The 57,671-nt window shown below is 39.1% G+C and carries 55 protein-coding genes and 1 pseudogene (2 of these 56 running past the window's edge); 52 read left to right on the top strand and 4 right to left on the bottom strand.

Going from position 1 to position 57,671, the window contains the following annotated elements:
- From purF to purH, 4 genes are all read left to right on the top strand, one after another.
- On the top strand, positions 1 to 1,065 hold the 3' portion of the coding sequence (gene purF, locus E0E32_RS17235) for an amidophosphoribosyltransferase (RefSeq protein WP_066186308.1). 348 nt of this gene lie to the left of the window's left edge; only the last 1,065 of its 1,413 coding nucleotides appear in the window; its start codon lies off the left edge, out of view; its stop codon occupies positions 1,063 to 1,065.
- 277 nt (positions 1,066 to 1,342) lie between these two features.
- Positions 1,343 to 2,371, top strand: coding sequence for a phosphoribosylformylglycinamidine cyclo-ligase (gene purM, locus E0E32_RS17230; protein ID WP_066186306.1), 1,029 nt, complete (start codon positions 1,343 to 1,345; stop codon positions 2,369 to 2,371).
- Positions 2,364 to 2,936: a phosphoribosylglycinamide formyltransferase gene (purN, locus tag E0E32_RS17225; protein ID WP_066186302.1), complete on the top strand. Its 573-nt coding sequence runs from the start codon at positions 2,364 to 2,366 to the stop codon at positions 2,934 to 2,936. Before purM ends, purN begins: the two co-directional genes overlap by 8 nt.
- The gene (gene purH, locus E0E32_RS17220; protein ID WP_066186300.1) at positions 2,933 to 4,465 is read left to right on the top strand and encodes a bifunctional phosphoribosylaminoimidazolecarboxamide formyltransferase/IMP cyclohydrolase; all 1,533 of its coding nucleotides are present in this window, start codon (positions 2,933 to 2,935) and stop codon (positions 4,463 to 4,465) included. Before purN ends, purH begins: the two co-directional genes overlap by 4 nt.
- Positions 4,466 to 4,475: 10 nt before the next feature.
- Here purH and E0E32_RS17215 read toward each other — a convergent pair whose 3' ends face one another.
- Positions 4,476 to 4,832: a hypothetical protein gene (locus E0E32_RS17215; RefSeq protein ID WP_130860296.1), complete on the bottom strand. Its 357-nt coding sequence runs from the start codon at positions 4,830 to 4,832 to the stop codon at positions 4,476 to 4,478.
- Between the two features lie 73 nt (positions 4,833 to 4,905).
- Here E0E32_RS17215 and purD point away from each other — a divergent pair, with 73 nt between their 5' ends.
- The 8 genes and pseudogenes from purD (at position 4,906) to E0E32_RS17175 (ending at position 13,320) form a co-directional block, all read left to right on the top strand.
- Positions 4,906 to 6,165 carry a phosphoribosylamine--glycine ligase gene (gene purD / locus E0E32_RS17210; protein WP_066186298.1) on the top strand — a complete coding sequence of 420 codons (1,260 nt, stop codon included), beginning with the start codon at positions 4,906 to 4,908 and terminating at the stop codon, positions 6,163 to 6,165.
- Between the two features lie 171 nt (positions 6,166 to 6,336).
- Positions 6,337 to 7,188, top strand: a complete 852-nt coding sequence (locus E0E32_RS17205; RefSeq protein ID WP_130860295.1) for a VOC family protein — start codon at positions 6,337 to 6,339, stop codon at positions 7,186 to 7,188.
- Positions 7,189 to 7,581: 393 nt separating this feature from the next.
- A pseudogene (locus E0E32_RS17200) lies at positions 7,582 to 8,208 on the top strand (superoxide dismutase); the annotation flags it as partial.
- A gap of 375 nt (positions 8,209 to 8,583) precedes the next feature.
- A complete protein-coding gene (locus tag E0E32_RS17195; RefSeq protein ID WP_066186288.1) occupies positions 8,584 to 10,326 on the top strand; it encodes an adenine deaminase C-terminal domain-containing protein in 1,743 nt (580 codons plus the stop codon).
- 119 nt (positions 10,327 to 10,445) lie between these two features.
- Entirely contained in the window at positions 10,446 to 11,471 is a 1,026-nt protein-coding gene (locus E0E32_RS17190) for a DUF3048 domain-containing protein (protein ID WP_066186287.1), read from the top strand.
- 76 nt (positions 11,472 to 11,547) lie between these two features.
- On the top strand, positions 11,548 to 11,841 hold the full coding sequence (locus E0E32_RS17185; protein ID WP_066186286.1) for a YerC/YecD family TrpR-related protein: 294 nt from the start codon (positions 11,548 to 11,550) through the stop codon (positions 11,839 to 11,841).
- Positions 11,842 to 11,887: 46 nt separating this feature from the next.
- Complete coding sequence (locus tag E0E32_RS17180; protein WP_066186278.1) at positions 11,888 to 12,877, top strand: Gfo/Idh/MocA family protein; 990 nt, start codon at positions 11,888 to 11,890, stop codon at positions 12,875 to 12,877.
- Between the two features lie 95 nt (positions 12,878 to 12,972).
- Positions 12,973 to 13,320 carry a hypothetical protein gene (locus E0E32_RS17175; RefSeq protein ID WP_066186275.1) on the top strand — a complete coding sequence of 116 codons (348 nt, stop codon included), beginning with the start codon at positions 12,973 to 12,975 and terminating at the stop codon, positions 13,318 to 13,320.
- A 647-nt stretch (positions 13,321 to 13,967) separates the two neighbouring features.
- On the opposite strand, the gene ahpF is transcribed toward E0E32_RS17175, so the two are convergent.
- Both ahpF and ahpC read right to left on the bottom strand, forming a co-directional pair.
- A complete protein-coding gene (gene ahpF, locus E0E32_RS17170; RefSeq protein ID WP_066186273.1) occupies positions 13,968 to 15,497 on the bottom strand; it encodes an alkyl hydroperoxide reductase subunit F in 1,530 nt (509 codons plus the stop codon).
- Positions 15,498 to 15,512: 15 nt separating this feature from the next.
- Positions 15,513 to 16,076, bottom strand: coding sequence for an alkyl hydroperoxide reductase subunit C (gene ahpC, locus E0E32_RS17165; protein WP_066186271.1), 564 nt, complete (start codon positions 16,074 to 16,076; stop codon positions 15,513 to 15,515).
- A gap of 379 nt (positions 16,077 to 16,455) precedes the next feature.
- On the opposite strand from ahpC, the gene E0E32_RS17160 reads away from it, so the two are divergent.
- The 31 genes from E0E32_RS17160 (at position 16,456) to E0E32_RS17005 (ending at position 50,165) form a co-directional block, all read left to right on the top strand.
- Positions 16,456 to 17,046: a sugar O-acetyltransferase gene (locus E0E32_RS17160; RefSeq protein ID WP_066186268.1), complete on the top strand. Its 591-nt coding sequence runs from the start codon at positions 16,456 to 16,458 to the stop codon at positions 17,044 to 17,046.
- Positions 17,047 to 17,346: 300 nt separating this feature from the next.
- Positions 17,347 to 18,027, top strand: coding sequence for a heptaprenylglyceryl phosphate synthase (gene pcrB / locus E0E32_RS17155; RefSeq protein ID WP_066186265.1), 681 nt, complete (start codon positions 17,347 to 17,349; stop codon positions 18,025 to 18,027).
- 18 nt (positions 18,028 to 18,045) lie between these two features.
- On the top strand, positions 18,046 to 20,292 hold the full coding sequence (gene pcrA / locus E0E32_RS17150) for a DNA helicase PcrA (RefSeq protein WP_066186263.1): 2,247 nt from the start codon (positions 18,046 to 18,048) through the stop codon (positions 20,290 to 20,292).
- A 21-nt stretch (positions 20,293 to 20,313) separates the two neighbouring features.
- Complete coding sequence (ligA, locus tag E0E32_RS17145) at positions 20,314 to 22,329, top strand: NAD-dependent DNA ligase LigA (protein WP_066186261.1); 2,016 nt, start codon at positions 20,314 to 20,316, stop codon at positions 22,327 to 22,329.
- Complete coding sequence (locus tag E0E32_RS17140) at positions 22,326 to 23,477, top strand: CamS family sex pheromone protein (RefSeq protein WP_066186258.1); 1,152 nt, start codon at positions 22,326 to 22,328, stop codon at positions 23,475 to 23,477. Before ligA ends, E0E32_RS17140 begins: the two co-directional genes overlap by 4 nt.
- A 294-nt stretch (positions 23,478 to 23,771) precedes the next feature.
- Positions 23,772 to 24,062 carry an Asp-tRNA(Asn)/Glu-tRNA(Gln) amidotransferase subunit GatC gene (gene gatC, locus E0E32_RS17135; RefSeq protein WP_066186255.1) on the top strand — a complete coding sequence of 97 codons (291 nt, stop codon included), beginning with the start codon at positions 23,772 to 23,774 and terminating at the stop codon, positions 24,060 to 24,062.
- Between the two features lie 12 nt (positions 24,063 to 24,074).
- Positions 24,075 to 25,544 (top strand): Asp-tRNA(Asn)/Glu-tRNA(Gln) amidotransferase subunit GatA, encoded by a 1,470-nt coding sequence (gene gatA / locus E0E32_RS17130; protein WP_066186252.1) that lies wholly within the window; start codon positions 24,075 to 24,077, stop codon positions 25,542 to 25,544.
- A complete protein-coding gene (gene gatB, locus E0E32_RS17125; protein WP_066186249.1) occupies positions 25,544 to 26,977 on the top strand; it encodes an Asp-tRNA(Asn)/Glu-tRNA(Gln) amidotransferase subunit GatB in 1,434 nt (477 codons plus the stop codon). The genes gatA and gatB overlap by 1 nt, the downstream gene beginning before the upstream one ends.
- A gap of 156 nt (positions 26,978 to 27,133) precedes the next feature.
- Entirely contained in the window at positions 27,134 to 28,075 is a 942-nt protein-coding gene (locus tag E0E32_RS17120; protein WP_066186246.1) for a diacylglycerol kinase, read from the top strand.
- 161 nt (positions 28,076 to 28,236) lie between these two features.
- Positions 28,237 to 29,634 carry a 23S rRNA (uracil(1939)-C(5))-methyltransferase RlmD gene (rlmD, locus tag E0E32_RS17115; RefSeq protein ID WP_066186244.1) on the top strand — a complete coding sequence of 466 codons (1,398 nt, stop codon included), beginning with the start codon at positions 28,237 to 28,239 and terminating at the stop codon, positions 29,632 to 29,634.
- A gap of 274 nt (positions 29,635 to 29,908) precedes the next feature.
- Entirely contained in the window at positions 29,909 to 30,970 is a 1,062-nt protein-coding gene (locus E0E32_RS17110) for a DNA cytosine methyltransferase (RefSeq protein WP_066186241.1), read from the top strand.
- 82 nt (positions 30,971 to 31,052) lie between these two features.
- Positions 31,053 to 31,247 (top strand): hypothetical protein, encoded by a 195-nt coding sequence (locus E0E32_RS17105; protein ID WP_066186238.1) that lies wholly within the window; start codon positions 31,053 to 31,055, stop codon positions 31,245 to 31,247.
- 19 nt (positions 31,248 to 31,266) lie between these two features.
- Entirely contained in the window at positions 31,267 to 31,446 is a 180-nt protein-coding gene (locus E0E32_RS17100) for a hypothetical protein (protein ID WP_066186235.1), read from the top strand.
- A gap of 193 nt (positions 31,447 to 31,639) precedes the next feature.
- Positions 31,640 to 31,954 carry a YdcP family protein gene (locus E0E32_RS17090; protein WP_066186233.1) on the top strand — a complete coding sequence of 105 codons (315 nt, stop codon included), beginning with the start codon at positions 31,640 to 31,642 and terminating at the stop codon, positions 31,952 to 31,954.
- A gap of 29 nt (positions 31,955 to 31,983) precedes the next feature.
- Positions 31,984 to 32,367: a YdcP family protein gene (locus tag E0E32_RS17085; protein ID WP_066186230.1), complete on the top strand. Its 384-nt coding sequence runs from the start codon at positions 31,984 to 31,986 to the stop codon at positions 32,365 to 32,367.
- 2 nt (positions 32,368 to 32,369) lie between these two features.
- Positions 32,370 to 33,707 (top strand): FtsK/SpoIIIE domain-containing protein, encoded by a 1,338-nt coding sequence (locus E0E32_RS17080; RefSeq protein ID WP_130860294.1) that lies wholly within the window; start codon positions 32,370 to 32,372, stop codon positions 33,705 to 33,707.
- A 222-nt stretch (positions 33,708 to 33,929) separates the two neighbouring features.
- On the top strand, positions 33,930 to 35,147 hold the full coding sequence (gene mobT / locus E0E32_RS17075; protein WP_042533091.1) for a MobT family relaxase: 1,218 nt from the start codon (positions 33,930 to 33,932) through the stop codon (positions 35,145 to 35,147).
- A gap of 15 nt (positions 35,148 to 35,162) precedes the next feature.
- Positions 35,163 to 35,384, top strand: a complete 222-nt coding sequence (locus tag E0E32_RS17070; protein ID WP_042533092.1) for a hypothetical protein — start codon at positions 35,163 to 35,165, stop codon at positions 35,382 to 35,384.
- A gap of 165 nt (positions 35,385 to 35,549) precedes the next feature.
- Positions 35,550 to 36,059 (top strand): antirestriction protein ArdA, encoded by a 510-nt coding sequence (locus E0E32_RS17065; RefSeq protein WP_042533093.1) that lies wholly within the window; start codon positions 35,550 to 35,552, stop codon positions 36,057 to 36,059.
- Positions 36,060 to 36,116: 57 nt separating this feature from the next.
- Positions 36,117 to 36,617: an antirestriction protein ArdA gene (locus E0E32_RS17060; RefSeq protein WP_042533094.1), complete on the top strand. Its 501-nt coding sequence runs from the start codon at positions 36,117 to 36,119 to the stop codon at positions 36,615 to 36,617.
- 92 nt (positions 36,618 to 36,709) lie between these two features.
- A protein-coding gene (locus E0E32_RS17055; protein WP_434059220.1) for an IS3 family transposase occupies positions 36,710 to 38,277 on the top strand; the annotation gives its coding sequence in 2 pieces (ribosomal slippage) (positions 36,710 to 37,355 and positions 37,355 to 38,277; 1,569 coding nt in all).
- 82 nt (positions 38,278 to 38,359) lie between these two features.
- Complete coding sequence (locus tag E0E32_RS17050) at positions 38,360 to 38,740, top strand: conjugal transfer protein (RefSeq protein WP_042533096.1); 381 nt, start codon at positions 38,360 to 38,362, stop codon at positions 38,738 to 38,740.
- The gene (gene tcpF / locus E0E32_RS17045; protein WP_042533098.1) at positions 38,737 to 41,184 is read left to right on the top strand and encodes a conjugal transfer ATPase TcpF; all 2,448 of its coding nucleotides are present in this window, start codon (positions 38,737 to 38,739) and stop codon (positions 41,182 to 41,184) included. Before E0E32_RS17050 ends, tcpF begins: the two co-directional genes overlap by 4 nt.
- Before the next feature lie 4 nt (positions 41,185 to 41,188).
- Positions 41,189 to 43,366 carry a CD3337/EF1877 family mobilome membrane protein gene (locus E0E32_RS17040; RefSeq protein WP_042533101.1) on the top strand — a complete coding sequence of 726 codons (2,178 nt, stop codon included), beginning with the start codon at positions 41,189 to 41,191 and terminating at the stop codon, positions 43,364 to 43,366.
- Positions 43,363 to 44,394, top strand: a complete 1,032-nt coding sequence (locus E0E32_RS17035; RefSeq protein ID WP_042533103.1) for a bifunctional lytic transglycosylase/C40 family peptidase — start codon at positions 43,363 to 43,365, stop codon at positions 44,392 to 44,394. The genes E0E32_RS17040 and E0E32_RS17035 overlap by 4 nt, the downstream gene beginning before the upstream one ends.
- Before the next feature lie 17 nt (positions 44,395 to 44,411).
- Positions 44,412 to 45,323, top strand: a complete 912-nt coding sequence (locus E0E32_RS17030; protein ID WP_042533105.1) for a conjugal transfer protein — start codon at positions 44,412 to 44,414, stop codon at positions 45,321 to 45,323.
- Positions 45,324 to 45,586: 263 nt separating this feature from the next.
- Positions 45,587 to 45,826: a hypothetical protein gene (locus E0E32_RS17025; RefSeq protein ID WP_130860293.1), complete on the top strand. Its 240-nt coding sequence runs from the start codon at positions 45,587 to 45,589 to the stop codon at positions 45,824 to 45,826.
- Positions 45,827 to 46,189: 363 nt separating this feature from the next.
- Complete coding sequence (locus E0E32_RS17020; protein ID WP_042533109.1) at positions 46,190 to 46,558, top strand: ArsR/SmtB family transcription factor; 369 nt, start codon at positions 46,190 to 46,192, stop codon at positions 46,556 to 46,558.
- Positions 46,551 to 48,707 (top strand): heavy metal translocating P-type ATPase, encoded by a 2,157-nt coding sequence (locus E0E32_RS17015; protein ID WP_042533111.1) that lies wholly within the window; start codon positions 46,551 to 46,553, stop codon positions 48,705 to 48,707. The genes E0E32_RS17020 and E0E32_RS17015 overlap by 8 nt, the downstream gene beginning before the upstream one ends.
- A gap of 69 nt (positions 48,708 to 48,776) precedes the next feature.
- Entirely contained in the window at positions 48,777 to 49,397 is a 621-nt protein-coding gene (locus E0E32_RS17010) for a CadD family cadmium resistance transporter (RefSeq protein ID WP_042533113.1), read from the top strand.
- Between the two features lie 33 nt (positions 49,398 to 49,430).
- Positions 49,431 to 50,165, top strand: coding sequence for a flavin-containing monooxygenase (locus E0E32_RS17005; protein ID WP_078059880.1), 735 nt, complete (start codon positions 49,431 to 49,433; stop codon positions 50,163 to 50,165).
- Between the two features lie 659 nt (positions 50,166 to 50,824).
- On the opposite strand, the gene E0E32_RS17000 is transcribed toward E0E32_RS17005, so the two are convergent.
- Entirely contained in the window at positions 50,825 to 51,778 is a 954-nt protein-coding gene (locus E0E32_RS17000; protein ID WP_066186218.1) for an arsenic resistance protein, read from the bottom strand.
- Between the two features lie 123 nt (positions 51,779 to 51,901).
- Between E0E32_RS17000 and E0E32_RS16995 the strand changes: the two genes are divergently transcribed.
- From E0E32_RS16995 to E0E32_RS16960, 9 genes are all read left to right on the top strand, one after another.
- Positions 51,902 to 52,456 carry an Ada metal-binding domain-containing protein gene (locus E0E32_RS16995; RefSeq protein WP_078059879.1) on the top strand — a complete coding sequence of 185 codons (555 nt, stop codon included), beginning with the start codon at positions 51,902 to 51,904 and terminating at the stop codon, positions 52,454 to 52,456.
- Positions 52,457 to 52,656: 200 nt separating this feature from the next.
- A complete protein-coding gene (locus E0E32_RS22890) occupies positions 52,657 to 52,794 on the top strand; it encodes a hypothetical protein (RefSeq protein WP_434059219.1) in 138 nt (45 codons plus the stop codon).
- A 99-nt stretch (positions 52,795 to 52,893) separates the two neighbouring features.
- On the top strand, positions 52,894 to 52,986 hold the full coding sequence (locus E0E32_RS22885; protein WP_434059225.1) for a DUF961 family protein: 93 nt from the start codon (positions 52,894 to 52,896) through the stop codon (positions 52,984 to 52,986).
- 96 nt (positions 52,987 to 53,082) lie between these two features.
- Positions 53,083 to 53,532 (top strand): MarR family winged helix-turn-helix transcriptional regulator, encoded by a 450-nt coding sequence (locus E0E32_RS16985; RefSeq protein ID WP_042533119.1) that lies wholly within the window; start codon positions 53,083 to 53,085, stop codon positions 53,530 to 53,532.
- Positions 53,533 to 53,585: 53 nt separating this feature from the next.
- Positions 53,586 to 54,632 carry a flavin-containing monooxygenase gene (locus tag E0E32_RS16980; RefSeq protein WP_042533120.1) on the top strand — a complete coding sequence of 349 codons (1,047 nt, stop codon included), beginning with the start codon at positions 53,586 to 53,588 and terminating at the stop codon, positions 54,630 to 54,632.
- A 56-nt stretch (positions 54,633 to 54,688) separates the two neighbouring features.
- Complete coding sequence (locus E0E32_RS16975; RefSeq protein ID WP_235817428.1) at positions 54,689 to 56,035, top strand: NAD(P)-binding domain-containing protein; 1,347 nt, start codon at positions 54,689 to 54,691, stop codon at positions 56,033 to 56,035.
- Positions 56,036 to 56,093: 58 nt separating this feature from the next.
- The gene (locus E0E32_RS16970; protein ID WP_042533122.1) at positions 56,094 to 56,291 is read left to right on the top strand and encodes a hypothetical protein; all 198 of its coding nucleotides are present in this window, start codon (positions 56,094 to 56,096) and stop codon (positions 56,289 to 56,291) included.
- A gap of 88 nt (positions 56,292 to 56,379) precedes the next feature.
- The gene (locus E0E32_RS16965; RefSeq protein ID WP_042533123.1) at positions 56,380 to 56,724 is read left to right on the top strand and encodes an ArsR/SmtB family transcription factor; all 345 of its coding nucleotides are present in this window, start codon (positions 56,380 to 56,382) and stop codon (positions 56,722 to 56,724) included.
- A gap of 16 nt (positions 56,725 to 56,740) precedes the next feature.
- Positions 56,741 to 57,671, top strand: partial view of an arsenic transporter gene (locus E0E32_RS16960; protein ID WP_042533125.1) — the 5' portion only. The gene runs 368 nt beyond the window's last position; only the first 931 of its 1,299 coding nucleotides appear in the window; the start codon lies at positions 56,741 to 56,743; its stop codon lies off the right edge, out of view.

Here is a 57,671-nt window from a genome sequence, read left to right as displayed (position 1 = left end):
AATGCCCATCAATTGAAAAGCCAGCTGGAAGCACAAGGAAGTATTTTACAAACGACCTCTGATACAGAAGTCATCGCCCATTTAGTCAAGCGCAATGGTCATATTCCGATGGAGGACGCGATTGCCTCCGCTTTAGGTATGATAAAAGGAGCCTATGCTTTTGCTCTTTTAACCGAGAAGCAGATGTTTGTTGGACAGGATCCACGTGGATTGCGACCGTTGTCGATTGGGCGGTTAGGTGATGCCTATGTGGTAGCCTCCGAAACATGTGCCTTTGATTTAATTGGTGCGACGTATGAAAGAGAGGTTCGCCCTGGGGAATTGATTATCATTGATGAAGATGGTTTGCGAGCCAAGGAGTTCACGTCACCAATGGAGCGTACCTTATGCTCGATGGAATATGTTTATTTTTCCCGCCCGGATAGTGATTTGAATGAACTCAATGTCCATGCTAGTCGGAAGACAATGGGTAAACAATTGGCACAAGAGGCACCGATTGAAGCGGATGTGGTTACAGGTGTGCCAGATTCCAGTATTTCTGCAGCGATCGGTTTTTCAGAGGAAGCGGGAATCCCATATGAACTAGGACTGATCAAGAATCGTTACGTTGGCCGGACCTTTATTCAGCCCTCACAAGAGCTTCGGGAGCAAGGTGTGAAGATGAAACTTTCCGCTGTTCGAGGGATTGTCGATGGTAAACGAGTGGTAATGGTGGATGACTCGATCGTACGTGGCACCACGAGCCGCCGAATTGTACGGTTATTAAAAGAAGCGGGAGCTACCGAGGTACATGTGCGTATCGCCTCACCACCAATTCAGAATCCTTGTTATTATGGGATTGATACATCGACAAAAGGAGAGTTAATTGCCGCCAACCATTCGATCGAAGATATGCGTGAGATTATTGGCGCTGACAGCTTAGCTTTTTTATCTACCGAGGGTTTAGAAGCCTCCATCGTATCAGATCGTGATCGCCAGCAGCATGGTATTTGCCAGGCATGTTTCACAGGCAATTACCCAACGGAAATCTATCCAGATACCGTTATTCCTGCTTATAAAGATTGACCAAGCGGGTCTTGGAAAATGATTGATAGTTTTAACTAGATCTTCCGAAAGCTCGCCCATTTTGAAATCTAACGGACAAAAAAAGCGGGGAACGCGAAATACTGTCCGTAAGAATGGATCTAACGGACAAAAAAAGCGGGAAATGCGAAACACTGTCCGTAAGAATCTTCTAACAAATAATAAAGGGGTATCGCCCCTATTTTGTCGGTAAATGAAGTTAATGAACAGATGGCGAACCACTCTCGATTGATTTTATAACAAAAGGAGTACATCTAATATGAGTGATATTTACAAAGACGCAGGTGTCGATGTGCAAGCGGGCTATCAAGCAGTAAAGCTAATGAAAAAGCATATTGCTAAGACGAATCGTTCCGAAGTAATGGGCGGAGTCGGAGCTTTTGCTGGTTTGTTTGATATCAGTAAGTTTTCTTATCAAGAACCCGTGCTTGTTTCTGGTACTGATGGAGTGGGCACAAAATTGAAACTTGCATTTACCATGGATAAACATGATACCGTGGGGATTGATCTTGTGGCTATGTGTGTGAATGATATCATTGCCCAAGGTGCGGATCCGATTTTTTTCTTGGATTATATTGCCTGCGGGAAAAATCAACCAGCCAAAATCGAACAAATTGTCAAAGGGATTTCGGAAGGCTGTGTGCAAAGTAATGCTGCTCTTATTGGCGGGGAAACGGCCGAAATGCCAGGTATGTATAGTGAAGAAGAGTATGATCTTGCCGGTTTTGTTGTTGGTATCGCTGATAAAGCTCAATTAATCACTGGTGAGTCGGTGGAGCCTGGTGACAAGATTATTGGTCTATCCTCCTCTGGTGTGCATTCTAACGGTTTTTCTTTGGTTAGGAAAATCATCGAACAGCAAGGTTTAACTTATCAGCAAGAAACGGCGGAGCTAGGAACTACATTGGGAGAGGCTTTACTTACACCAACGAAGATTTATACTAAGGCGATTCAACAGCTAAAACAAGACCTCACGATTAAAGGTATCAGCCATATTACGGGCGGAGGTTTTTATGAGAATCTGCCAAGGGCTATTCCGGAACATCTAGGTGTCCACATGAAGCAGGGTTCATGGAAGCGTCCTGCCATCTTTGATTATTTGCAGCAGCAGGCCTCCCTATCAGACGAAGAAATGTACGGCGTCTTTAACATGGGGGTTGGCATGGCTGTCGTAGTAGAGGCTCATGAAGCGGAGCTGGCCTTGCAATTACTGGAGGATATTGGCGAACAAGCCTACCTAATCGGTGAAGTGACAACAGAAACCGGGGTGAGTTTCTCTCATGACTAGGTTAGCGGTATTTGCTTCTGGTACAGGCAGTAACTATGAGGCATTGCAAGAAGCAATCGAACAAGGAAGCCTCGACGCGGAGATAGCACTGCTTGTATGCGATAAGCCACATGCAGCTGTCGTGGAGAAGGCAAATGGAATCGATACATTTGTATTTGAACCGAAACAATTTTCTAATAAAATAGCCTTTGAAACAGAAATAGTCAAACAGTTACGTGAAAAAGGGGTTGAATGGATCATTTTGGCTGGTTATATGCGCATAGTGGGAGAAACGCTTTTGCATGCATACGAAGGTAAGATGATTAATATTCATCCTTCGCTGCTTCCTTCATTCCCAGGATTAGATGCGATTGGTCAAGCTATGGAAGCAGGCGTGAAAGTTACTGGTGTGACCATTCATTATGTGGACGCTGGGATGGACACAGGAAAAATTATTGCACAGGAAGCTGTAGCTGTTGCAGATGATATGAAAAAAGCTGATTTGCAGGCAGCCATTCAGCGTGTAGAACATACACTTTATCCAACAACCATACAGAAATTGATCAGGGAAGGAGAATCATCTTGAAAAAACGTGCACTATTAAGCGTATCAGATAAAAGCAATCTAGTACCTTTTGCAGAAGGATTAGATAAATTAGGTTATGAGCTTATCTCAACCGGAGGAACATTACGAGCATTACAGGAGGCAGGGCTACCAGCTAAGGCTGTTTCCGAAATTACCCATTTTGATGAGATCCTTGACGGTCGTGTGAAAACATTGCACCCTTTTATTCATGCGGGATTATTAGCTCGACGTGACGAAGAATCTCACCTGCAGCAATTAGCAGAACGTGATATTGCTCCAATTGATATCGTTGTGGTGAATCTTTATCCATTTAAAGAAACCATTGCGAAACCAGATGTAACGGAAGAAGACGCCATTGAAAATATTGATATTGGCGGGCCAACCATGCTGCGTGCTGCTTCGAAGAATTTTCGTGATGTCACGGTGGTAGTCGATCCAACTGATTATGACGCCGTCCTTGCAAGCCTGGAAGGAGAAGGATCGCTGGAATTCCGTAAGACATTGGCAGCGAAAGTGTTCCGTCATACCGCAAACTATGATGCCATGATTGCGAATTATTTTGTTGATATTACCGAGGAACAAGACCCGGAAACCTTCACACAGACCTTTGAAAAGGTACAATCATTGCGCTATGGCGAAAATCCACATCAAGAAGCTGCTTTTTATAAAGAAGGCAATGTAAGCGGAGCTTCGATTGCCAATGCTGAACAGTTACATGGAAAAGAATTATCTTACAATAATATTCAAGATGCCAATGCGGCATTGGAAATTGTCTTGGAATTTGAGGAGCAGCCTGCAGCCGTTGCCGTGAAGCATATGAACCCATGTGGTGTAGGGATCGGCGATAATCTTTCTGATGCTTTTCAAAAGGCATATGATGCTGACCCGGTATCGATTTTTGGCGGTATTGTTGCCTTGAATCGTGAAGTAGATGAAGCAACAGCCAATCAGCTGAAGGAAATTTTCTTAGAGATTGTCATTGCACCTAGTTTTTCAGAGAAAGCTTTAGAAATATTAACGGTGAAGAAAAATATTCGTTTATTAGAAATACCAATGACGATGAATCAAGGCGATAAGAAAAAAGTTGTCAGTGTGATGGGTGGTTTGCTTGTACAGGATCGTGACAAAGGAGCAGTTACGGCAGATGATTTAGAGGTCGTCACCGATCGAAAACCAGATGCAAAAGAAATCGAAGAATTATTATTCGCATGGAAGATTGTCAAACACGTCAAGTCGAATGCGATCGTTGTGGCAAAGGCAGATCAGACGTTAGGCGTTGGTGCCGGACAAATGAATCGAGTCGGAGCAGCAGCTATTGCCTTTGAACAAGCTGGTGAAAAGGCCGAGGGTGCCGTACTCGCTTCTGATGCTTTTTTCCCAATGCCAGATACCGTTGAAAATGCAGCAAAAGCAGGCATTCGTGCGATTATTCAACCTGGTGGATCCAAGCGCGATCAGGATTCAATTGACGAATGTAATAAACATGGCATTGCGATGGTGTTGACAAGTATGCGCCACTTTAAACACTAGGAGCGTTTTGTTATTTATTTGATGTTGCAGAAAATGAAATGACGACCAAAATCCGAGGCAAAGCCGCAAAAATGGCCGTCATCGTGGAAATGACGCCCAAAATCCGAGGAGAAAGCTGAGAAATGGCCGTCATCGCGGAAATGACGCCCAAAATCTGAAGAGAGAGCTGAGAAATGGCCGTCATCGCGGAAATGACGCCCAAAATCCGAAGAGAGAGCTGAGAAATGGTCGTCATCGTGGAAATGACGCCCAAAATCCGAAGAGAGAGCTGAGAAATGGCCGTCATCGCGGAAATGACGCCCAAAATCCGAAGAGAGAGCTGAGAAATGGTCGTCATCACGGAAATGACGACCATAATCGTAAGCATATACTAAATGTTGTCCGACATGACCGTATTACCAGATAAGACCATGTAATGTTTCGAAAAAAGGAGGCCTTCTATGAAAGTATTAGTAATCGGCGGTGGTGGCCGTGAGCATATCATCGTGAAAAAGTTGATAGAGAGCAAGCGGGTGACCGAGATTTTTGCGGCACCGGGGAATGGCGGTATTGCCCAAGACGCTGTATGTATTCCCATTAAAGATGACGCGATCGGTGAATTGGTAGACTTTGCGGAGAAGGAAGCGATCGACTGGACGATCGTCGGTCCAGAGATCCCATTAACTAAAGGGATAGTCGATGCCTTCCGTGCCAAAAATTTAAAGGTATTCGGCCCGTCTAAAGCCGCTGCCATGATTGAGGGAAGCAAAGATTTTGCCAAAGGCTTTATGAAAAAATATGGTATTCCTACGGCCGATTATGCCACTTTTACCGATGTAGAGGAGGCCAAATCCTACGTTAGAAAACAAGGTGCCCCTATTGTGATTAAGGCAGATGGTCTAGCGGCTGGAAAAGGGGTAGTGGTTGCCACGACGGAACAGCAGGCTCTAACGGCTGTGGAGGAAATGCTCATTGATAATAAGTTCGGTGCTGCAGGCAGTCATGTGGTCATTGAAGAATACTTAGAAGGAAAAGAATTCTCCTTGTTTGCTTTTGTAGATGGCGAAAATGTATATCCAATGGTGCCTGCTCGCGATTACAAACGTGCCTATCCATTGGATGAGGGCCCCAATACTGGTGGAATGGGAGCATTTTCACCAGTGCCGGATCTTGATCCAAAAGATGTAGAATATACCGTCGAACAGATTTTAAAACCTGTAGCAAAAGGTATGCAACAAGAAGGCAGAACCTATACGGGTGTGCTATATGGCGGCTTGATTGAAACGGAAACTGGTCCAAAAGTGATTGAATTTAATGCTCGATTTGGTGATCCTGAAACACAGGTAGTTCTGCCACTACTCGAAAATGATTTGCTGCAGGTGATTGAGGATGTCACTTCTGGCCGTGATCCACAGTTAACATGGAAAACGGGTTACGCTATTGGTGCCGTCGTTGCTTCCACAGGTTATCCAGGTACTTATGAGAAGCATATCAAACTTCCAGATTTAGCAACGGATAAAGATGTCTATGTGATTCATGCCGGTACTGTACAGACAGAGGATGGCAGTTTTTATTCCACTGGCGGCCGCGTCCTATTTGTCGGTTCCCTTCAAGAGACGCCTGAGCAGGCTCAACGGGAAATCTATCAATATTTAACGAAGTTTGCTCCATTAGATTCGTTCTTTTATCGTATTGACATTGGAATTGCTGGAAAAGAATAAAGGTAATCCCGGAGGTGATAGCCTTCGGGATTTTTTATGTCTATTTTGATTACGTTACTTGATCAAAAAGATATGCAATTGTTCAGCTCGATTCTGCTGGGAGCAAACCTTTGACATTTTCTAATTACAAAAGTATAATAACTTACAAAAAGTAATTAAAGGAGTTTGTCCATGCAATTTCATCAAAAACCAACTACCTATGTAAGTCACGTTACGATCAAAGTAAGCAGTCTCGAACGATCCTTGTCTTTTTATAACGAGCTATTAGGATTCAAGATTCTAGAAAGAACCACTACCACTGCCTCACTCACTACGGATGGTGTGACAGCTATTCTCACGTTGGAGCAGCCAGATAATGCCCAGCCTAAGAAGCACAGAACAACCGGTCTTTATCACTTTGCTATCCTGTTACCGACTAGGAAGGACCTTGCTAACTTTATTTATCATAGTGCAGAAGCAGGTTTAGCCTTAGCGTCCGCAGATCACCTAGTAAGTGAGGCGCTATACTTCAATGATCCCGATGGTAATGGTATTGAAGTATATCGTGATCGAGCACCGGATACATGGGTGTGGAAGGATGCACAAGTAGAAATGACAGTTGATCCGCTAGATATCGAGGATTTGTTAAAAGAAGGAGAGCGAGGGGCATGGCGTGGCCTTCCAGTACAAACGGTTATGGGACATATTCATCTACACGTGACCGACCTGTCAGAGAGCAAAGATTTTTATGAAAAAGGTTTAGGTTTTGAAACCGTTAGTCAACTGGGAAATCAAGCATTATTTATCTCAACAGGAAATTACCATCATCATATAGGTTTGAACACATGGAATGGTTATGATGCTCCAGCTCCAGCCGCTGAAAGTGTTGGGCTGCGTTCTTTTACTGTTTTGTATCCGGATGAGGAGGCGCTGATACGAGTAGTCAATCATTTACAAGCAATCGATGCCTTTGTTCAAATGGAGAAGGATATTTTTTACACGAAGGATCCATCAGGTAATGTCATTCAATTAAAACATGGCTAGCATGGCGAGATAGTATACTTCATCGTTGGGAAAAAGAATATTGTTGATCTAAAAACCGATGTTAAACTATTCCGAATCTTAGCATATAGTGTTAATGACTAATATTTGGGAGGGTTTATATTGTCGTCATATCTTTCATCAGTCCAGTTGTGGTGTGAGGAAATTCAAGCATTTTACCACACATCGATCCAAGTATTTCGAGAACATGCTAACCCGAAGGAATTACAAGATTGGGAAGAAAAATTAGCGCAATTGCAACAGGATCTTTCAAGTAACACCTCACTGCAAGATTGGCAAGCTTACCAACAGGCAAGTGAATTGTACACACAGTTAAATAACTACTTGACGGAGACCAATCATCCACAATCAACGAATCAGGATCGAATAAACAACCAAGTGCCGATTGGTGGACATACGCTGCCGCCATTGCCATACCCTTATGATGCGCTAGAGCCATACATTGATCAAGAAACGATGCGATTGCATCATGATAAGCATCATAAAAGCTATGTAGATGGGCTGAATAAAGCAGAAAAAGAACTACAAAAGGCACGTGCAACGAATAACTTTGATCTTATTAAGCATTGGGAAAGAGAGCTCGCATTTAATGGTGCTGGTCACTATCTCCATACTATCTTTTGGTGTGTAATGAGTCCACAAGGAGGCGGGCAGCCTTCAGGTGATTTAATGAGAGAAATACAGCGATCATTCGGAGGTTTTGAGCCGTTTAAGAAACAGTTTACGGAAGCGGCCAATGCCGTCGAAGGAGGAGGATGGGCTATTTTAGTATGGTCTCCGCGGGCGAGGCGCTTAGAAATCCTTCAAGCTGAGAAGCACCAAAACTTGAGTCAATGGGATGTGGTTCCATTACTCGTATTGGACGTGTGGGAGCACGCCTATTATCTTAAATATCAAAATGAACGAAAAAAGTACATCGAGAACTGGTGGAATATCGTTTATTGGCCAGAAGTGGAAAAACGTTTTGAAAAAGCAAAACAATTAAAGTGGCAGCCTTATTAATAGTTATGGCGGAGATGACAGACAAAGTTAGGCAATATCCCTATACTTTGTCTGTTATTTTTTTGTGGACACAGGAACAGAATTTTCACTCTCTCGTTCGTGAAATGCAATCTTACGGTCCCAGTAACGAGATTTGCACTCTCCAGTCCGCAAGATTCAATGATTGTTCATCCATTCAAAGCACATCTAGTAAAAAAAGGGGGTATGACTGCCTCTAAAATGGGAATAAAAAGAATAGCTAGTATCTATCAACTGGAAAAACATCAGCAATCTGCCCAAAAAAACGTCATATTTTTGTCAACGGCACACAATGCAAACGTTAACAAAAAATGCTAAAATAGGAGTTAATTAAATTAATAAAGAAGGAGATCAGTAATGAAGGATCATTTATATAGATGGCGGAATAAAGAAATACGCCGACAAGTTGCCGTAATCGATCAAAAAGAAGTACCAACCTTAATTTTACAAAATGCTTTTTACTTAAATGTTTTTTTGAGAAAATGGGTAGAAGCCCATATTTGGGTATACCGTGACCGCATTGTCTATGTAGGCTCTAAACTACCTGAGACATTGCAAGGAGTGGAGGTAGTTGATTGCACAGGAAAATATATTGTACCGGGATATATTGAGCCACATGCTCATCCTTTTCAATTATATAATCCTTATGAATTGGCGATGCATGCCGGACAAACCGGTACTACCACTTTAATGAATGATAACCTGCCATGGCTTTATTTGACTAATCGGGAGAAAGCGTTTTCTTTGATTGAAGATTTTATGAAGCTACCTGTTTCAATGTATTGGTGGGCCCGATTTGATTCTCAATCAGAAATAAACGAGGAACAAGACCTATTCAATGATGAAGAAGTGCATGCCTGGTTGCAGCATGAAGCAGTTGTTCAAGGTGGAGAACTGACGGCATGGCCTGAAGTAATGCGTGATGATGATCGCATTCTTTATTGGATTCAAGAAGCCAAGCGAATGCGTAAACCTGTGGAAGGACATTTTCCAGGCGCTTCGGAAAACACGCTTGTTAAATTGAAGTTATTGGGAGCTAGTTCCGATCATGAAGCATTATCAGGAGAAGAAGCGTATCAACGAGTTTCGATGGGATATCGAGTAGGGTTACGCAACTCATCGATTCGTCCAGATCTAGGAAAAATATTGACTGAGCTACAAGAGTTAGGCTTAGAAAAATATGATTTCTTAACGATGACGACAGATGGTTCCAGTCCCTCGTTTTATGAACATGGTTTAATTAATCAATGTATCCAAATTGCGATTGATCATGGTGTCCCAGAAATAGAAGCCTATATGATGGCTACCTATAATGCAGCTGAACACTTTCATTTAGAGGAACGGTTGGGAGGCATAGCACCGGGCAGAGTGGCCCACTTGAATATTCTCAGCTCTCCAGATAATGCCACCCCGGAATCTGTTATTGCCAAAGGGAAATGGTTAAAACGAGAGGGAGAACTAGTACATCACGACATCACGATTGATTGGGAAAAATATGGTTTAGGTAAATTGGATTTAGCTTGGCAATTAACCGAAAATGATCTGCAATTTTCGATGCCAGTGGGCTTAAAAATGATCAATGATGTCATCATGAAACCATACCCGATTTCAATTGATTCCAATACCGATGAAATTGAAAGTGCAGCAGATGAATCATTTATTATGCTAGCTGATCGGGAAGGTGAATGGCGGGTAAACACGATGATCAAGGGATTTACCAATACCCTAGGCGGGCTGGCAAGCTCCTATTCTCTCACTGGTGATATTGTCTTGATTGGAAAAAGTAAATCAGATTTGATGCTGGCTTTTACCCGTATGAAAGAGATTGGCGGGGGCATTGTACTTGCACATCAAGGCAAAATTATTTTTGAACTGCCATTGCAAATTGCTGGAATGCTATATAAAGGCGAATTGTCCACATTAATAGAAAGGGACAAAGCATTAAAAGAGATTTTGATTGATCATGGCTATCAATTTCAAGATCCGCCATATGGCTTGTTATTTCTATCTTCCATGCACTTGCCATTTGTACGTATCACACCGATGGGGATTATGGATGTAAAAAAAAGGGAGATCATTTTTCCAGCCATTATGCGTTAAAGGAGTAGTCAAATAACCTTATTTGCTATATAGTTAAATAAAGATTGACAGACTTCGAGTATCGGCATGTGCATGAACATGTCGATATTCCATTTTTAGAAGAAAGGTGATGGAAAGTTATGAAGAGGATATTCTTACTATTCGTAATAGCTTTATTGGCAGCATGCTCTAGCAATGATGAAGAGCAGCAAACAGGAGAAGAGAATCCCTCGTCTGATCAAGAAGATCCTTCTGCAAAACAACAGGAGGCATCTGTGTATCCATTAACAGGTGAAGAAACGGATGCGGAGGTAATGGATCGTATCGTTGCGGTGATGGTCAATAATCATCCGAAAGCAAGACCTCAGACGGGGTTGGCTCAGGCAGATATTACATTTGAAATTTTGGCAGAAGGGAATATTACTCGATTTTTGGCTTTATATCAAAGTGATATGCCTGATCGGGTTGGGCCAGTTCGAAGTGCCCGTCCTTACTATTTTGATTTGGCAGAAGGATATGATGCTATCTATGTTTACCATGGCGCTGCTAATTTCATTGAAGAAATGATTCAAAATGGATCTGTGCAAGGGTTAAATGGTATGTATTATGATAATGACAAGGCATTATTTGAGCGATCTGCCGAACGGGTAGCACCTCATAATTCCTATACGATCTTTGACGGTATTTATCAAGAAGCGGAAGAACAAGGATATTCCTTAGAATCTAGTTATCAGCCTCTATCTTTTTTAGCGGAGGATGAAGAGGTCACTGGTGAGGAGGCAACGGAGATTGCTTTTGCCTATGCTTCTACCAACCGCATTCGTTATCAATATAATTCAGATTCGGAAAAGTATCAAAGATACAGCGATGATGAATTAACGGTAGAATATGCGGATGATCAGCCTATTGAATTGGATAATATCTTATTTATAGAGGCGGCACATCAAGTGGTAGATGATGCAGGTCGTCGTGAAATAGATTTGGAATCTGGCGGAGATGCTTTACTGCTACAGCAAGGTAAAGTGCAATACGTGCAATGGGAGCGAAATAATGGTAGAATAATCCCAATGAAAGATGGAGAGCCTGTATCATTTGTTCCAGGGCAAACTTGGATTAATGTGATCCCCAAACAGATTGGAATTGATGAGATAGAGCTTACTCCATAACCTATGTAAAAAGTTCCCTTAGCGGTCCGTTTTTCATATGACGATTAGCACGGTGACAAAAAGGAGAGGTGATACCATGCAAATCGATAAATTGCGTGGCGAACAATTAGATCAACTATTCGATGCCATTCTATCGTTAGAAAACCGAGAAGAATGCTATCGCTTTTTTGACGATATCGCGACCATGAATGAGATTCAAGCCTTGACCCAGCGCTTGCAGGTGGCAAAAATGTTAGATGAAGGAAGCACTTATACGGCGATTGCCAATGAATCCAATGCTTCTACTACTACCATTTCACGTGTGAAGCGGTGTCTCACCTATGGGAATGATGGTTATCGGGTGGTATTAGACCGTTTAAAAAAAGACTAAGTATGCAACCATTTTTGCAAAACAGGATACAACAGGAGGAAATAGTATGATACGTTTTGGTGTAATCGGAACGAATTGGATTACCGATCGATTTATTGATGGAACAAAGGATATTGATAACTTTCAATTACAAGCTGTTTATTCACGCACACGAGAAAAGGCGGAAGAATTTGCTGCCAAGTATCAAGTAACAAACACTTATACCGATTTAGAAGAACTGGCGGCAAGTGACCAGGTGGATGCAATCTATATTGCTTCCCCAACGGCTCTACATAGTGAACAAGCCATTACCTGTATGAAGGGTGGCAAGCATGTCATTGTGGAAAAGCCATTTGCCTCAAATGAACAAGAAGTCCAAGCCATGATCGAGGTTGCCAAACAACAGCAAGTGACGCTTATGGAAGCAATGAAGACAACCCATTTACCTAATTTTCAGCTGATCAAAGAGAATTTAACAAAAATTGGTCCGGTTCGTCGTTACGTGGCGAACTTTTGCCAATACTCTTCAAGATATGATAAATATAAGGATGGAATCGTGTTAAATGCTTTTAAACCAGAGTTTTCCAATGGTTCTTTAATGGATATTGGGGTTTATTGCATCTATCCAATGATTAATTTATTTGGTGCCCCGAAAGACGTGCAGGCAACAGCATTTATGTTGGATTCGGGAGTAGACGGGCAAGGTACAGTAACAGCTGATTATGGTGATTTTCATGGTGTGTCTATGTTTTCTAAGATTACCGATTCTGCACTGCCGTCAGAGATTCAAGGGGAGCAGGGTTCGATTGTGATTGATAAATTCTCTGGTATGTTAGATGTCAAGATTATCTATCGGGATGGTACAGAAGAAGTGCTCGACGCTGGTCAAGTAGAGAACAATATGTATTACGAGGCAAAATCATTTGTCGAATCGATCGAGAATCAACAAAGTGAAAATATGGTTAATACATGGGAGGATTCCTTGCGCACTATGCGTGTATTAGATCAAGCGCGCCAACAACTAGGGTTACGTTTTCCGGCAGATTTGAAAAATTAGAATGTTTAACACACAACCTCCTGCACTACGAGGTTTAAACCAATTTCGATCTACATCCGGATGACCAATTATTTTGAATGTAGAAAGGAGATAGAATGAAAGCTTATTCATGGAGAAGTTATTCGTTTTTGGCTATGAGTATCATCGTCTCTCTTTCCTTTTTGTTTCTTTTATATACAACAACGGCTTATAATAAATGGATCTTACCCTTTGTCCTAGCGATTATTGTACTAGGCGCCGTATTCTCACTTATTATGTTGTTTCTCACCTTATTTAATAAAAAGGAAAAGAAAATGATCGCCATTTTTGCTTCTATTATAACCATACTAAACACGGCATTAATCGTTTTTGTTTTGTGGTTAATGATGGTTTATCCATGGTGGTTTTTTGGTGGGTTTGCTCATGTTAAGGATAGTGCGGATATCATTGTAGGAGTAGCGTAAGGATGGGATAACAGGAAAAAGTGCAAAACAGATCCTGTTCTTTTATCGCAAAAACAAGGTAGCTAGCCACACGCCGAATAGCTTAGCAATGCAGTGTAGTTCATTTTTTTGAATGCTTTTTGTGCAAAGGAGCATTTTGGGAGAATGGACTACGCTATCACCCACAGAGCCATAAGTCTAAAACTGACTGAAGCATATTAATCGTCTTCCTCCATAAACCCATTCTCTTCGATTAGCCTCTCCATATTTGAACCATTTGTTTGATTGGATAAAAACATATATTGTATGACGAATTTGTCCTACAACTGTCATAAACGGTTCATAAAACATTATTATCTACACAAAATTCTTTCAGGGTTTTTAACAGAATGGTTTTCTCCTTTACAAAGTTCTTTTCTTGTTGGGGTTGCCTATATCCTATTTGCATTCATTTTTATGATAGCATTTAGAAGTGTTCATTTTTATGATTCCATACGAAAACTACAAAGGATAAACCATTGCTAAGTAAATGGTGTCTGCGGAATCCTTCTCTAGGCTTATCGAACATACTATCCAGCTGATATTATCCTACTATATCAGCACTTATCATCTATGGAACGTAAAGTCCCACAAAAAATGACTAGCGGGATCCCGCTAGTCATTGATAATTAATTTCGAATCATATAATCAAATGCACCTAAAGCTGCGGTAGCACCAGATCCCATCGAAATAATAATCTGTTTGAAGGCACTATCGGTACAATCGCCGGCTGCAAAAACGCCAGGGAGGTTAGTACCGCCACGTTTATCTACAATGATCTCACCGAATTTACTGCGTTCAAGTGTTCCTTCTAACCATTCCGTATTTGGTACAAGACCGATTTGTACGAAGACACCTGCCAGTTCAATCGAATGTTCCTCTTCGGTGTCACGATCGACATAACGAAGTCCTTGTACTTTATCAGCGCCATATATTTCTGATGTGCGGGCATTGGTAATAACCGTCACATTCGGCATGCTGAATAGGCGTTCTTGCAATACTTGATCGGCTTTTAATTCAGGCAGGAATTCCAACACTGTAACGTGTTTGACAATTCCCGCAAGATCAATTGCTGCTTCAATACCAGAATTACCTCCACCGATTACCGCTACTTCTTTTCCTTCAAAAATAGGTCCATCACAGTGTGGACAATATGCCACACCTTTATTTTTGAATTCTGCTTCACCAGGTACACCGATATTTCTCCAGCGTGCCCCAGTAGATAGAATCACGGTCTTACTTTTTAGGGTAGCGCCGTTCTCTAGCTCTAATTCAAAAAGGTCATTTTTCGCTAATGATTTAGCACGCATCGAGTTCATGATATCTACCTTATAATCACGAACATGCTCTTCTAAGTTAGCGACAAGTTTTGGTCCTTCTGTATAAGTGGTCGTAATAAAGTTTTCGATTCCTTTTGTATCCTGAACTTGACCGCCAAAGCGCTCTGCTACGATACCAGTACGAATTCCTTTTCGCGCTGCGTAGATGGCCGCACTTGCTCCAGCAGGTCCACCTCCAACAACCAATACATCAAAGGGTTCTTTCTCATTAAGTTCTGAAATATCTACTGTACTTCCTAACTTCTCTAAAATGCTTTCTAACGTTTGACGACCGTTAATAAACGATTCGCCATTTAAGAAAACAGCTGGTACAGCCATGACATCCTTGTCTTCTGCCTCTTCTTTAAAGGCAGATCCCTCTACCATGGTGTGAGAAATATTTGGATTGATCACACTCATAAGGTTAAGTGCCTGAACAACATCCGGACAGTTTTGACAAGAAAGGCTGACATATGTTTCAAAATGCAATGGACCCTCTAATTGTTGGATCTGTTGGATCGCTTTTTCATCTGCTTTTGGTGGGCGACCACTTACTTGTAATAAAGCTAAAATAAGGGAAGTGAATTCATGCCCAAGCGGAACCCCGGCGAAAGCAACGCCAGGGTCCTCCCCACCTGCAGGGCTGATGCTGAAGGTAGGTGTTCTTGGGAAATTTCCCTGTTCTAAGCTGATTTTATCGGACATGCTAGCAATTTCCTTAACTAGCTCGTCCACTTCTTTCGATACATCATCTGTACCAACCTGTGATTGAATAACAATGTCGTTCTCTAATAGTTTCAAGTATTCATTAAGTTGAGCTTTTATTTCTTGATCAAGCATGTTGAACCTCTTTTCTTATATTTTACCCACTAGATCAAGGCTTGGTTTTAAGGTTTCTCCACCTTCTTGCCATTTAGCAGGGCAAACTTCATCAGGATTGTTACGTACATATTGAGCTGCTTTGATTTTGTTAATTAAGGTACTAGCATCGCGACCGATACCTTCTGCATTGATTTCGACAGCTTGGATAATACCATCTGGATCAATGATAAAAGTACCGCGATCCGCTAGGCCTTCCTCTTCTCTTAACACCTCGAAGTTACGAGAAAGCTGTTGAGATGGGTCGCCAATCATCGTGTATTCGATTTTGCCAATCGCATCTGAGCTTTCATGCCATGCCTTGTGTGTAAAATGTGTGTCGGTGGAAGCAGAATAAACTTCTACACCTAATTGCTGAAGGTCAGCATATTGATCTTGTAAATCCTCTAGTTCTGTTGGGCATACGAAGGTGAAGTCTGCTGGATAAAAGCAAACAATGCTCCATTTCCCTTTAAAGTTTTCCTCTGTGACATCAACGAATTCTCCTTGACGGAATGCCGATGCTTTGAATGGTAGTACTTCTTTACCTACTAATGACATAATGATTGTCCTCCTTAAATATTCTCTATTTTAGTATTATTTTATTTACCAGCAATGAAGTAAATAAAATAATTATTACTCTAGAGTCATTATTAATAATAAATGATCAAAAGTCAAGAATTATGCTAGACATCTGAGTTGCTTGATTCTCAATTGTCAATAAATTGTGAACATGTAGAGGGGCGAATTGGTTTGCAACATGAAAAAATCCAATATACTATATAAGTTGAATGAAATAACTTCTTATAGATTGAATAGAATGGATCAAACGAGGTATTATCAGGAAATAATGTGAGCAAAGCCGGGCTTGTCACACGATTTTGTTACATTTATAAGTTCAACTTATATAGTAAGCAATGAAAAAGGGGAGGATGTACAGATGAATATCGAAGAGATAAAACAAATGGTGAATACTGGTGAAATGTACAACGATGCCCATCCAGATGTGGATCGAATCCGCAAAGGGGCGATAGCTGTGTGCAGGCGCTATAATAAAAAGGTAAATGATGATAATGAATATGATCTTACTATTTTGCAGGATTTATTTGAACGAATAGGGGAAGATGTGCTAGTAGAATCCAACTTCCGCTGTGAATTTGGTTTTAACATTCGAATTGGTAATCATGTCTATCTGAATCACGATATGATCATATTAGACTGCCATCGAGTGTCTATCGGGGATGATGTCTATGTTGGACCAAGAGTTGGCTTGTATGCCGCAAACCATGCAGAAGACCCTATCGAACGTATTAATGGTGGGGTATACGCCAAGCCGATTACAATTGGTAATAAAGTGTGGTTAGGAGGCGATGTCCAAGTCACACAAGGGGTTACTATAGGTGATAATTCGATTATCGGCGCCGGCAGTGTTGTTACCAAGGATATACCGGCCAACGTGATGGCAGCAGGTAATCCTTGCCGTGTCATTCGTGACATTCAGGAATCTGAGGTGAAATGGACAAAGCAATAAGGAAAAGGACGTGCGTTGTCGTCAAAAACAGGTAGCGCACGATTTCCGAATCCAGCGCGGCACTCCCCCGAATACGTGCCCAGCACAGAAAAGTGATCAGCCCCACCACTTAGGAAAATAACAATTCAACCCCATTAATCCATAAAGAAGCAAAGGTGCCCCTATCAAAGAGAAAATGAACATAAACACCCCACTTCCACTTTTTCTGATAAATTACTTAGATATCACTCTAAAATAGTGAAGATTTTTGTTATAATGTAATAATGGGTAGAGAAACGCGATTACTGGAGGATTAAAGCCGTGTATAACATAGATGAATGGAAGCATATCTTCAAGTTGGATCCTGCCAAAGAACTTTCCGAGGATATGATCAATAAAATATGCGAATCAGGAACCGATGCGATAATAGTTGGGGGCACAGATAGCGTTACGTTAGATGGTGTCCTGCAGTTGCTTAGTTCGATTCGCCGTTATCCCGTACCGGTTATTTTGGAAATATCAAATATCGAATCGGTGACACCAGGCTATGACTATTATTTTGTGCCAATGGTATTAAACAGTCAGGCAAAGCAGTGGATGATGGATAGGCAGCATCAAGCGGTGGTAGAGTATGGTGATATCATCAACTGGGAAGAATTGTACGCAGAGGGATACTGTATTATGAACGAAGAATCCAAGGTGTACCAACATACTAATTGTCAATTGCCTACGCCAGATGAGGCGGTAGGTTATGCAAGGATGGCAGAACATCTATTCCATTTGCCTTTTTTCTATTTGGAGTACAGTGGAACCTATGGTGAGGTTACCTTAGTGGAAAAAGTCAGCCAGCAGTTAGATAAGACAAAATTGATTTATGGAGGCGGCATTGAAACAAAGGAACAAGCCGCTGAAATGGGGCAATATGCCGATATTATTGTAGTAGGGAATGCTATTTATGAACATCCCAAACAAGCCTTGACAACGGTAAAGGCGATTAAGTAAAAGAAGGACGGTGTTAAGATGAGTCGGACGATGCGTGATTTGTTACAAGGGTTAAATGAGAAGCAGCGTGAAGCGGTGAAGCATACAGAAGGTCCACTCTTAATTATGGCAGGTGCTGGTAGTGGTAAGACAAGGGTGCTTACTCACCGGATTGCCTATTTGTTAGATGAAAAGGAAGTATCACCACGAACGGTGCTGGCCATCACATTTACCAACAAAGCAGCTCGAGAAATGAAGGATCGTGTAGCGGCTCTTGTGGGACCGTCTGCCCATCACATGTGGATATCCACCTTTCACTCGATGTGTGTCCGTATATTAAGAAGAGATATTGACCGCATCGGTTATAGCAGTAATTTTTCGATCTTAGATGGTGCCGATCAATTAACAGTGATTAAGAATATTATGAAGGATAAGAATATAGATAAGAAGAAGTTTGATCCAAGAGCGATGCTTGGTGCTATTTCCAGTGCGAAAAATGAGTTAACAACACCGGAAAAATTTGCAGAATCGGCAAACGACTTTTACAGCAGGCAAGTAGCTGATATTTATACCGAGTATCAAAAGCGGCTGCGTAAAAATCAGTCCTTAGATTTTGATGATTTAATCATGCAGACGATCCATCTGTTTAAACGGGTGCCAGAGGTATTGGAATATTATCAGCGCCGTTTTCAGTACATCCACGTGGATGAGTATCAAGATACCAATCATGCCCAGTATTTCTTGGTGAAACAGCTTGCCAATCGTTTTCAAAACTTGTGTGTGGTAGGAGATTCGGATCAGTCGATCTATGCTTGGCGTGGTGCGGATATTAGTAATATCTTATCCTTTGAGCAAGACTATCCAAGTGCACGTGTCGTTCTCCTGGAACAAAACTATCGTTCCACCAAATCAATTTTGCAGGCGGCGAATGGTGTGATCAAACACAACATGGAAAGGAAGCCGAAGAACCTTTGGACAGATAATGATGACGGGCATCGTATTCATTATTTTAAAGCGTCCACGGAACGAGAAGAGGCATTATACGTTACGGAAAAAATTGAAGAATTGACTCGTGGAAGCTATCGTTACAATGATATGGCTGTCCTTTACCGCACCAATGCCCAATCCCGTGCGATTGAAGAAACCTTTATGAAGGCCGGTGTCCCTTATCAAATGGTAGGAGGAACGAAATTCTACGATCGTAAAGAGATTAAGGACTTACTTGCTTATCTGCGGTTAATCGTTAATCCGGATGATGATATTAGTTTCACTCGTGTGGTGAATGTGCCAAAACGAGGCATTGGTAAGACAACCATCGATAAATTGACAGCTTATGCCCAAATGAATGATATTTCATTGTATACGGCAGTTCAGGAAGTGGATTTTGTCGGCGTCAGTGCCAAGGCAGCTAAAGCTTTGATGGCATTTGCGCAAATGATTAAAAATTGGGTGCAGCAGCAAGAATTTCTAACCGCTACAGACATGGTAGATGAAGTCATTGCCACAACAGGCTATGAAGAGATGTTGATCAACGAACGAAGCATTGAGGCCCAAACACGACTGGAAAATATTGAAGAATTCAAAACGGTTACGAAAAATTTTGAAGAGACGGCAGAAGAGGATACGACACTTGTGAACTTTTTAACCGATCTGGCCTTGATTTCTGATATCGATCAAATGAATGATAATTCGGATGAAGAAGATAGTGTAACGATGATGACTCTGCATGCAGCGAAGGGGTTAGAGTTTCCGTCTGTATTTTTGATTGGCATGGAGGAAGGGGTTTTTCCTCATAGCCGTTCTTTAATGGATGAAGCACAAATGCAGGAAGAGCGACGTCTCGCTTATGTAGGGATTACAAGGGCAGAGGAAGTTCTTCATGTGTCCCATGCACAAATGCGCACCTTATTCGGACGCACGAATATGAATCCGCTCAGTCGTTTTATTGATGAGATACCGGAAGAATTACTGGAAGGGAAAGAGCCAGCAGTAGAACCGTCGTTCTCCACAAGTAGCGAGCGAATCCCTCTTCAGGACCAAGCATTACCATTTGAAAAGCCGCAGCCAAAACAAAAACGACAGGCGATTCGCCATGTAAATCCGACAATCGATGGAGAAAAGCAGGGCTGGCAAATTGGAGATAAGGCGAGTCATACTAAATGGGGACAAGGCACAGTGGTGAAAGTCAGTGGCGAAGGAGAAGATCTGGAGCTGGATATTGCTTTCCCAGCACCAGTTGGTATTAAACGATTATTGGCCAAGTTTGCTCCGATAACCAAAGCGTAAAACAAGGAGGTGTTTTCCTGCATGACAGAACAAGAGGCACGTGAGCGCTTAGAGGCACTGCGTGACGAACTGAATACGCATAATTATCAATATCATGTATTGGATCAGCCAACGATACCTGATATAGAATATGATAAAAAAATGAAAGAATTAAAAGATATTGAAACGGAATTTCCTTACCTTGTGACAGGAGATTCCCCTTCCCAACGAGTAGGGGGACCGCCGTTAGATGCATTTGAGAAAGTGACACATCGAGTCCCGATGCTTAGTCTTGGCAATGCCTTTAATGAAGGTGATCTGGTTGACTTTGATCGCCGTGTCCGTGAAGGTCTCGGTATCGACAATGTGACTTATGTATGTGAGTTGAAGATTGATGGTCTGGCGGTTTCCTTGCGTTATCAAGATGGACTTTTTGTACAAGGTGCTACTCGTGGGGATGGCGTCACAGGAGAGGATATTACCAGTAACCTCAAAACGATTAAGAGTATTCCGCTTCGGATTAAGGAACATTCTCCAGTAGAGGTACGCGGGGAAGCCTACATGCCGCAACAGTCTTTTGCTGCTTTAAATGAAGCGCGTGAGCAAGAAGGAGAAGCACTTTTTGCTAACCCAAGGAATGCTGCCGCTGGATCCTTACGTCAATTAAATCCGCAAATTGCAGCCAAGCGCCACTTGGATATTTTCTTATATGCCGTTGGGGAATGGGAGGCAGGTACGCTAGAGACGCATAGCGAACGGTTAAACTATCTACAAAAGTTAGGGTTTAAGACCAATCCCGAATGGCGTAAATGTATAGGAATAGAACAAGTATTGGATTTTGTCCATCAATGGGTGGAAAAACGGGCAAGACTTTCTTACGATATTGATGGCATTGTCGTCAAAGTAGATAACTTAGAAGCACAAGAACAGCTCGGTTTTACCGCCAAAAGTCCACGATGGGCGATTGCCTATAAATTCCCTGCTGAAGAGGCTGTCACTCGATTAGTTGATATTGAATTGAGCGTCGGGCGTACCGGAGTGGTTACACCTACAGCCATTCTCGAAGCCGTCAAGGTAGCAGGAAGCACGGTACAACGAGCTTCTTTGCATAATGAAGATTTAATTAAAGAAAAGGACATCCGCATCGGAGACACCGTTATAATCAAAAAAGCAGGAGATATTATCCCTGAGGTCGTAAAGGTTGTTATGGAAGAACGCAGCGATGATTTGGAGCCCTTTTCGATGCCAAAGCACTGTCCATCTTGTCAGGACGAGCTGATTCGTTTAGAAGAAGAAGTTGCCTTGCGTTGCATTAATCCCAATTGTCCGGCCCAATTACAAGAGGGGCTGATTCATTTTGTCTCCAGATTAGCGATGAATATTGATGGCTTAGGGGAAAAGGTGATTGAGCAACTATTTAAAGAAGGTTATGTCCAGACGATTGCCGATTTATATCGATTAGACCACGACGAGCTGATTCAACTAGAGCGAATGGGGGAAAAATCAACCGCCAACTTGTTGTCTGCTATTGAAGCATCGAAAGAAAACTCCTTAGAGCGCTTGTTATTTGGACTAGGCATTCGTTTCGTAGGATCCAAAGCAGCCAGGACACTCGCTGCTCATTTTGATTCGATGGATCGACTGCAGGAAGCAGATTTGGAGGATTTGATTGCCATTGATGAAATAGGCGATAAAATGGCCGATTCGATTGTTCGATATTTTGCCGATGATAAGGTCCAGGAATTAATGGCAGAATTAAAAGGACTGGGATTAAACATGACCTATCTCGGTCCGAAATTAGCAGAAGTGTCTTCCGATAGTCTATTTGCGGATAAAACAGTTGTATTAACTGGAAAATTATCGATATATACGAGACAAGAGGTGAAGCAGCGAATAGAAGCACTTGGTGGTAAAATAACAGGAAGTGTAAGTAAAAAGACTGACTTGGTTATTGTCGGAGAAGATGCTGGTTCTAAGTTAACAAAAGCAAGAGAATTAGATGTAGAGGTTTGGGAGGAGTCACAACTTCAAGCCGCCTTAGAGGAGGAAACACCGTGAAGAAGAGTCTAGCCGTGCTTATGGTAATGGTACTTCTAGCAGCAGGCTGTTCCCCCGATTTTGGTGATCAACCGGAGGATGCAGTCATCGATGACAATGTCGAGGATTCACTAGATGATACAGCGATTATTCCAAAGTATAATGTGACTGAGGAAAATTATCGTGTCTTGATTGATTCCAATTTAAGTCAGGCTAGAGGGGTTATTACCAATCAAATTGCCAATCGTGTGGACATAGACGAGCTAGAAGAAGGATTGCGTCGCCATTCGAAAGAACCATTTAACCCGGAAGATTATTATTTTCAGGAGGGACAGTATTTAACAGATAACGTTCTGTATTCCTGGCTCGAACGTTTTGATTCAGAGGAAAGCCCGGAAGGATTAAACCCGGAATTAGAAGAAGCAGATTCCGCGCGAGAAGCAGAAGAAAATAATCCAAGGTACCTTTCTCATATCTTGGAACAAAATTATTTAAGAAAGACAGAAGATGACTCAGTTGAATTGGCTGGTATGTCGATTGCGATTGCGATGAAATCGGTCTATCGTTTTCAAACGGAAACCGGCGGACCTTACTATTATGAAGACATTTCCGAATCTGAAATGCGAACAGAGGCCAATCGAGTGGCAAATGAGGTCGTGCAACGAATTCGAGAAATGGAAGACATCCCAAATGTACCGATCCGTTTAGCTATATACCGGGAAGCCGATCAGAACTCGTTAGTTCCAGGACATTATGTAGCAGTAAGCAATGTTCCTGCCGATAGCGCCTCTGTAGATGATTGGGATGATATTAACGAGGAAACCGTGTTATTCCCGTCTAATCATGCGCAAGAGGTTAGCCCAGATATAGCGGCAACGTTAGTTGATTTTGAATCAGATGTTGCTTCGTATTTTCCCAACTATGTAAGTGTAATAGGCAGAGGCTTTTTCCAAGATGGCAATTTGCGCAGGTTAACGGTTGATATTCCAGTTTCTTTTTATGGTAAGGCGGAATTGATTGGTTTTACGCAATATGTCTATGGTCTGGTGCTATCCGGTTTTTCCAATGAATATCCGATTGAAATCAATATAAAATCCGGTGAAAGGCAAGAAGCAGTAATTGTCAGGGAAGCAGGAGAAGAAGAGGGATTTGTGCATATTTACCGTTAAATCTATTTATTCTGCATTAAATGTTCGTACGTTTTCCTACAATACATTCTGATCAGTCTAGCTAAGCATCAATGAAGGCTTTATGAAAACTTATGGCACAAAACGGTTTTAGAAAAGCAGAATTAATGGTAAAATATACGTTATGTATTTTATCATGGTGCAAACGTCCGAACCTCCTTGCTTCCAGACTTGAGAAGGTAAAAAAGTTTGGAAGTAAGGGATAGTGGACGGATTCCTCGATAAGTCCCACTAACAAATTTATTAATATGAAAATAATACATGGAGGTGAAACACGTGGCGGAGATTTCAAAAGAACAAGTAAAGCACGTGGCAAATTTAGCTCGTCTTGCATTAAATGAAAAAGAAGTAGAGATGTTTACCCAACAACTAGGGGATATCATTAATTACGCAGAGTTACTTAATGAATTGGACACTAGTGAGGTAGAACCAACGACACATGTTCTCGATTTAAAGAATGTGCTGCGTAAAGATGAAGCAGCAGAATGGATTACCAAAGAAGACGCGCTCAAAAATGCGCCAGATCAAGCGGATGGTCAGTTCCGTGTACCATCTATCTTAGAATAAGGAGGGTTTCATTTGTCACTTTTTGATTATTCATTAAAAGAATTACAAGACAAGCTACATAACAAAGAAATTACCGTTAGTGATCTTGTACAAGCCTCGTTTGATCGTATCGATGAAGTCGATGATCAAGTCAAGGCATTTATTACATTAAATAAAGCGGAAGCAGAGCGACAGGCAAAAGAATTAGATGAACAACTGGGAACAGAGGCTGCTATTCTGTATGGTATGCCAATTGGAATTAAAGATAATATCGTTACGAAAGGATTACGCACTACATGTGCTAGCCAAATCCTCGATAATTTAACCGACCCGCTGTATGATGCAACGGTTATTCAGAAATTGAATAAAGAAAAAACTGTTACAATTGGAAAACTGAATATGGACGAGTTTGCGATGGGCTCTTCTACTGAAAATTCCAGTTATCCTAATACGCGCAATCCTTGGAATACCGATTATGTACCAGGTGGCTCCAGTGGTGGTTCTGCAGCAGCCGTGGCAGCAGGAGAGGTACTATTCTCTCTAGGTTCTGATACAGGTGGATCGATCCGCCAGCCTGCAGCCTTCTGTGGTGTCGTTGGCTTAAAACCTACGTATGGTTTGGTTTCTCGCTTTGGTTTAGTGGCTTTCGCTTCTTCCTTAGATCAGATTGGTCCGATTACGAGAACCGTAGAAGATAATGCTCACTTATTACAGGCGATCGTTGGCCATGATAAGATGGATTCAACATCCGCAAATGTGGATATTCCTTCCTATAGTGAGGCACTTAATCAGGATGTCAAAGGTTTGCGCATTGCCGTTCCGAAAGAATATCTGGCAGAAGGTGTTGATCCAGAAGTAAAAAATGCCATATTAGCTGCACTGAAGCAATATGAGGAGTTGGGAGCAACTTGGGAAGAGGTTTCTCTGCCACACTCTAAATATGCCGTTGCTGCTTATTATTTATTGGCATCTTCAGAAGCAAGTTCCAACCTTGCTCGTTTTGACGGTGTCCGCTACGGTAAGCGTACCGAGAAGCCTGTTGATATGATAGACATGTTTAAAGAATCCCGTGCAGAAGGCTTTGGCGACGAAGTAAAACGTCGGATCATGCTGGGAACGTTTGCCCTCAGCTCTGGTTATTATGATGCCTATTATAAAAAAGCACAGAAGGTACGTACGTTGATTAAACATGATTTCGACAAAATTTTTGCTGATTATGATGTGGTTGTAGGTCCAACAACACCAACCCCTGCCTATAAAGTTGGGGAAAAAATCGATGACCCGTTAACCATGTATACAGATGATGTATTAACAACGCCAGTTAACTTAGCTGGTTTACCAGGTATCTCGATACCGTGTGGTTTCTCGAGCAAAGGTTTACCAATAGGGTTACAAATTATTGGTAAGCATTTCGATGAATCGATGATCTACCGTACCGCATATGCCTTTGAAAAAGCAACAGATTTTCATACCAAACGCCCTAGCTTGGGAGGTGACCAATAATGACAAACTTTGAAACAATCATCGGTTTAGAGGTACACGTAGAATTGAAAACAGCTTCAAAAATCTTTAGCCCTGCCTCCAACGCCTTTGGGTCCGAACCAAATAGTAATGTAAATCCAATTGACTTAGGTTATCCAGGGGTTCTACCTGTATTGAATGAAGAGGCCGTAAACTATGCGATGAAAGCTGCGATGGCGATTAATTGTGAGATTGCTACAGATACTAAGTTCGATCGGAAGAACTATTTTTATCCAGATAACCCTAAAGCATACCAAATTTCGCAATTTGATCAACCGATTGGAGAACATGGTTGGATCGAAATTGAAGTAAATGGTGAAAAGAAAAAAATCGGTATTACCCGCCTTCATTTGGAAGAAGATGCCGGTAAATTAACCCATGGTGACGATGGTTATTCGCTTGTAGACTATAATCGTCAAGGTACACCGTTAGTGGAGATTGTATCTGAGCCTGATATCCGTACACCAGAAGAGGCCTACGCCTATCTCGAGAAATTAAAAAATATTATTCAGTATACCGGTGTATCTGATTGTAAGATGGAAGAGGGCTCCCTTCGTTGTGATGCCAATATCTCCATTCGCCCAGTAGGTCAGGAAGCATTTGGTACCAAAACCGAACTAAAAAACTTGAATTCCTTCTCTTTTGTGCAAAAAGGCTTGGAATTTGAAGAAAAGCGCCAGCGTGAAGTATTACTTGCCGGCGGTGAAATTCTTCAAGAAACTCGTCGCTATGATGAACAAACCAAGGAAACGATCTTGATGCGTGTCAAAGAAGGTTCTGACGACTATCGTTATTTCCCAGAACCAGATTTGGTACCTTTATATATTGATGATGCATGGAAAGAACGTATTCGTGCAGAAATTCCTGAACTTCCTGATGCCAGACGAGAGCGTTATGTGCAGGAGTTAGACTTACCAGCTTATGACGCAGCCGTCTTAACGAGTACCAAGGAAATGTCTGATTTCTTTGAAGGAGCCATTGCCGCAGGTGCAGATGTCAAACAAGCATCGAACTGGCTGATGGGTGAGGTATCTGCCTTTTTAAACAAAGAACAGGTAGAACTTCATGAGTTGAAAATGACCCCTGAAGCCCTTGCGAAAATGATTCAGCTGATTGCGGATGGTACGATCTCATCGAAAATGGCGAAGAAAGTGTTCGCCGAGCTAGTGAAAAATGGTGGCGATCCTGATCAGATTGTGAAAGACAAGGGACTTGTACAAATATCAGATGAAGGACAGTTACGCGAGATTATTAGTAAGATTCTTGATGAAAATGAACAATCGATCGTTGATTATAAGAATGGTAAGGATAAGGCACTCGGATTCCTAGTTGGCCAAACAATGAAGGCTACCAAAGGTCAAGCCAATCCGCCAATGGTAAACAAAATCATTCTAGAGGAAATCAACAAGCGGTAAAGGCTTGGAAAAGGAGTGTGCAGAGCCGCACAGTCCTTTTCCCTGCCTTTCCTATTATGTTAAGCGGAATGATGAAACGGATCTTCTGCAAGTTTGCTTTTAGGCGGAAAAGGATTATGATAGAAGGTAGCAACTTACGTTGAAGGAGAGAACAAGATGAAGCGTGCACGCATAATCTACAACCCAACATCTGGGCGGGAGGCATTTAAAAAAGAACTGCCGGAAGTACTTCGAAAGTTTGAAGAGGCAGGATATGAAACTTCTGCACATGCAACGACATCCGAAGGAGATGGGATAAACGCTGCAAGAAAGGCTGTAGAACAGCAATTTGATTTGATTATTGCTGCAGGTGGAGATGGAACCGTAAATGAGGTGGTTCATGGAATAGCAGAACAGCCCAATCGCCCTAAATTAGCAATTATTCCAGTGGGCACAACGAATGACTTTGCCAGAGCGTTAGGTATTCCCCGTGAGATTCATAAGGCAGTAGACACCATATTAGAACATCATACGATGCGACTGGATATCGGGAAAGTCAACGATCATCACTTTATGAATATTGCCGGTGGTGGTAAACTGACAGAGCTAACCTACGAGGTGCCAAGTAAGCTAAAAACGATGTTAGGACAGTTGGCTTATTATTTGAAAGGGATGGAAATGTTACCATCCTTGAAACCAATCAAAGCAACGATTGAATACGATGGTCATATATTTGAAGATGAGATTATGCTCTTTCTCGTTTCGAATACGAATTCGGTTGGTGGTTTTGAAAAACTCGCCCCTGCTGCTCAAATGAACGATGGTTATTTCGATTTATTGATCCTTCGCAAAACAAATCTTGCTGAATTTGTACGCATTGCTAGTCTCGCAACAAAAGGGGCACATCTAGAAGACGATCATATCTTTTATGCCAAGGCAAATCGTATTAAGGTACATGCTGAAGAAAAAATGCAATTGAATATCGACGGGGAATTTGGCGGTATGCTGCCAGGAGAATTTGAAAATTTGTATCAGCATATTGAGTTTTTTGTCTCCTCGACATTTATGGAGAAACAGGAAACCATAAAAAGAATAAGTAATGAGGCACATTCTGAGTAAGAGTGTGCTTTTTTTCGCATATTATAGGATCAAGCCTGATTATTATTTCCCAGGAAATGATCTATTTAGACAGGCTATTTCCTATTTGTAGATAGCTATGATAAAATTTGGACAAGATACGATAAGATCTAATGTCGACTGATGAAAAGGAAGTAGATAACATGACAAAAACAACCCCTCCTGTACAGAAAAATCAAACCCTTGAAATAAGATTTGAAGATATTACCCATGAAGGCGATGGCGTTGGAAAAGTGAACGGCTATCCCTTATTTGTTCCTTATGGACTGCCAGGCGAAACGGCCGAGGTAAAAGTTATCAAGGTGAAAAAGAATTTTGGCTTTGGTCGATTAACGAAACTCATCGAACCAAGTAAACATCGAGTAGATCCTCCTTGTAATGTTTATTACAAATGCGGCGGTTGCCAATTGCAGCATATGGATTACGAGATGCAATTGGACAGGAAACGCACACAGGTAGTCAGCGCATTAAAAAAATTTGGTCAGTTCGACCATATTATGGTCCATCCAACGATCGGAATGAAAGACCCATGGCGTTACCGAAATAAGGTGCAGATCCCTGTCGGCGACAAAAATGGGGAATTGATTACCGGTTTTTACCGCAAGAAAAGCCATGATATTATCACAGACATGGATCGCTGTATTATCACGGATCACGCCAATGATGAAATGGTCGGTCACATCCGTGAGATTGCCAATCGCTTAGGTATCCCTGCCTATGATGAAAAACAGCATCGTGGCGTGCTGCGACATATTATGGTTCGTTCAGGTCAAGTGACTAAGCAAATGATGGTCGTGATTATTACTAAGCCAAGCAAAGTACATGGTCTTGATCAGTTAGTTAAGGAAATTACCGAACATTATCCAAATGTAAAGTCGATTATTCACAATGTCAACCCAGATCGTACCAATGTGATTTTGGGTAAGAAAACCAAGGTACTATGGGGCGAGGAATATATTTATGATGAAATTGGTGATATACGTTTTGCTATTTCCGCTAAATCCTTTTATCAGGTCAACCCAATCCAAACGAAAAAGCTTTATGACAAGGCTTTGCAATATGCCAACTTAACCGGCAGCGAAACAGTGATCGATGCCTATTGTGGAATTGGAACCATTTCACTCTTCCTGGCTCAGCAAGCAAAGCAAATATATGGAGTCGAGATCGTACCAGAGGCGATTAACGACGCAAAGGCAAATGCCAGATTAAATCATATCGACAACGCCGAATTCTTTGTTGGTCAAGCTGAAAAGGTCTTACCATGGTGGCAGGCACAAGGATTACACCCAGATGTCATCGTCGTCGACCCACCACGAAAAGGCTGTGATCAGGCCCTATTACAAGCAATGCTGCAAATGAAACCAGAGCGGATTGTTTATGTTTCCTGTAACCCATCTACACTGGCACGAGACTTGCGCATATTAGCAGATGGGGATTACGAGGTGAAAGAAGTGCAACCAGTGGATATGTTTCCGCAGACGACACATGTGGAGGTTATAGTTTCGATACAACGGAAGAATACGTCGAAATCCTTAGTATGACAGTGTTTCACAAGCATTACCAATTTATACCTGATGGTCAAAATGGGCGAAAAAAAGTGCTAAAACATCATGTTGACGTTTCAGTGGGAATCAATCTGGTATATGGAGACACAACAAAATAAAAATTCCATAATAAGTAAGTTTAAAAATTTTAGGCGTTCAGAAAAATGAACGTCTATTTTTTTATGTCAAAATTGGAAATTTATTTTGAGAATTTATTGATTTTCTTATAAAAAATGAACCTCTAATAAATGAAATAAAGGTTGTGATTGATATGAAACTTCTTACGTTAGGAAGTTTATTTGATGGAATCGGTGTATTTCCTTTAGCTGCTTCTTTTTATGGAGTGAAACCTGTTTGGGCAAGTGAAGTTGAGAAGGCACCAATTGCAATTACGAAACGTCATTTTCCTAATATGCTTCATCTTGGAGATATTACAAAAATAGATGGTGGAGAAATACCACCTGTTCATATCATTACCTTTGGTTCTCCTTGTCAGGATTTATCTAACATTGGTAAGCGAGAAGGCCTTGCTGGAAGTAAATCCAACTTATTTTATCAAGCATTACGAATTATTGAAGAAATGAGGTGTGCAACGAATGGTGTCTATCCAGTTATCGCTGTTTGGGAAAACGTCATGGGAGCTTTTTCATCAAATAACAGGATGGATTTTAAAGCCGTGCTGGAATCTTTCACAGGTTCCAAAATTCCAATGCCTACTTCTGGAGGATGGGCAAACGCCGGAATGGTTCGAGGGAACAACGTTGATGTCTGTTGGCGATTGTTGGACGCCCGATATTGGGGAAAGCCCACTCTCGCTCAAAGAAGAAGACGTATCTTCCTCGTGGCAGATTTTAGAGGAAACCGTGCCAAAGAAATATTATTTAAAGCCCGTGATTTGCAATCGTTTCCTGCGTCTTGCGGAAAAAACAGGCTGTCCTCCGCCGGCTCCTGTGGAATACCTGTTAAAGAAACAAGGAGGAACATACCCATCATCCGACCCTTTCAAGAAAGACGTATGCGAAGTGCCGCAAAAGAAAAAAACGAAACAGGATTCATTGGAAGTTTCGGAAAGACAGATGACCCTTTTCCAACAATGCTAGCTGGTTCCGTTAATCTTTTTTCGTTTTGGTATGAAGGGAAAGAAAAAGAAGGTTTTATTCGGCAGCTTACTCCATTGGAATGTGAACGTTTGATGGGATTGCCCGAAGGCTGGACAGCTTTTGGAGAACAAGAAAAAGCAATCAGCGATTATGCCAGATATAAAGCACTTGGAAATTCAATTGCTGTACCATGTGCCGAATATATTATGGCTGGTGTTGCAGAAAGTTTATAGATAATTAATTTCTTAGCTTGTTGGATTATGGTCATCTGACATGCTTTTTTAATGGATAAAGACGCAGGAAAGGAGAAGGAACATGATGTCTTTGAAAGAGGAAGAAATATACGAAGATAAGGTCATGGAATGGATTGATGACCATTTTGTGCTGAATGAGGTTGAGATTGAAGAGTATCCGTTTTTTCTTCATGGAAAATTAGTGCGTGATAAAAAAGGGGAATCCATGATTGTTTTTTGGTGTGTAATATACGGACGTGTTGATTATCGTTTTTAATTATAAAAGGAGAATGATTATGAATATCACAACTTTTATTTGTGTACTTGATGATAATGTAAAGGCAGAAATAGAAAAGGATTTAAGAGCAGCAGGTCATTCAGAAGAAGATGTGCAAAGAGGATTGGATAGCCGTCTTTGCGATTTAGAAGACACAATAGATATTCAAAAATATAAAGAAATGCTTCAAGATAGTTAATTTATGTAGCTTAAAGATTCTTTTATAGAATTCTTTCTGTATAAAAAGAATACAGAGAACAAGTATTTGGTTAAGAAAATGAAGTGACAGGAGGTCATTTGATATGATTATTTATTATTCACGTTCTCCTCCGCTTTTATCGTTTTTGTTATGTATTTAAGAAATAAAATAATAAAGAAAAGAGGTCATTATTATGGAACTAAAATATGTCATCCCAAATATGGAGAAAACATTTGGAAACTTAGAATATGCAGGAGAAGGAAAAGTAGAACAACGACGGATTAATGGACGTATGACAACATTATCCCGCAGTTATAATCTGTATTCCGATATTCAACGGGCAGATGATATTGAGGTTGTTCTCCCGAATGAAGCTGGGGAAAAATTCTTTGAACATGAGGACAAAGTAAAACTGGTGAATGCACGTATTACCGCAGAAGGCTATAAAATCGGTGATCGTGGTTTTACAAATTATATACTACATGCTGACAACATCGTCAAAGCATAACATAGTCAACATATAAGGAGGAATATCACATGAGATTAGCACAAGGAATTGTGATTGATAAGGAAAAAACATTTGGGGTATTGAAATTTTCTGCTTTACGACGCGAAGTGTTCCTTCAAAATGAAGATGGTACTGTTTCTACAGAGGTAAAGGAACGCACGTATGATTTAAAGTCCAGGGAACAAGGACGCATGATACAAGTAAGTCTTCCTGCTTCTGTTCCATTAAAAGAGTTTGATTATAATGCAGAAGTAGAAATTATGAACCCTATTGCGGATACGGTCGCCAATGCTACCTTTCGTGGTGCGGATGTCGATTGGTATATAAAAGCCGATGACATCGTGTTAAAAGGAAAAGCAACTTCAACTATTGGAGAAAAACCATCAAAAACACCACCTAATAAGGATAAATAAGAATGAAACCTTTCAAAAAACGAGGGAAACGTATTAGAGAAAAAGACGCTTCTCTCGTTTTTCAATTTGTGTTTATATCGCTGGTTGGTATATGGCTTCTATTCTTCCTCCCTTTTCACTTATCTTTTTTATTGTCTACAACATGGGAACTTGAAGAACTACAAGCACATTTTATTAGCAAGTATGGATTAGTGGCGTTGTGTATTAGTCTCGTTTTAACGGCAGCTTGTGCTTTTGTTTATTATCGTTATTGCTATAACCACTTCAAACAGCTTATTCATCGTCAAAAACTTGCTAAAATGGTTTTAGAAAACAGCTGGTACGAAACAAAACAAGTCACGCAAGAGAGCTTCTTTAAGGATATCCCATCTAATAAATCAAAGGAGAAAATCAGTCATTTTCCGAAAATCTATTATCGGTTTGAAAAGGGTTTGTTTTACATTCAAGTAGAGATTACACTTGGCAAGTTTCAAGAACCATTATTAAATTTAGAAACCAAACTGGAAAGCGGTTTGTATTGTGAATTGGTATCGAAGGAATTACGTGATTCCTACGTGGAGTACACGCTTTTCTATGATATGATTGCGAACCGCATTTCCATTGATGAGGTTATCGCACAGGATGGAAGTTTAAAATTAATGGAGTCTTTTTATTGGGAGTATGATAAGTTACCGCATATGTTGATCGCTGGCGGTACAGGTGGCGGAAAAAGCTATTTTATTCTGACACTGATTGAAGCTCTACTCAAAACAGACGCAAAACTATATATCCTAGATCCTAAAAATGCTGATTTGGCAGACTTAGCTACCGTTATGCCTGACGTGTACTACAAAAAGGAAGATATGACAGCTTGTATTGATCAGTTCTATGAAGACATGATGAAACGGAACGAAGAAATGAAGCAAATGCCAAATTATAAGACTGGTGAAAACTATGCCTATTTAGGCTTGCCAGCCCGTTTTTTAATCTTTGACGAGTACACCTCATTTATGGAAATGGTCGGGAAAGAAAGCGTCAAAGTCATGAGTAAACTGAAACAGATTGTTATGTTGGGTAGGCAGTCAGGCTTCTTCTTAATTCTTGCTTGTCAAAGACCAGACGCAAAATACCTTGGGGATGGGATTCGTGACCAATTTAATTTCAGGGTAGGTTTAGGGCGTATATCAGAACTGGGGTACGGAATGCTTTTTGGGTCAGATGTGCAAAAGCAATTTTTTCTTAAACAAATCAAAGGACGCGGCTATGTAGATAAAGGAGATAATGTGATCTCTGAATTTTACACACCATTTGTCCCTAAAGGACATGACTTCCTAAAAGAAATAGGTAAACTCACAAACTAAAGGCTGCCCAGTGCGGCGCCGTGCGAAGCGAAAGGCGCTGTGCTGGGTTAAGCCTGCGTGGCGACAGCCACGCTTTAACCCCCCTTATCTAACAGGGGGGTAGAAAAACAATTGAAAACTGTTCCAAAAGCCAATAAAGCCTGATGGCACAACGGTTAGGGATATATCACAAAGATGTCAGCTTTTAAGTCAAAGTTGACATCTTTTTTTTAGTTAGGAGGAATGCAAGTGTATCAAATGCCTTGGTATCACGTATTAAGAGAAAAGAGATTGGAATATGGCGTATCCCAAAATAAATTGGCGATACACGTTGGGATTTCAAGACAATATCTAAGTGAAATTGAGACAGGAAAAGTGACACCTTCAGAAGCTATTCAAACTACTTTGTTTGATATTTTAGAACAGTTTAACCCAGAAGCACCTTTGGAGATATTATTTGACTATGTGCGAATTCGATTTTTAACAACGAATCCTACACCAGTGATTGAAGATATTTTGCAGTTAAAAAAGAGTTATATGCTTCATGAAGATTTTGCTTTTTACTCGTACTTTGAGCAATATGTCTATGGAGATATTGTGGTAATGGTATCTCCTGACGAGGACAAAGGATGTCTGCTTGAACTAAAAGGGAAAGGTTGTCGTCAATTTGAAAATTTCCTTTTAGCCCAACAACGCACATGGTTTGATTTTTTTATGGAAGTGTTTCGTGTGGGTGGTGTCTTTAAGCGAATTGACCTTGCCATTAATGATAAGACAGGAATTTTGGATATCCCCTTTCTCACTCAAAAATGCAGAAATGAAGAATGTGTCACGGTATTTCGCAATTTTAAAAGCTATCGTTCGGGTGAACTAGTTCATGCAGAAGATAAACCTGACATGGGTCATACCTTATATATCGGTTCGTTAAAAAGCGACGTATATTTTAGTATCTATGAAAAAGATTATGAGCAGTATGTGAAATTTGGTACGTCTATCGAGGACACCGAGGTGAAAAATCGTTTTGAAATTCGACTTAAAAATGATCGAGCCTACCATGCGATTGTTGACTTAATGACTTATGAGGACGCAGGAAAAACCGCCTTCTCCATCATTAACCGTTACATTCGTTTTGTAGATAAGGATGAGAAAAAACGGCGGAGCAGTTGGAAAATGAATGCAGATTGGCAACGCTTTTTGGATTTAGGTGTGAATCGAAAAATTTCTTTAACGACAAAACCAGAACCGTACACATTTGATAAAACGTTGAGATGGTTAGCTCATCAGGTTGCTCCTACTTGGAAGTTAGCAACAGAAGTGGATGAAATCAATCAAACCACTGTCATCAAAGATATGTTAGCACAAGCAGAGTTATCGGACCGTCATCAAAAGATACTTTTGCAACAAACTGTTCCTGTAGAGAAAGCGATTCGCCTTCCGTCCACTAAAAATGATGAAAAATAGAAAGGAGACAGTCAAATGAATTTCGGGCAGAATATTTATAACTGGTTTTTGGACAACGCACAATCCTTAGTGTTAATGGCTATTGTTGTGATTGGCATTTATTTAGGATTTAAGCGTGAGTTTTCCAAATTGATAGGTTTTCTGATTATTGCTCTCGTTGCTGTTGGACTAGTCTTTAACGCTTCAGGTGTAAAAGATGTGTTATTAAACCTATTTAACAGGATAATAGGGGCTTAAATTGTACCGTTTGTCTGTGGAAGATAAGTGCTTTCCTTATGTTCTGCAGACAAATGGTGATCCAAGCGGTAGCGCGGAAGGGATAAATAAGTTTATGTGATGTACCAGTAAACACCTTGCTGGTGCTTTTTTTATGATTCTTTTTTAGAAAAGAGGTGAATTTCCATGAGAATGCAAGTTTTTATTGTGAATCTTGATAGATATAAGGAGGATCAAATCAGAGGATCTTGGTTTGAACCACCTATTGATTTGGAGGAAATGAAAGAACGTATAGGTTTGGACGGGGAATACAAAGAATATGCCATTTTTGATTATGATTTACCCTTTGAAATAGACGAATCCACACCTGTTTCTGAAATCAATCGTTTATGCGGAATGGTGCAAGAAATGGAAGGTTCCCCCTTATACGACGCTCTTCCCGAAGTACAAAAACATTGGTTTAATAGCTTAGAAGAATTACTTGAAAATCAGTATAAAATCCTTTATTACCCTGATTGTACCGATTTAATAGATATAGCGAAATTTTGGATGGAAGAATCAGGTATAACCCGTCTATTTGCAGAAGTCCCTTTTAATCTTGAAGACTATATTGATTATCAAGCTATTGGGCGAGATTTTGAGATTCATGGCAATTTTCTTGTGACTGCCAATGGTATATTTGAATATCTAAAATAAATGGAAAAGCAGCTTGTACTAACAGGCTGTTTTTCTTTTGTTAGGAGGCTTTAAAACATGGAAATGCAAGTGTATATAGCAAACCTCGGAAAATATAATGAAGGAGAAACGGTTGGTGCTTGGTTTACGCCACCTATTGATGTAGAGGAAGTAAAAGAACGAATTGGGTTAAACGGTGAATATGAAGAATACGCCATACACGACTTTGAATTGCCGTTTGAAATCCATGAGTACACGCCGATTTCCGAAATCAATCGTTTATGTGAAATGGTACAGGAAATTGAAGGCACTCCCTTGTATGACGCTCTCTCCGAAATACAGAGTTATTGGTTTAATAGCGTCGAAGAATTATTGGAACATCAAGATGCTATTGAATGTTACTCTGATTGTGAAAGTATGGAAGATGTAGCTCGGTATTATATAGAGGAAACTGGAATGCTTAGTGGTGTAGATCCCAGTTTACAATACTATTTTGATTACAGTTCATACGGACGTGATCTTGAAATCAATGGTGATTTTCTTGTTACCTCCCATGGAATCTTTGAATATAAGCAATAAATAGAAAGGCAGCTTGTTTAGATGATATGCTCCCTTTATAGTAGACAGAGAAATAATAAAAATTCTCTCCTACTAGGAAGGGAGTATTTTTAATGTCTAAAAGAATAACCAAACATACGCTAGAAGAACGTATGGAGATTGTACAAAAGGTGACGGAAGAAAAGAAACCGATTAGTGCTATCGCAAGAAAATATGAAATGTATGAAAATACGGTGAAAGAATGGGTTCGTAAATATAAAAGTAATGGGATAGATGGATTGAAGGAGTCAAGGAATTGGAAACAGTACCCAGAGGAATTAAAAAGACAGGCTGTAGCGTTCTATCTTGAACAAGAAAATAGCCTCAAGGTAACATGTGAACAATTTAATATTTCGTCCACTTCCGTTTTACGTCGTTGGATAAAGCTTTATACTAGTGGTAAAGCAATAAAATCCACTAGTAAAGGAAGCGTTAAAATGAGCGAAGGACGTAAAACCACATTCAAAGAACGGATAGAGATTGTCCAATATGCGATTGCCAATGATTCCAATTATCATCAAGCAGCGGAGAAGTATAAAGTTTCCTATCAACAGGTTTATAGCTGGGTTCGTAAATATGAGAAAGACGGAGAGCAGGCTCTTCAGGACCGCCGCGGGAAGACATTAGAAACTAAGCCAAATCTAACGGAAGAAGAAAAATTAAAGCTTCGGATTAAGGAATTAGAACACCGTAATCAATATTTGGAGGCAGAAGCTGGTCTCTTAAAAAAGTTAGAGGAAATCGAAAGGAGAGGATCGAACGATTAAGGAAACAAGTCCCGGCATTTGAAGCCATTCATGCCTATCATGAAGAAACAGGCATGCCGATTCAATTACTATGCGATATTTTAAAGGTGTCCCGCTCTGGATATTATAAGTGGCTGCATCACATACCAGGCGAACAAGAAGACGAAAATGCATGGCTAATCAAGAAAATCCAAATGATTTTTAAACAGTACGGAGGAATCTATGGCTATCGGCGAATCAGAATGGTGATTGATCGCAAATACGGAAAACGATATAATCTGAAGCGCATTCGTCGTTTGATGATTTTATTAGGCTTAAAATCATTTATCCGTCGTTCGAATGGATATTCCACCAAAACAAGCTACGTCAACATGGAGGAGAATATTTTGAACCGGGAATTTACGGCAGACAAGCCAAATCAGAAATGGGTAACGGATATCACACATTTAAAATACAGCCTGAGTCATAAAGCTTATTTAAGCGTCATTAAAGACCTTTATGATGGTTCGATTGTTGCCTATAAGGTTGGTTATTATAACGATAATGAGCTGGTTATGGAAACCATTAAAGCAGCACTGGAAGCAAATCCAGGTGCCACGCCTTTACTGCATAGTGATCGGGGTTCGCAATATACATCGAGGGAATATCGTTTGGTGACAACAAAAGCCGAGATTACACGCAGCATGTCCCGTGTTGGGAAATGTATTGATAATGCGCCTGTAGAAAGCTTTTTTGGCCATTTTAAAAGTGAATCTTATGATTTAAAACGATATAAGAGCTTGGAAGAATTAGTAGAGGATATTGATCGATATATCCAATTTTATAATGAAGAACGTTACCAGGAGAAATTAAACAGCCTGACACCGTTGGAATATCGGGACCAGGCTGTTGCATAGAGTTTTTGTTTTTTTACTGTCTACTTGACGGGGCACAGTTCAAGACACAGGCTGCTTTTTTCTTTGGAAAGGATGTTAAGACGTGAAAAAATTAAAGAGCTACACACGAATTTGGTCGGTGGAAAAAGTCATTTATGCGATCAACGATTTTCGTTTGCCCTTTCCTGTCACTTTTTCGCAGATGACTTGGTTTGTGCTTTCTCTTTTGGCCGTTATGTTACTTGGAAACCTTCCTCCCCTCTCTTTGATTGATGGAGTACTATTAAAATATGTTGGTGTTCCAGTAGCGTTGACATGGTTTATGAGTAAAAAGAGCTTTGACGGCAAAAAACCTTATGGTTTCCTAAAGTCTGTTATCACGTATTGGTTTCGCCCTAAAGTGACCTATGCAAACAAGCCAGTCAAATTTAAAAAACAATCGGTCAATGAAACCATTACAGCGGTAAGGGGGAAAATCGTATGAGTTATCCAATTAAATATATCGAAAATAACCTTGTTTTTAATCATGATGGAGAAGCATTTGCTTATTACGAATTATTGCCATACAACTATTCCTTCTTATCTGAAGATGAAAAAATGCAAGTACACGAACACTTTCGTCAACTCATTGCCCAAAATCAAGATGGAAAAATCCATGCCTTACAGATAAGCACCGAGAGCAGTATTCGTTCGGTACAAGAACGAAGTAAAGAACTTGTAACAGGAAGGCTGCAAGAAGCAGCTTACAATCGAATTGACGATCAAACAGAAGCCCTTGTTTCCATGATTGGAGAACATCAAGTCGATTATCGTTTCTTTATTGGATTTAAGCTTTTGTTGAATGAAGAAGAAGTCAGTATGAAATCGATGGGAGAATCAGTAACGGCGTCTCTCTCAACCTTTGTTCGAGACGTGAATCATCATTTAATGGGTGATTTTGTTTCTATGCCACATAGTGAAGTTGCTCGTTTTCTAAAAATGGAACAATTATTACAAAATAAAATCACTAAGCGTTTTAAGGTTCGGCCTTTAACGAAAAATGACATGGGGTATTTAATCGAACACTTACACGGACAAACGGGTATTGCCTTTGAAGATTACAGTTATAACCTCTCTTATGAGAAAGGTGAAAAAGAAACTTACGTCAAACGTTATGACCTCATTAAACCCACACGCTGTCTGATTACAGAAAAACAGCGTTACATCAAGTTGGAACAGGAAGATACAACAACTTATGTTGCTTACTTTACCATTAATTCCATTGTTGGTGATTTGGAATTTCCCAGTGATGAAATCTTTTACTATCAGCAACAACAATTCACGTTTCCAATCGACACCTCTATGCATGTCGAGATAGTCACCAATAAAAAAGCATTATCAACCGTACGCAATAAGAAAAAGGAATTAAAGGATTTAGATAACCATGCGATGGATTCAGATAATGAAACGGGAAATAACGTGTTGGAAGCTTTGGAACAAGTCAATGAATTAGAGGATGTCCTCGATCAGACGAAAGAATCCATGTATAAGTTAAGCTATGTCATTCGGGTATCTGCTTCTAGTTTGGATGAACTCAAACAACGCTGTAATGAAGTCAAAGATTTTTATGATGACTTAAATGTAAAACTTGTTCGCCCATTTGGCGATATGTTGGGTTTACATGGTGAATTTATTCCTGCCAGTAAACGCTATATCTCCGACTATGTACAGTATGTCACTTCGGATTTTTTAGCTGGCCTTGGATTTGGTGCAACGCAAATGTTAGGAGAAAATGAAGGCATTTATTTTGGGTACAACTTAGATACGGGAAGAAATGTCTATCTCAATCCTAGTCTCGCTAGTCAAGGTGTAAAAGGCTCTGTCACGAACGCTTTGGCCTCTGCTTTTTTAGGTTCACTTGGTGGTGGAAAATCGTTCTCCAATAACTTACTGGTATACTATGCCGTTCTTTTTGGTGGTCAAGCATTGGTTGTCGACCCTAAGGGCGAACGTGGCGGCTGGAAAGAAGCTTTACCTGATATTGCTGATGAAATTAATATCGTTAATTTAACCAGTGAAGAAAGCAATCAAGGGCTGCTTGACCCGTTTGTCATTATGAAAAATAAGAAGGATTCGGAAAGTTTAGCGATTGATATTCTTACCTTCTTAACGGGTATTTCCAGTCGGGATGGTGATAAGTTTCCTGTCTTACGACGAGCTATTCGAGCAATCGGTCAACAAGAGGAACGCGGCTTAATGCTGGTGATTCATGAACTAAGGAGTGATCCAAATCCGCTTGCTTCCACTATTGCAGATCATATCGAAAGTTTTACCGATTATGACTTTGCCCACCTTCTCTTTTCAGACGGAACGGTTCAAAATTCTATCAGCTTAGAAAAACAGCTCAATATTATACAGGTGGCAGATTTAGTATTGCCTGACGCGGAAACCAACTTTGAAGAATACACGACAATGGAATTGTTGAGTGTCGCCATGTTAATTATTATTTCTACATTTGCCTTAGACTTCATTCACTCTGATCGCAGTATTTTTAAAATTGTAGATGTTGATGAGGCCTGGAGCTTTTTACAAGTGGCACAAGGGAAAACACTTTCTAATAAACTGGTACGTGCTGGCCGCTCCATGAATGCAGGTGTGTACTTTGTTACCCAGAACGCTGACGATCTAACAGACGAAAAATTGAAGAATAATATTGGTGTGAAATTTGCGTTTCGTTCCAGGGATAGTACAGAAATTAAAAAAACGCTGCAATTTTTTGGCGTGGACGCGGAAGATGAAGCCAATCAACGTCGATTAAGAGAATTGGAAAATGGACAATGCCTTATGCAAGATTTATATGGACGAGTTGGGATTATTCAGGTTCATCCTGTGTTTGAAGATTTATTTGACGCTTTCGACACTCGACCACCTGTCCTAGAAAGGCAGTGATAAGATGAACAAACCAAAACTGAAAAAGATTGTATGGATGACGGTACTCATTGGTGCGGTCATTTTTTTATTGTTTCTTTCCCTGTTTACTGTAACACAGGCTGCTGGATTAGTTGATGATACGGTATCAGAGGACAATCTTTATTCCTTGTATCCACTCGACCATTATCAGTTAGATTTTTTTGTGGATTCGGGGTGGGATTGGCTGCCGTGGAATTGGGATGATGGAATCGGAAAACAAGTCATGTACGGACTGTACACGATCACCAATTTTATTTGGATTATCAATTTATATCTTTCCAATGCCACTGGTTATTTAGTACAACAAGCGTATTCTCTTGATTTTATTTCTGAAACAGCAACCGCCATCGGACAGAATATGCAAACATTGGCTGGAGTTACTGCACAAGGTTTTGGAACAGAAGGTTTTTATGTTGGTTTCCTTCTTCTCTTTGTATTGATTGTTGGAATTTATGTTACCTATACAGGTCTCATGAAACGAGAAACAACAAAGGCTTTTCGTGCTATTTTGAATTTCCTAGTGGTGTTTATCGTATCAGCGGCTTTTATTGCGTTTGCCCCAACCTATATTACAAAAATTAATGATTTTTCCGCAGATGTAAGTGAAGCAGCACTTGACTTAGGTACAAACATTCTTATGCCTAACTCCAACAGTCAAGGAAGTGATAGTGTCGATATGATTCGAAATAACCTTTTTTCCATTCAAGTGGAGCAACCATGGTTATTATTGCAGTTTGATAACTCGGACAAAGAAGCGATTGGAGAAGAACGAGTGGACGCTTTAGTTTCCATCAGTCCTGATACAAACAATGGAGAAGATCGAGAAGCAGCCGTGCAAGCAGAAATTGAGGATCACGATAATAAAAATTTGACCATTACCAAAACGACTACTCGCTTAGGGATGGTTTTTTTCTTGTTTATATTTAATATCGGGATTTCCATATTTGTATTTCTTTTATCGGGGATGATGATTTTCTCCCAACTTCTATTTATTGTGTTTGCGACATTTCTACCTATTAGTTTTCTGCTTTCCATGATACCGACTTTTGAAAACATGGGTAAACAGGCCATTTTAAAACTGTTTAACGTGATTATGCTGCGTGCTGGAATCACACTCGTGATAACGATAGCTTTTAGTATTTCGTCCATGCTGTATAGCTTAACCAGCTCCTATCCGTTTTTCTTAATTGCTTTTCTGCAAATTGTGACTTTTGCAGGGATTTATATGAAGCTTGGCGACATCATGAGTATGTTTCGTTTACAAAGCAGCGACACCCAACAAGTTGGACGGAGCGTTATGCGTCGCCCGAAACAGATGGCCTATCGCAGTGGTCGAAGGTTACAACGTTCCATTAGTCGTACGTTAACAGGTGTAACGGCTGGAGCAACCGTTGGCAAAATGATGAGTAAATCAGGAAAAACACAACATTCTTTCTCTCTCCGTCGACCTATACAAAGTCTGCACTCTATGCGGTCAAACAAAACAGAGAAACCTAATCAGGAGCGAAAATCATTTAGTCAAAAGATCGGACAAACCACTGGAAAAGTGTTAGACACGAAAAATCGTGTACGAGCGAATATCAACCACAGAAAACAGCAAGTCAAAGATTTACCAACCACAACGAAATACGCTTTGGCTCAAGGAAAAGAAAAAATTCAACGGCCAGGCAAGGATTTTAAACAAGGAGTGTCACAAGCCAAAGAGCAGCGACAACGTGAAAACACCGAACGCACAAGTAAACATCGAAAGACGATTGCGGAAAGACGACAAGCTTTGGATAAAAAGAAGAAAAATATCACTGCTTACTCCAATAAGCCTACGGTACAAAAGAATTCTCCTTCCTCATTCACAAAAGAGAAACAGAAAATGAAGCCGAAAGAAAGTCTGAATCCTGAAAGTCATAAAAGAAAACAAGTGCCTGTGCAAAAAGAAAAAATTCAAAGATTACAGAATCAAAATAGAAAAGTGAATCAGCCTTATCAAGTATCCACAAAAAGAAAGAAGCAAAGTCAAAGAACACACCCTACCCGACTGCCGAAACAAACATCGAAAGGAAAAGAACAACAGGTGATTAAGCGACCTGTCCTTCCTAGAAAACGAACACGTCAAAAAGTGAAACCTCCACGCCAGAGACAAACCGTTAGGAGGAAAAAATCATGACATTCTTAAAGCTTAAAATCATGCTGATTATCGGTGGGATAGGTTTCTTGGCATTCTTAGGATTACTTGCCTTTGTTGCTATCTTTATTTCCGATGAAGCAGGAGATTTTGATTCTTCCATGGATTTAGGTTCACCAAATGATTGGCAAAATGTATCTCTATCCAAAGATGTGCTGGCTCATCAACCAATGGTGGAAAAATACGCAAATGAATATGGAATCAGCGACTATGTGCCGATTTTACTTGCGATTATTGCTGTTGAAAGTGGTGGTAATGCCGAGGATGTTATGCAATCAAGTGAATCATTAGGATTACCACCGAACACGTTAGATACGGAAGCTTCTATTAAACAGGGAACGAAATACCTTGCGAACTTATTGCAGTCAGCAGATACAAAAGGTGTCGATGATTCGACCGTACTTCAAGCTTATAACTATGGCGGGGCTTTTATTGATTATGTGGCAGGACGAGGAAACTCTTACACTTTTGATCTAGCTGAAAGCTTTGCGAAAGAGCGATCAGGAGGAAAGAAAGTCAGCTACTCTAACCCCATTGCGATAGAGAAAAACGGTGGTTGGAGGTACGGCTATGGCAATATGTTTTATTTAGATTTACTTCAACCTTATCTTCGTGAAACGCCGTCCTTTGATGATGATACCTTTCGACTGGTGATGGAAGAAGCCTTAAAATATGAGGGTTTCCCATATGTTTTTGGTGGGGCTCATCCTGATACTTCATTTGATTGTAGTGGACTTATACAATGGATTTTCCGTGAAGCAGGAATTAATTTACCTCGTACCGCTCAAGAACAGTATGAAGCTACAGAACACATCCCTCTATCAGAAGCAAAGCCAGGAGATTTAGTATTTTTCCATTCGACTTACAACACCGCCAACTACATTACGCATAATGGAATTTATGTTGGAAACAATCAAATGTTCCATGCGGGGAATCCGATCGGTTATGCGGATTTAACATCTTCTTACTGGCAAGAACATCTAGTAGGTGCTGGACGTATCAAAAACTAAGGAAAGGTTGGGATAACATGAAGCTGCCTTTTAGTATAAAAGAAAAGCAAAAAAACCCGAAGAAAACGAAAAAGATAAAAGTAAGAACGATTGGGAAACGAAAAAAATCCGTGTTGTTTTTATGGATATTGCTTCTTAGTAGTCTTGCGTTTGGGATCTACAAAAACTTTACAGCGATTGACCAGCATACGATCCATGAAAGAGAAATTATAGAAAGCCGTATTCAAGATACAACTGCCATTGAAAGTTTTACAAGAAACTTTGTAACAGACTACTATTCTTGGGAAAATGAAACTGAAGCATTGGAAGAACGAACCGAAAAATTGAAAGATTATTTAACCGAAGAATTGCAAGCTTTAAATAGTGATATGATTCGAGAGGATATTCCTACTAGTTCTACTGTAAAAGATATAAATATTTGGTCAATAACGGAAGAAACAGAAAATACGTTTTCCGTCATTTATTCCGTACAGCAAGAAATCATGGAAGATAAAGACAGCTCATTAACAAGTTCAACTTATCGTATTGTACTCTATCAAGATGAACAAAAGAATCTGGTCATTACGCAAAACCCTACTCTGTGGAATAAGCCCGAAAAATCTAATTTTACACCAGAACAAGTGGAAAGTGATGGAACGGTAGAATCAGAAACGGCAGAAGAAGTCATGGAGTTTTTAGTGACGTTCTTTTCCTCTTACCCAACAGCAACGAATCAAGAACTTGCTTATTATGTGAAGAACAATGCCTTACCAGCCATTGAAAAAGATTATACGTTTTCTGAGCTTGTAAATCCAGTATTTCAAGAACAAGATAATCAAATTAAAGTATGGGTTACTGTAAAGTATTTGGATAATACCACAAAAGCAACACAACTTTCACAATATGACCTCACATTAGAGAAAGATTCTAACTGGATGGTTGTTGAATAAGAAGATTTTTAGCCGGAAAGTATAAAGAATCACTACCTGTTCAATCTACAATAAATAGGTGATGATTGCCATTTGTTATTATCAGATTTAAATGCTCACCATGAAGTTTAGTGAATGGATAGTTTTTTAACACTAAATTGTTGTCTATAGATTATAGAGTGTGGTTATATCAAAATCTCCTTAAGTGCTGACTTTATACTAGAGGGCACAGTATAATTGATTAAACATTTTTTCACAATGTATGATTAAAAAATAGTAAGGATTTGATGTTATTTAAAAAAACAGAAAGGAATCTACTTGCTCATCAGTTAAATCGAAAGTTATATTTTGCAGAAATAGAAGAAAAATTAATTAAAGTCACCTATTGCCTAATGGCAGATGATCTATATACGGTAGATCATGCTATTCCTGAATTAATTAAGATAATTGACCAATTAGAACTAGAAAAACGGGCAATAATGAATGAAATTGGACGATTAGAGGATTCTGATGGTCGAGCATAGTAATATAGAAATAAAAGAAATTTTGTATAAAGAGTATGAAAAAATGTATAAGCGATCATCACTTGCTCTGTTTGGTACTAGACAAGTGGTGATCGCTTTATACAACCAAATTTCATATATTTTCTTAACATCTTAATTACTTAAAATCAATGATTTATTCTAATGTAAATAAATATGCCATTTGTGAGGAGTCATAAAGCAAATTATCAATACTTATTTTGGTTGGGTAGGAAACTCATATTCCAAGATTTAATAATTGAAAGAAATTTATCCTTCATGATATTCAAATAAATACTTGAATGATTAGAAGAAAAGGACTATACTATAATCAAATAAACATTTGAATGTAATGGAGTGAAGAAAATGAGTAATAAAGATATGTGTGAAATTTTTTGTTATGACGAAGAAAAAGTCAATCGAATACAAGAAGATTTGCTACAACATGATATTTATAGTATTTCTCGATTATTTAAAATACTTGCAGATGAAAATAGAGCAAAGATTTCCTATGCTCTATGTCAAGAGGACGAGTTATGTGTATGTGACATCGCCAACATTATTGGTTCTTCGATAGCTACAGCTTCTCATCATTTACGAACTCTTCATAAACAAGAAATTGTGACATATCGCAAGGAAGGAAAATTAGCATTTTATTCATTGGAGAATGAACAAATTAAACAATTAATGGCCATTACGCTGGTTCAGAAGAAGGAAGTGGAAGCAAATGTCTGAATCATTACCGAAAGAAACAATGAGCACTTATCGTGTGCAAGGGTTTAGTTGTGCAAGCTGTGCCCAAACCTTTGAAGATAACGTAAAAGCATTAGAAGGTGTACAAGAGGCCAAAGTAAACTTTGGAGCCTCTAAAATTTCCGTTTACGGGGAAGCAACAACAGAGGATCTAGAAAAAGCAGGAGCTTTTGAAAATCTTAAGGTGACTGCTGAATATGGAGGGAAAGACCCAAAAAGTGAAGAGCTTGATAAGGAGGAAAAAATTCCATTTTATAAAAAACATAGTACATTACTGTACTCGACCTTATTTATGGCTTTCGGTTTCCTTTCTATGTTTGTAAACGGAAATGAAAATATCGTTACAGCATTGTTATTTATCACATCTATGTTAGTAGGCGGATTATCGCTGTTTAGAGTGGGTTTGCAAAACTTAATTCGATTCCAGTTTGACATGAGAACCCTCATGACAGTTGCTGTAATCGGTGGTGTCATTATTGGGGAATGGGCGGAGGTTGCCATTGTCGTTATACTCTTTGCTATTAGTGAAGCGCTGGAACGGTTTTCCATGGATAGAGCAAGGCAATCCATCCATTCATTAATGGATATTGCACCAAAGGAAGCTATTGTCAGACGGAATGGACAAGAAATAACTATTCATGTAAATGATATTGCAATTGGGGATATTATGCTTGTTAAACCAGGGCAAAAAATTGCTATGGATGGTGTCATTGTAAATGGATATTCGTCTATTAACCAAGCAGCGATAACAGGCGAATCGGTTCCTGTTGAAAAAGCCGTTGACGATGAAGTATTTGCAGGAACGCTTAATGAAGAAGGGCTGCTTGAGGTCAAAATTACAAAGCTTGTTGAAGACACAACGATATCAAAAATTATCCATTTAGTGGAGGAAGCGCAAGGAGAACGTGCGCCGTCTCAAGCTTTTGTGGATAAATTTGCTAAATATTATACGCCAAGCATTATGGTTATTGCAGCATTAGTAGCTATCGTGCCGCCTTTATTCTTTGATGGAAGTTGGGGGAACTGGGTGTACCTAGGTCTAGCCACGCTGGTTGTTGGATGTCCTTGTGCGTTGGTTATTTCGACTCCCATTTCGATTGTTTCAGCAATCGGCAATGCTGCAAAAAAAGGTGTTCTGGTCAAAGGCGGTGTCTACTTAGAAGAAATAGGCGGATTAAAAGCCATTGCATTTGATAAAACAGGAACACTCACGAAAGGCGTTCCCGTTGTAACAGATTTTAACTTATTAAATAAACAGGTAGAAGAGAAAGAGCTGCTTTCCATCATTACAGCGCTTGAATACCGTTCGCAACACCCTCTTGCTTCAGCAATTATGAAAAAAGCAGAGCAAGAAAATATCCCGTACTCAGATATAAGTGTAACAGACTTTTCTTCTATTACAGGCCGGGGTATAAAAGGAATTGTAAAAGGAACAACCTATTATATAGGAAGCCCAAAACTCTTCAAGGAATTATTTGTTCCTGATTTTAGCCAAGATTTTGAAGATAAGGTTAAAAATCTTCAAAATCAAGGGAAAACGGCCATGATTATTGGAACGGAAGAAAATATACTTGCCGTTATTGCAGTTGCTGATGAAGTACGTGAAACCAGCAAACATGTGATTCAAAAGTTACATCAGTTAGGTCTCAAAAAGACAATTATGTTGACTGGTGATAATAAAGGTACTGCTGATGCAATCGGTACACACGTAGGCGTATCTGATATTCAAGCAGAATTAATGCCGCAGGATAAATTGGACTATATTAAACAATTGAGAGCGGAGTATGGTAATGTAGCCATGGTTGGTGATGGTGTCAATGATGCCCCAGCATTAGCAGCTTCTTCAGTTGGAATAGCAATGGGCGGTGCTGGTACAGATACAGCACTTGAAACGGCAGATGTTGCTCTTATGGGTGATGATTTAAGAAAGCTTCCGTTTACTGTTAAACTCAGTCGTAAAACACTAAATATCATCAAAGCGAACATTACCTTTGCTATTGCTATTAAAATAGTGGCCTTACTGTTGGTTATTCCGGGTTGGTTAACTCTGTGGATTGCCATTCTATCTGATATGGGAGCAACCCTTTTAGTTGCTTTAAATGGATTGAGGCTTATGAGGGTAAAAGAATAAAATGAACAGAGCTCTCTATACATCGGGAGCCCTTCAAGATTATATTTAAAATTAAGCGGGTGCATGCTAATGGGTACAACAGTCTTATCTGCTATTGTAGTTTATATAGCGACAGGAATTGATTATTTAATTATTTTAATGCTTTTGTTTACGCAGTCAGTTAAACAAAAGCAAACAAAGCATATCATTGTAGGGCAATATTTAGGTACAGCAATCATTATATTGATAAGTTTGTTGGCAGCTTTCGGTGCAAACTTTATTCCACAACAGTGGGTTATAGGCTTGCTTGGACTATTACCAATATATTTAGGTATAAAAGTATGGCTTAAGGGTGAGGAAGATTCAGATGAGAGCAACATTTTATCTCTTTTATCATCTGAACGATTTAATCAACTATTTCTAACTGTCACCTTTATTGTATTAGCTTCTAGTGCTGATGACTTTTCCATTTATATTCCGTATTTTACAACATTAAATATAGTTGAAATTGCAGTTGTCAGTCTCGTCTTTTTCATCATGGTGGGGGTCTTATGTTATGTCAGCTATCAAATGGCATCTATGAAATATATCTCAGAGAAAATTGAGAAATATGAACGCTGGATTGTCCCGATTGTTTTCATAGGTTTAGGGATTTATATTATGATGGAGAATGGCACCTTCAGCGCATTATTTTCGATTTTCTCAAATTAGAAGATAAAAATATTTCTTATAGGGAGATATTCAATGGAATATGAAGTTATTGTAATTGGTGGAGGGCAAGCAGGGTTAGCTATGGGATATTCGCTAAAACAGAAAAATGTAAGTTTTATAATTATTGATGAGAATGAGCAAACGGGCATTTCTTGGCGAAAACGTTATGATTCATTACGCTTATTTACTCCTAGGAATTACAGCCAATTACATGGGTTTCATGTTCGAGGAGATCCAAAAGGCTTTCCAGATAAAAATGAAATGGCAGATTACTTAAACGTATTTAGAATAAAGAATGACTTGCCGATAGTTCATAATGAAAAAGTCATAAAACTATCAAAAAATGGGGAGAAAAAGTTCTCAGTAATCACTCAAAGTAAAACGTATAAAGCTAAACAAATAGTTGTTGCCACTGGAGCTTTTTACAATCCTTTTGTTCCAAACATTCATGATGGTACAGCAAGTTTTGATATCCATGCTTCTAAATATCGTAACCCTTCCCAAATACCTAAAGGTAATGTTTTAATCATAGGTGCAGGTAATACAGGCGTTCAAATTGCGGCGGAATTAAATAAAACACATCAGGTTACATTGTCCCAAAGTAAACCAATGAAAAGTGTTCCTCAGGTTATTGCTGGAAGAAGTCTCTTTTGGTGGTTAGAAAAATTCCGAATTGGTCGGGCAAAGCCAAATTCTTTTATAGGAAAAATATTAAGGGAAAGAGAGCCGTTAATAGGAAATGACTATAAAACGGTTAAAAAAATGTAGAAATCGTAGGCAGGCTAATAGAAATTAAAGAAGGTAAGGCATGCTTTAATAATGGTATATCTAAACAGGTTCAAAATGTGATATGGGCAACTGGTTATCGCAATGATTATTCATGGATACAAATCGAAGGAGCTTTAAGTAGTCACGGGAGACCGTTACACTGTTTTGGTGTTACTAATGTAGTTGGATTGTATTTCATAGGGCTAAGCTGGCAGAGTAAAAGAAGCTCAGCCCTTCTATATGGTGTTAGTGATGATGCAAAATATATAGCTGAAAAAATTCAGCAGCAAGAAATGTAAAAGCAAAAACTATCGAGATATTATTATGAGCAAATTAAGGAAACTTTCATTATAGTTAAATTTGCTATTAATTATAACATGTATATATAGGCAGTAACTTAAGGTCAGTAAAAGCTATAGATTTGAATAGATGTAAAGAAAATTACATATATCTATAATCACACCTAAAACGTCATCTGTCGGTAAATACCGTTCAAATGACGTTTTAAGTGTGATTATCTAATGAGAAATCAAGTGATTTAATGTGAACTTTCTTTGCTATCGGTTCTCTCTTTTTATGCAATTTAATAAATAGAAAGATGAGATAAGAAAATATAGAACCTCGAAAGGAGATTATTCTTACATTAAACTAAAGAACATTTACTTTACTAGTTTTCTAATTCTCAATAAACTTTGAGATACTATCGCCAATACTGGTAATTCTATTAAGGGACCAATTATAAGTGCAAGAGCAATTAGTGGTTGGTCTGGGAAAGCTGTTACTACTATTGCTAAAGCAACAGGTGAATTTCTTGCAATAGTTGTCATATTTAAACTTACTGTATCTTCATAGCTAAACTTAAATACTTTTCCTACCGTTTGAGCAACAAAAAAGTTTATTATGAAAAATAGTAAAAGTGGAATAAGGATTAAAAAGATCACTTCCAAATTATTTATTAAATAATAGCCTTGCGAGGCAAACATTGCTACAATAGCTAAACACAAAAATACAATTTGTGATAAGGAAAAAAATGGAATTAATTTCTTTTCTAAGAATGCCTTCTTCTTATTAAATAAATAACGTGTTATATTGGCTAGTAAAAATGGGACAAATAAGACAAAGATGACACTTTCTATTATAGTGGATAACCCAACTGTCTCCATTGTGCCTGCAAAAATGAATAAATAAGCCGGCAGCAACATAACTTGCAAAATTAAGTTAACTGGTAATACCGATGTGGAAAGAGACATATTCCCTCTCGCAATGGATGTAAAGATTAAATACCAATCTGTACATGGAGTAACAAGAAATAAAATAAAACCGAGCCATAAAGCTGGATGATCAGATAAAAAAATTGCTCCTAATCCCCATGCTAACATTGGTGTCCATACAAAATTAAGTACAGTACTTGTACCTAAGAATTTTACGTTTTTTAAAGCAGCTTTAAGGTTTTGTAATGGAATAGTTAAAAATAACCCATACAGCATGAATAATAAAAATGGAAGAATAAAAGTTTCTGCATTCTTTTCAAAGATACTATACTGTCCTAAAAATAGTCCTACTCCTACAGCTATCAAAATCACTACGGATTGAAATTTTTCAATAAAATTCATATAATAATCTCCTTCACATAATGGAGGTAGATGTGCACAACCGACCTTTTGTTTTAACTGTACATGAACTTTTAAAATATAGCATTATAGATATTGACTCCGAATTTAGAAGGAGAGATTGAATTGAACAAGGAACAATGGAAAGCAATCAAAAATAACGATGAAAAATATGATGGTATGTTTTATTATGCCTTATCGACAACCAAAACAGTGTGTCGTCCTTCTTGTACAGCTAGAACTCCTAACCCAAAACATGTCATTATCTATAAAGATTTAAATTCAGCTATTAACGAAGGATTCAGACCTTGTACTAGATGTAAGTCAAATCAAATGGATTGGCTAGGATATAAAGAGGAAATCACAAAAGATGTACTGAAATATATACAAGAACACTATAAAGAAAAGATAACTTTAAAATTGCTAGGTAATATTTTGAATAAAAATCCCTACTATATACAACGTAGTTTTAAAGAAATAAAGGGAAAAACTCCCTTAAATTATATACACGAACTAAGAATGGAAGAAGCCAAAAGGTTATTTTTCTTTAAAGAATTATCAATAACAGATATTGCCTTAGAAGTTGGGTATAGTGACAGTACTCAATTCTCTGTAAAGTTTAAAAGACATCAGGGAGTCTCGCCAACTAATTATAGAAATTCATTATTGGAAAAACAATAGTAATCAAAACAGACTACATGTTTTTATAGAATTATAAACCTTTATTACAAAACCAATAAATACACTTAAAACGTCATTTGATCGGTATTAACCGACAGATGGCTTTTTTGATGTTAGCTAAAAAATAATAGGAGTGATTTACAATGAACGTTTCTCATTCTCGTCCTCTCCTTGTTCTAGTTTTTTTGTAGCTCTATTAAATGAAAAATAAAATTATGAAGAAAAGAGGTAATCTAGATGTAATTAAAATATGTGATTCCGAACATGGAAAAAAACTTTGGAACTATGGAATTGCAGGAGAAGGTCAGATGAACAAAGTTGCATTAACTTACATATGAAAACATTTTTTCGACGCTATAACCTTTATTGGGATATTTAGCGAGCGGATGATATTGAAGTAAGAAGTTGAAGAACAATTTTTAAAAGCCGAACGAGAAATAAAATTAGTCAATGCACATATTACCGCAGAAGGTTATACAATCGAAGATCATGGTTTTACAAATTACATTTTACATGCTATGGCAACTTGATTATGTTAAACTTTAACCTATTAAAGTTCAATTAATAAAATTTACTTGCATTTTGCAAATAAATATTGTATAACAAATAAAAGAGGTGATTTAAATATGGAAAATACTCGTGACCTTTTTCAAATGATAACACGTCGATTTGGTCTTTTGAATAAAAATTGTTGTTCAGCAGATGGACTTGATATCTCATTAATTCAAAGCCATATTCTTTATGAAATCAATCGTCAACTCGCTCCGTCTGTCCAAGAAGTTGCAGAAGCCTTAGGGACGGATATTACTACTTTTAGTCGTCAGGTTCAATCTTTAATAAAAATGAATTTAGTTAATAAGACACCAAGTCTAAATGATCGCCGTATTCATACGCTTGAGTTAACGGCGGAAGGAACGAATATAGCTGAAATCATTGACGAACAGATAAATACTTATTTAGAAGAAATATTTGCCCATATGACTGATTTTGAAAAAGAAACGGTGCTTCGCTCTATTCAGCTACTTAATAATACAATGGGTAAAATTGGTTCTTGCTGTGCTCCTGCTCCAAGATAGATAAATTTATAAAAAAATAATGCTTGCATTTTGCAAATAAAAGGAGGAACAAAATGATTTATGACTCTATCATCATTGGTGGAGGACAGGCTGGCCTTGCGTCGGGGTATTACTTAACAAAATACGGATTGAATTATTTAATACTTGAGGCAAATACGCAAGCAACTGGTTCATGGTCTTATTATTATGATAGTTTAAAGCTCTTTTCTCCTGCACGTTTATCTTCTTTACCAGGCATGAGAATGAAAAATGACAAGCGAGGTTATCCAACCAAAAAAGATGTTATAAGTTACTTGAACACCTACACCAAACGTTTTAAATTGCCCATCTTAACTAATCAACGGGTTTATGAGGTCAGTCGTAACCAAAAAGGATTTTCTATTGAAACTTCTGACGGAAAATCCTATAAAGCAAAAACGATTATTAATGCTACCGGTTCTTTTCATAATCCTTATTTACCACAAATGAATGGCATGAATACTTTTCGTGGCAATTATCTTCATTCTTCTTCCTATCAAAAGCCTGATCAGTATATTGGTCAAAGAGTAATCGTTGTTGGAAGTGGAAACTCAGCTGTTCAGATTGCTATGGAATTATCAGAAGTGAGTAACACTACACTTGCAGTTCGTAAGTCTGTGCAGTTAGTAAAACAAAAAATATTAGGAATAGATTTACACTATTGGGTGAAGGCAATCGGCTTTGATAAGTTTCCTTTCTGGAGGTTCGGAAAAGCAGTTCCAATTCCTAGCTCAACAGTTGATTTGGCTGGATACAAAGAAAAGTTAGAAGTTGGTAACCCTAATCAAAAAAAGATGTTCGAACGTTTCTATTCTGATGGTGTTGTCTGGTCAGAAGGCAACCAAGAGCCTGTAGACACTGTGATTTTCGCTACAGGATATCGTTCTGATTTTGGATATCTAAAGACAATAGAAAAATTTGATGTGGAGGGAAGACCACTACAGAAAGCTGGTATCAGTCAAAATACTCCCGGACTTTATTATGTTGGACTTGAAGGGCAACGATCTTTTTCTTCTGCGACATTAAGAGGGGGAGGCTCTGATAGTAAGTTCGTAATAAAGCATATAAAACAGAATTTATAAAGAAGATAGGATAACAATGGAGAAATAATTAGTGAAAATTTAGGAGGATGATGAACGTGAAACCTATAGAAATTAAAACAAATTGTTGTCAACCGCAAGAAGAACTACAACAAGTAAGCAATCATCAATATAACAAACATTTACCTATTGCAGTCATTGGTGCTGGACCAGTAGGTCTTGCCGCGACAGCCCATTTAGTTAGTTACGACCAACCTTTTATTTTATTAGAATCCGGCTCTAAAGTGGGAGAGAATATTTTAACATGGGGGCATGTCCAAGTCTTTTCACCTTGGAAATATAATATTGATAAGACGGCATTGAAGCTTCTTAAAAAACAAGATTGGAATGTACCGAATCAAAATGAATTACCTACTGGTAAAGAGTTAGTTGACCAATACTTAAAACCGTTATCGAATACACCAGAAATCAAAAATTCTTTGTTTATGAATACTAAGGTTATTTCCATTAGCCGCAAAAATACAGATAAAATGAAAACAGCTAATCGAGATCAACAACCTTTTGTGATTTATGCAGAACAAGGTAACGAACTGGTACAATTTGAAGCAAGAGCAGTCATAGATGCGACCGGAACTTGGGGAAACCCTAATCCTGCAAATTCAAATGGAATATGGTTAAAAGAAGAGAAAGATATAAAAAATCAAATTTTCTATGGCATTCCAGATATTCTTGGTAAAGATAAGGACCGTTATCTAAACAAACGTGTTGCTGTTGTCGGAAGTGGTCATTCTGCTATTAATTCGTTATTGGAATTAGCAAAATTAAAAGAAGAACATCCTGCAACGGAAATTATATGGATTTTAAGGAAAAACAGCGTAAAAGATGCATTTGGAGGAGAAGAACTGGATGCACTTGAGGCAAGAGGAGCATTAGGAAGTCATATACACAATTTAGTAGATGCAAATACATTTGAAGTAATTACTCCTTTTAGAATTCAACGTATACATGAAAAAGAAGGCAAAATAGAGCTTATAGGAGAATCGAAAGGAGAGTTAACAACGATTTCAGATATAGATGAGATGGTTGTTAATACTGGCAATCGTCCAGACTTCTCCAATTCAAGTGAGCTGAGAACCCGTATTGATACAGCAACAGAAAGTGTTAAAGACCTTGCACCTTTAATTGATCCAAATATACACAGTTGCGGAACAGTACGCCCGCATGGAGAAAAAGAATTGCGACAACCTGAAAAGGATTTTTATATCGTGGGAGCAAAAAGTTATGGTCGGGCACCAACATTCCTAATGGCAACTGGACATGAACAGGTTCGATCCATTGTAGCTTATTTATCGGGGGATTATGAAGCCTCTGAGAAAGTCGAACTGGAATTACCTGAAACTGGTGTATGTAGTACGAATTTAAATGCTGCCAATTCGTGTTGCTGAAATAAAAAACAAAGGGAAAGTATCATTTACTTTCCCTCCCTTTTTGGAGGTGGTCTGAATGATTATTAATAAAGGCGGAGATTTAAGCAAAGAATACTTTATGGCATATTTTTCTTTGCTTATGAACAGCAGACAATGTACTTTAGAGAAGGCAAAGGAAATCACGTTTGATCGTCTATTTCGCAATGATGAAAATACGTTTGGAAACATTTCTTTTCAACATTTTATGGAAGCCTATGAGGAATTAAAAGAATAGGAAATAAGATTGCACTAAATTTTTTATTTGAATATATAAGTGTATAGTTATATACTTATATTATTATTTCATAAAAAGGGGGATTTAAATGCTGCAAACTACAATTGAATTGGAGAAAGCTGCTGGTATTTTAAAATTACTTGGCGATAAAACAAGGCTGACTATGCTGAAATTAATTAATGAACAAACTTGTTGTGTTTGTGAGTTCGTTGAAATATTTCAGTCCAGTCAACCATCCATTAGCCAACATTTACGCAAACTGAAAGATTTGGGGTTAGTGAAGGAAGAAAGAAAAGGACAATGGATATTTTATACGGTTAATAGTAAGAGTGAGTATTATTCATTTATCAAACCGATTTTGAATCAATTACCCGATCAAGATGATAAATTAAAAGAACTGGAAGAGAAAGGCACACGAATTTCTTGTTGTTAGGTTTGGAGGTCTTATTTTGTCAGCAACACTTATACTCGCCATTATAATATTTGTTTTAACCCTAGTCCTAGTCATTTGGCAGCCAAAGAATTTAAATATTGGATGGTCTGCCATGGGAGGAGCTATTATTGCTTTACTCGTAGGAGTAGTGGGATTTAGTGATGTACTTGAAGTTATTGGCATCACTTGGAATGCAACATTATCATTTGTCGCCATTATTCTTATTTCATTAGTATTAGATGAAATTGGATTATTTGAATGGGCAGCATTACATATGGCACGGATAGCAAAAGGGCATGGAATAAAGATGTTTGTATATATTAGCATTTTGGGTGCAATTGTCGCAGCTTTATTTGCGAATGATGGTGCAGCACTCATTCTAACACCGATTGTACTTGCGATGGTACGTCATTTGAATTTCAAAGAAAAAATGATTTTTCCATTTATCATGGCAAGTGGGTTTATCGCTGATACGACATCTTTACCGTTTATTGTTAGTAATTTAGTTAACATCGTTTCAGCCGATTTCTTTGGTATCGGTTTTGTCGAATATGCTTCTAGAATGATTATTCCAAATTTATTCTCTTTAATCGCAACGATTTCGGTATTATTAATTTATTTTAGAAAAAACATACCTAGAGATTATGATGTATCAAAATTAAGAACACCAAATGAGGCGATCAGGGACTTAAAAATGTTTCGCCTATCATGGCTTATACTTGGTATATTAGTAATTGGGTACTTTACGAGTGAATTTGTTAATGTACCTGTTTCTATTATTGCTGGGGTCATTGCGATTTTCTTTATTTTGATGGCAAGACGCAGTACCGCTGTTAATACAAAAGAAGTAATTAAAGGGGCACCATGGAATATTGTATTCTTCTCCATTGGAATGTACGTGGTGGTCTATGGATTAGGGAATGCAGGGCTTACATCGGCACTTGCAA

This window comes from Gracilibacillus phocaeensis (assembly GCF_900626275.1).
In the GTDB taxonomy this organism is placed as follows: Bacteria; Bacillota; Bacilli; order Bacillales; family Amphibacillaceae; genus Gracilibacillus; species Gracilibacillus timonensis.
Note: the sequence above shows the minus strand (reverse complement) of the source record. Positions and strands in the feature narration are given on the sequence as shown.

Coding starts and splice junctions, on each gene's coding strand:
- purM (WP_066186306.1), top strand. CDS start 1,343: ATGAGTGATATTTACAAAGACGCAGGTGTCGATGTGCAAGCGGGCTAT.
- purN (WP_066186302.1), top strand. CDS start 2,364: ATGACTAGGTTAGCGGTATTTGCTTCTGGTACAGGCAGTAACTATGAG.
- E0E32_RS17215 (WP_130860296.1), bottom strand. CDS start 4,832: ATGCTTACGATTATGGTCGTCATTTCCGTGATGACGACCATTTCTCAG.
- purD (WP_066186298.1), top strand. CDS start 4,906: ATGAAAGTATTAGTAATCGGCGGTGGTGGCCGTGAGCATATCATCGTG.
- E0E32_RS17205 (WP_130860295.1), top strand. CDS start 6,337: ATGCAATTTCATCAAAAACCAACTACCTATGTAAGTCACGTTACGATC.
- E0E32_RS17195 (WP_066186288.1), top strand. CDS start 8,584: ATGAAGGATCATTTATATAGATGGCGGAATAAAGAAATACGCCGACAA.
- E0E32_RS17190 (WP_066186287.1), top strand. CDS start 10,446: ATGAAGAGGATATTCTTACTATTCGTAATAGCTTTATTGGCAGCATGC.
- E0E32_RS17185 (WP_066186286.1), top strand. CDS start 11,548: ATGCAAATCGATAAATTGCGTGGCGAACAATTAGATCAACTATTCGAT.
- E0E32_RS17180 (WP_066186278.1), top strand. CDS start 11,888: ATGATACGTTTTGGTGTAATCGGAACGAATTGGATTACCGATCGATTT.
- E0E32_RS17175 (WP_066186275.1), top strand. CDS start 12,973: ATGAAAGCTTATTCATGGAGAAGTTATTCGTTTTTGGCTATGAGTATC.
- ahpF (WP_066186273.1), bottom strand. CDS start 15,497: ATGCTTGATCAAGAAATAAAAGCTCAACTTAATGAATACTTGAAACTA.
- ahpC (WP_066186271.1), bottom strand. CDS start 16,076: ATGTCATTAGTAGGTAAAGAAGTACTACCATTCAAAGCATCGGCATTC.
- E0E32_RS17160 (WP_066186268.1), top strand. CDS start 16,456: ATGAATATCGAAGAGATAAAACAAATGGTGAATACTGGTGAAATGTAC.
- pcrA (WP_066186263.1), top strand. CDS start 18,046: ATGAGTCGGACGATGCGTGATTTGTTACAAGGGTTAAATGAGAAGCAG.
- ligA (WP_066186261.1), top strand. CDS start 20,314: ATGACAGAACAAGAGGCACGTGAGCGCTTAGAGGCACTGCGTGACGAA.
- gatB (WP_066186249.1), top strand. CDS start 25,544: ATGACAAACTTTGAAACAATCATCGGTTTAGAGGTACACGTAGAATTG.
- E0E32_RS17120 (WP_066186246.1), top strand. CDS start 27,134: ATGAAGCGTGCACGCATAATCTACAACCCAACATCTGGGCGGGAGGCA.
- rlmD (WP_066186244.1), top strand. CDS start 28,237: ATGACAAAAACAACCCCTCCTGTACAGAAAAATCAAACCCTTGAAATA.
- E0E32_RS17110 (WP_066186241.1), top strand. CDS start 29,909: ATGAAACTTCTTACGTTAGGAAGTTTATTTGATGGAATCGGTGTATTT.
- E0E32_RS17105 (WP_066186238.1), top strand. CDS start 31,053: ATGATGTCTTTGAAAGAGGAAGAAATATACGAAGATAAGGTCATGGAA.
- E0E32_RS17100 (WP_066186235.1), top strand. CDS start 31,267: ATGAATATCACAACTTTTATTTGTGTACTTGATGATAATGTAAAGGCA.
- E0E32_RS17090 (WP_066186233.1), top strand. CDS start 31,640: ATGGAACTAAAATATGTCATCCCAAATATGGAGAAAACATTTGGAAAC.
- E0E32_RS17085 (WP_066186230.1), top strand. CDS start 31,984: ATGAGATTAGCACAAGGAATTGTGATTGATAAGGAAAAAACATTTGGG.
- E0E32_RS17080 (WP_130860294.1), top strand. CDS start 32,370: ATGAAACCTTTCAAAAAACGAGGGAAACGTATTAGAGAAAAAGACGCT.
- mobT (WP_042533091.1), top strand. CDS start 33,930: ATGCAAGTGTATCAAATGCCTTGGTATCACGTATTAAGAGAAAAGAGA.
- E0E32_RS17070 (WP_042533092.1), top strand. CDS start 35,163: ATGAATTTCGGGCAGAATATTTATAACTGGTTTTTGGACAACGCACAA.
- E0E32_RS17065 (WP_042533093.1), top strand. CDS start 35,550: ATGAGAATGCAAGTTTTTATTGTGAATCTTGATAGATATAAGGAGGAT.
- E0E32_RS17060 (WP_042533094.1), top strand. CDS start 36,117: ATGGAAATGCAAGTGTATATAGCAAACCTCGGAAAATATAATGAAGGA.
- tcpF (WP_042533098.1), top strand. CDS start 38,737: ATGAGTTATCCAATTAAATATATCGAAAATAACCTTGTTTTTAATCAT.
- E0E32_RS17040 (WP_042533101.1), top strand. CDS start 41,189: ATGAACAAACCAAAACTGAAAAAGATTGTATGGATGACGGTACTCATT.
- E0E32_RS17035 (WP_042533103.1), top strand. CDS start 43,363: ATGACATTCTTAAAGCTTAAAATCATGCTGATTATCGGTGGGATAGGT.
- E0E32_RS17030 (WP_042533105.1), top strand. CDS start 44,412: ATGAAGCTGCCTTTTAGTATAAAAGAAAAGCAAAAAAACCCGAAGAAA.
- E0E32_RS17020 (WP_042533109.1), top strand. CDS start 46,190: ATGAGTAATAAAGATATGTGTGAAATTTTTTGTTATGACGAAGAAAAA.
- E0E32_RS17015 (WP_042533111.1), top strand. CDS start 46,551: ATGTCTGAATCATTACCGAAAGAAACAATGAGCACTTATCGTGTGCAA.
- E0E32_RS17010 (WP_042533113.1), top strand. CDS start 48,777: ATGGGTACAACAGTCTTATCTGCTATTGTAGTTTATATAGCGACAGGA.
- E0E32_RS17005 (WP_078059880.1), top strand. CDS start 49,431: ATGGAATATGAAGTTATTGTAATTGGTGGAGGGCAAGCAGGGTTAGCT.
- E0E32_RS17000 (WP_066186218.1), bottom strand. CDS start 51,778: ATGAATTTTATTGAAAAATTTCAATCCGTAGTGATTTTGATAGCTGTA.
- E0E32_RS22890 (WP_434059219.1), top strand. CDS start 52,657: ATGAAAAATAAAATTATGAAGAAAAGAGGTAATCTAGATGTAATTAAA.
- E0E32_RS16985 (WP_042533119.1), top strand. CDS start 53,083: ATGGAAAATACTCGTGACCTTTTTCAAATGATAACACGTCGATTTGGT.
- E0E32_RS16980 (WP_042533120.1), top strand. CDS start 53,586: ATGATTTATGACTCTATCATCATTGGTGGAGGACAGGCTGGCCTTGCG.
- E0E32_RS16970 (WP_042533122.1), top strand. CDS start 56,094: ATGATTATTAATAAAGGCGGAGATTTAAGCAAAGAATACTTTATGGCA.
- E0E32_RS16965 (WP_042533123.1), top strand. CDS start 56,380: ATGCTGCAAACTACAATTGAATTGGAGAAAGCTGCTGGTATTTTAAAA.